Origin of the sequence: Arenibacter sp. ARW7G5Y1 (genome assembly GCF_003201775.1) — a bacterium.
Taxonomy (GTDB): domain Bacteria; phylum Bacteroidota; class Bacteroidia; order Flavobacteriales; family Flavobacteriaceae; genus Arenibacter.
This window is the reverse complement of sequence record NZ_QJJZ01000025.1, coordinates 1-50,812: the sequence shown is the minus strand read 5'-3', so window position 1 is coordinate 50,812 and position 50,812 is coordinate 1. Positions and strand designations below refer to the sequence as shown.

Genomic DNA, 50,812 nt, shown 5'->3' with positions numbered 1-50,812 from the left:
TCACATTGGAAGGTGGAAGGCGTCCATAGAGCATTTCACCCAAGTGAAAGCGGCCTGGACGCCGGGGCCGTGGAAAGTGCGTAGATTTAAAGAAAATTAAAATCAGCTTGGCCATGGCTACAGCTGGCTCCTCCTAACCAAGGTACATCTTACCTTGGTTATTCGGCCCTGGTCGTTTTTTATTAATCGGCTGGTCTATTGATTTTTAATGGTATTCATGAATGCTGCGCATTTGGGCGATGCAAAAAATGAACAGGACACAAACTTGAGATAGTAAACTATATCTTTTTTAATTCACACACAACTTTTAGGATTGATCCATATAGGATCAGGAACAATTGTTGTGTTTATGCAAAAATTGTGGTCGGTCTATGAAGGAAGAATGCTACATTTTTCAATCCCTTCCGTATTCTCCTCCTTTGGTCGGAGAATCCACCTTCCCTTAACCAAGGGAAGGAGCTTTTTACTTACCGCATAACGCGATGGTCTGGATATTAAAGCAGATGTTGGATACTTGACTGGACTTACCTTGAATTTTAACTAAAATGCGATCCAGTTTCTAGATTCTATACTCTCGGCTATCCTTCTTTGAATCTTGACCAATTGCTGCGTTTTCCCTGCCAATTCACACACAACTTTTGAGATTGATCCGTGAAGTGCCCCATAAAACCATATTATCGATTATTTTATGAAGGTTACCTCCCTAGTAAGTGTCTGTATTTCTTATAAGCATCAAATCAATTGGAAGAAGCCCTGATAACCAGTTCCGGTTTAAAGACTTCCTTTCTAAACTCCAAAATGTTATTCTTGTTCTTTAAATGACTCAATAAAATTCTGGCAGAGAGCATTCCCATACTGTAAACCGGTTGCCAAACAGTGGATAAGGCAGGGGTGATAAATAAAGAATGGGGTTCATCATCAAATCCCAAAACGGAGACGTCTTCCGGAATTTTCAAACCCATTTTTTTGGCGATATGCATGGCCGAAATGGCAATATTATCATTGTAGGCGAAGATTGCATTGGGACGCTCCTTGAGTTCCAATATTTTTTTTGTGGCCTTTGCGCCATCTTTATGTGAAAACCCCGGCACATGAACAATATAATCCTCATTTATAGGGATTCCATTCTTCTCAAGAGCATCCAGATACCCCTGAAGCCTTTGTTCGGTGGTACTTAGGTTTAAAGGGCCTCCAAGGTGTGCTATGTTTTTACAGCCAGTACCAATGAGATATTCAACGGCCTGAAAAGCTCCAAAATAATCATCTACCAACACCTTGTCCGCCTCCAATCCTGGACAATCCCTATCAAAAACCACTACGGGAATACCACTCTTTTGAAGCCTGCGGAAATGATCGAAATTCTTGGTCTCGGATGAAGGTGCTACCAGGACCCCATCTATCTGGATTTTGGACAACCTCTTTACAATGGTCATCTCTTCTTCGTAAGATTCATTGGACAGGCAAATCATAATATTGTATTCCGAGTCAACAATTACATCCTGAATACCGGTAATTATTGCCGAAAAAAAGTGTCCCGTAATTTCTGGTACAATGACCCCAATAGTATTGGATTTTTTTTGCAAAAGATTTAAGGCCAAGAGATTTGGTTGATAGTCCAATGCTTCTGCCAATGCCTTTACTGCATCCTTGGTTTCTTTTTTAATAGCTGGGTGATCGTTCAAGGCCCTGGAAACAGTTGAGGGTGCTATATTCAGCTCACGTGCTATGTCTTTAATGGTAACGCGCCCCTTCTTCATAATAAGCCTCTATTTACAATCCTTACTTCCCTTATCATATTCACATTGATTATAAAATGTAGCCACGGCGGGCTCCAACCTACAAAAATCACCATTAAAAGTACAAATTATGGAATTGAACATTTTAGACAAAATACAATAAAAAATTTACACGGACCAGATATGTGGAACACAAGATGAATAAAGTGGAAAGATAGATGAAAGTACCGTTAAAAGGGAAATTGCCCCTGGATTTTTGTCACCAATTACAACCGCATCCAAATGCCACAAAAGATTGGGGCGGACAATTAATTGTCCGCCCCAAATTAAAATCAGATCTATTATATTTTATTAATAACCTGGGTTCTGCTGAAGGAAACCATCAATACCCGAAGCTGCATCAACTGCACTTTGTGGTATAGGAAACAATCGCTTGTTTACATCGGAATCCGTCTTTTCGGTCCAAGAATCCTCGTATTTACCAAAACGTATTTGGTCGCCCCTTCTAAAGCCTTCCCAATACAATTCAAAACCACGTTCACGGAACATAACATCCAAATCAATAGAATTTAAAGCCTCAGGGGTTTGATCTGGGCGCGATGTCCTGGATGCCCTCACAAGGTTCACATCCGCCAAGGCTCCTCCAGTATCGTTTTTCCTCAATTTTGCTTCTGCGCGCATCAAGTAAATTTCCCCTAAACGCATCATTACAAGATCTATACTGCTAAAATTATTGGCGTTGTTGGAAGTTCTACTAAATTGGTATTTGGCAACTCTATATCCAGTGTTGTGCAACGAACCTTCATTGGTAAAATCAATTTGCTCGGTATGATTAACATAACCTACATCCCTGTCCGGGCCATTTCCTTTAATTTGTTTAACAGGATAGATTCTTACCCCATCATCGCAGGTAATAAAGGAACCGCCAGAATCCTTTCTTGGCCCCCATTGTACCCCTCGTAAAATACCTCTGTTCATTTCATAAGTAGCTACATCGGCACAATAATAATGATCTTCATCATTCAAAGGCGAAAGCCCTGTTAAATCCATTAACTCTGCTGGAATCTGTTGGTTTTGCTGATAGAATCTGGCGTCTGCCTCAGCAGGATCCACATCATCATAGGCTTCTACCCAAGTCTGATAGAAATCCGAGGTTATCGCTGGGCCATCTGTACCGTCAGAGCTAGGATATTCCAATCTCCCCCATACCGATCCGGCAATAGACCAATAAGACCAACGGCTTTCCTCATTTTTCAACACCCCTCGTTGATCCAAGGCAAATATGAGCTCGGAGTTACTATTGTTATCGTCATTGAAAAGATCGAAATATTCCGGCGACAATGCAAAGTCCCCTGAATTGATAATATTATTTGTGTATTCTATAACCTTATCCATATCCGCATCCGTAAAGTTTGGCGTTCCGTATGGGTCTCTATACACAGCGGCATTCAAATGAATTCTGGCCAATAACCCCCAAACTGCAGCTTGGGTCATTCTTCCCGGTCCTTTGTCCTTGTTAATGACATCTACCACAGACAATAATTCATTTTGTATATAATCTATGGCGTCCTGAGTCCTTAAGACCTCTGAAAGTTCATTGGATGCTTCCTTTTTTAAGACCATACCCCAACTATCCAGCATCAACATGTTCAAGTAGGCCCTAAGCGCTTTCATTTCGTATAAGGCGCCCGCTGCTTCCACATTGCCTTCATCTGCCAAGGGCGTCAACACCTCAATGGCCGCCAATGTTCTGGAAATATTGGTAGTCAGCTCATTCCAGCTACTGGAAATCAAATCATTACTCGGAGTGTAGGTATGCGAATGTGTGGCTAAGAATTTACCACCGTCAAACCAGTCGGTTCCCCCTCTGTAGGGAAGAATAGCCTCATCCGAGGAAATAAGCTGAAGTCCATAGTAATTGGTATGTCTCCAGGTCCATGAAACATAGCCGTAGGCAGGTGCAATTGCTCCACTAATTACTTCGGCTTGTGCTCCCGTTAGGGTTTCATCGAATAATTCCTCTTCCAGGTCCGTACAGTTCCAGTTCAACAAGGAACAATACACCAATATTGTAATTATAAATTTATTTTTCATTACTAAGCATTTTTTTATTAGAATGATACGTTTAAGCCAAAAAGCAATGTTCTTGGAGATGGATAAGTAAATCGGTCTATCCCAAAAGTTTGAATACCGTCTATAGTACTTCCTGTGTTGATCTCGGGATCAAATCCGGAATAATCAGTAAGTACAAATAAGTTCTGGCCCGTTAATGTAAATCGGACATTGCTTATCAAATCTCCCAAGCCCAGGTCTTGCGGTTTTAAGTTATACCCTAAGGTGGCATTGTTTAAGCGGAGGAAACTACCATCTTCTAAATAGCGTGTGGACACTTCATTGGAGTTGCTGTTATCCTCGTTGGAGAATTCCACAGCAAAATCGGTAGCGTTCAAGTTTCTGCTCAACTGCCCTCTTGAGAAAAGGGACATAGCCGTGTGGTTATATATCTTATTGCCCGAGACACCATTAAAGTTAAGTCCTAAATCAAAATCTTTATAATTGAATTTGAAATAGAAGGCATAGATGACATCCGGCAGGGCGCTTCCCACTACGATACGGTCGTTATCCAAAATCTCACCATCTCCGTTAACATCCCTGTATTGATTTAGGCCATCGGCTCCAATACCCATAAATTCCTTCATATAGAAAGCACCCACAGGTTCGTTGTTCAGGTATCCATTAATAGTGGCCCCAGTTTGCCCAGCTCCTTGGGCAGCACCTGTAGTAATCACTTCAAATTGGGAGTTTTCAACTTTATTATCCGTAAAACTCATATTACCTCCCAAATTAAACATAAAGTCCTGCCCAAGTAATATTCTATAATCCAAAGCAAATTCAATTCCTGAATTGATAATTTCCATATCAGGAATATTGGTCCAAATTTTTGGGGTAGGCTGTATCGGATCTATTCTATTGGCCAACAGTACTACATCACTGGTAACTTTGTGAAAATAATCCAAGGTACCTGTCAACTTACTATTGAAGAGACCAAAATCCAATCCAATGTTGGTCTGGGTAGAAACTTCCCATTTAAGATCAGGGTTGGCCGTTCTGGCGGGAACCGTACCAAAAGGATAGTCATCTATAGTACTGGCATTTGGATCAAGAGGATAGGTATCATTATCTGCCTTACTGTCTATGTAACTTGCTAGACTAACCTTATTATCAATCCCTTCCTGATTACCTGTTTGACCCCAACTGGCACGGAGCTTTAAATTATTGACAATATCACTTTCGGCCAATATATCTTCCTTACTAATATTCCAGCCCAAGGCAACAGATGGAAAATATCCGTATTTATTGTTGGCACCAAATTTTGAGGAACCGTCGGCACGCATGGTGGCCGTTAAAAGATATTTGTCCGCATACCCATAATTAAGCCTACCAAAGAAAGACTGAAGTTCATTCTTATAGGCATAGCTGTTAAGGCTGGTAGGATTCTCTTGACTACTGATCTGATCCTGAAATTTAGGATCTATATCATTGGTAGCAAACCCTCTAAGATCAAATCGTTTTTGCTGAACATAAATTTCTTGATAGGAATGCCCTGCAAGCAAAGTGAAATTATGTACGTCCTCATTATAAGTATAGGTTAAGGTATTCTCTATCAAGGAGTTCCTATTGTTGGTATAATATGAGCTAAGAGTACCCTCCACCAAACTTTCCAATATGGGATACGGATTTGTCTGTACATCCCTATCGGTTGCCGAGTAATCTACCCCGAGATTCGCCCTATACGTCAGCCCATCGAAAATTTCCAAAGAAGGGGCGATATTCGCCAAGATACGGTTGCTATTGGAAACATCGCTATAAATCTTGTTACGGACAATAGGATTTAACCTGTCATCGAACAAAGTAGGCTCTCCGTTCGTATAAACAGGTATCGTAGGGTTCAATTGAAGCATATCCACCGTCATGTCACCAATATTCGGTCTATCATTCACAGTTCTTGAAGCCGTTAGATTTAAATCAACATTAAAACGTCCGTCCAATGCTTTCTGGGTCAGATTGACCCTTCCTGAGTATCGTTTTAAGGAACTGGTATTAAAAATCCCTTTTTGATCATCTACCCCAGTGGAGACATAATAGGAAAATTTATCTGCAGCCCCACCGCTCATGGCAAAGTTAACATTCTTTGAAATGGCAGTTCTAGTCAATTCATCCTGCCAATCCGTAGCAGCACCGCCATCCAACAAAACTCCTCCTACTGCAGGAACCTGCTGTCTAAATTCATCGGCACTGAAGACGTCCATTTTATTGGCCAAAGTGGCCATTGCTGTAGAAACGGATAAATTCATTTCAGATTTACCATCCTTTCCTTTCTTAGTAGTAATAACGATAACTCCATTGGCCGCACGTGCTCCGTAAATGGCAGCAGCCGAAGCATCCTTAAGAACATCCATTGAGGCAATATCCTGAGGGTTGATAAAGTTTAGCGGATTTGAGGCCACGCCGGTACCACTATTATCTATTACAAAACCATCTATAACAAAGAGTGGTGTAGTTCCTGATCGCAAACTTCCCAATCCACGGATAATAATGTTCTGTGATGCCCCTGGCTCCCCGCTAACGGAAGTTACATTCACACCGGAGACTTTACCTTGCAATAACTGTCCAGGGTTGGCCACTACGCCTTTATTAAAATCTTCACTTTTAACAGAAGCTATAGATCCGGTTACATCGGACTTCTTTTGAACGCCGTAACCAACTACGACCACCTCGTCCAATAAAGATGAGTCTTCCTGCAAAGCTACACTCACATTGGTCTGCCCGTTTAAAGGAATCTCATTGGTCGCATATCCCAAAAAAGACACCGCAAGTACTGCGTTTGCATCCGATACTTGTATGGTAAAATTCCCATCGAAATCGGTCGTTGTTCCATTCTTCGTTCCCTTTTCCAGCACTGTGGCACCTGGCAAAGGAACGTTCTGTTCATCGGACACCGTACCGCTAACCGTGGTCTGCGCCCATGACGTTGCTGAAATGCCCATCATAATGGCAAACATCAAAAATTTCAGTTTCTTCATATTTTTATGGTTTAAATTAGTTTTGTCATAACCAAATTAACACTTAATTAACGATATCGGAATTATTAGACTCTAAATTGCAATGCAAAGGTTTGCATATCGGGGGTTGGGCAGAAATTTCTTACAGTAAGGTATCCCTAATCCAAATACAATTTACCTGATTGAAGGACAGACCGATTTTAAAACGAGCCTCCAAAAATAAATTAAGATCAGAATCCCTTATTTTTAATAAAAACCCTGCTCCCTACATCCCCAAAAAAAAGAACACAAGGGCCCATTGCCAAAGACCTACAATTACACTACCGATTAATTAACACTTGGTTGTTCAGGGCAAAACTATATAAATACAGTTACGAAAATGAGCCGATTTTATGATTTTACCTTAGCTTGACGTTTTAATAACAATGGCCTGGATTTGCTGCACGAACTCTTTATTGAATAACATATAGAGGTATAGGAAAGCATTGGATTTGCATAATAATCACTGCTGAAATCTATACTTTTTACCACTATATAGTTCATTCTACAGTATTTACAGTAACGATTTCTTAAGCATCAGCTTGGGAGTAATTCTTAGGCAGCAAACTGTATTCGCTTTATTGGTACGTTTGCTGGAAGCTAAAAAAACACCTGTAACAATCAGTGAATTATCGCATCTTTAAAATGAATGCCAGTACCAAAACAATGAGAACAATAATTATAGTAATCTTAGTTCTTTTTCAAGTATGCTTTGCAAAAGGACAGACATCATTAAAAAAAATAAACCTGAAAAACGGAGAGTATAATGTAGGTTTTAAGCATTATGGAACAATCGATAGCACAAGACTTTATCAAATTGAAAATGACTTTAATAATCAACTCATATATAGGCCGATTCCAATTAGTATTTGGTATCCAACCATTAAAAAAAATAGCAATTCCAATCATCTAACAGTTTTGGAGTATTTGGAGGTTTTAAAAGAAGAGGAAGAATCGAAAAACCTGCCAAACGAGTTACTATTGGATTGGTTTCCTGAATTAGGGGATACTCCTCAAAATAGAGTCCATTTGTCCGAAACCGTAAATGCTTTGTGGAATGCCCATTTTTTAGAAGGAAAATTTCCGGTCGTAGTTTATGCACCAAGCTATCAAGCCTCGTCAATTGAAAATTTTGCATTATTCGAATATTTGGCAAGTAATGGCTACGTAGTGATATCCAGCCCTTCAAGAGGAACAGAAACAAGATGGTTGGAAGGAGGAACGGCAAAAGATATGGAAACACAATCTAGAGATATAGAATTTCTTTTAAAAGAAATTCATAAATACGAATTTATAGACTTCGATAGAATAGCACTTATGGGTTATAGTTTTGGCGGACTATCCAATGTTTTAACGGTTATGAAGAATAAAAAAATAAGTGCATTGGTGAGCTTGGATGGAACTGAAAGATATAATTACCCTCTACTAAATAAATCACCTTACTTTAACTTAGATAGATTTAATATTCCCTATATTCATTTTGCTCAAAAAGATATTCCAGAAGAGGTTCTTAGCAGTGATAATATACCTGCCGAATTAAATTATAAATTCCAGCTGTACGATTCCATACACTTTGGCAATGTCTACAGTTATAAATTCCACGACTTAACACATTCCCATTTTGGCACTATTGGTGTTTTATTTTCATACAGAGATAAAAGACAGGATAAAAGTGATGATAAAATTATGGCCTCCTACAAACTTCTATCACAACACACCCTGCAATTTTTAAACGCTACTTTGAAAAATGAGGAGAGCGCAAAGGAATTCATTGAAAATAGCCCCGATAAAAATGGTATTTCGAAAACCCTGGTTTCGAAAAAAATGAAAAAATCACTTACAAAAGAGTTTGATCATAATGATTTCAAGGAATTGGCACTCAATCAGGGGCATCGGGATTTGATCCCTTTATATGAAAAAACAGTAGCGAAACATCCATCACTTAAACTTGAAGAAGGTATGCTGAACAAGCTCGGTATTCAATTATCATTTAACGCCGGAAAGATGGAGCAAGGTATAAAAGTATTTTTATTAGCTGTACATATCTATCCAAAATCGGCGAACTTATACGATAGTTTGGCCCTAGCTTATCTTTATAATCAAGATGATAAAAATGCCATTGCCAACTTCAAGAAATCATTGGAGTTAAATCCCGAAAATCAACATGCAATTGATAAACTTAAACAATTGACGGAATAATGCCAGCCACTAACGACACCTAGATGAAATGTAGATTTCAGGGCCAAATTCCATGGTCTGGGCATATTTATCAAGTCGCTAAACCAAAAATCACCCATTAGGGAAATATTCAATTTTAACTTTGGACAAAAAAAGAAAAATCAAAAAGCACCCGTACCTAAAAGGCACCTATGGGCGGGCAATAAGCTTTAGGTTTATGCTCAGAGGGAAACTGGTAACACTAACTTAACCATAGTGTATAGCCCATATTACTATGAAGGGGCCAATTTTCGTGCAATTAAAGCAACCATTCCCTTTGGGCTGTCATTGAAGATAAGTCTTTAAAAATCGAAAGTATAGAGTACCCCAAGGGTAAGGGTAGACCAAGTAGCACCGTCCAATTCGATACCGGTATAGGAAAAATTAACTTCCGTTTGGGCCCCCATTAAATAACCTATAGTTGGCCTATAGTACAAACCACCATCATTCCCCTCGTTAATTCCGATAGCCTGACCAACGTCGCCCCCAATAGAGAACGAATTGGATGTCCAAAATCTAACGGAAGCTGCCAGTGGCATAAATTGAATATTGGGCAGATCCTCTGCAAACAGGTCCCTATCGTATTTTTCAGGAAATCCATTTACAAACCCCACCATTAGCCCTAGATCTATAATTTCACTTAATCCCCATCTATATCCAAGGTCCACTCCCGCGACAAGACTAAGTTCTTCCTGGAATTCATTTAAAGGCAGACCGCCATGGATTCCCAGTTTCATGCCTTTTTGGGCAAACAAGCCCAATCCTAGGAGAGCAAAAACAAAGGTTATAAGCACTTTTTTCATAATTGTTGGTTTTTATTGGTTGGTATAAATCTAGAATCTTCCCTAGATCAGACCTCATTTTTGTTGTAAAAGCTGCAAAAATGGTTGTGGGAAAACCTATTTGTAATCAACCTCAAATAAATTTGCCCCCATTTAGAACCATCAATCGGTTTATAAAAGTCACAAAAACCGGGATGCAATAACCAAATTAGCAAATGTGATATTTTCAAAATATCTTTAAGGGATTAATTATTCGTCCAATTAGTTTGGCCTTTAACCAAGTGATCCCTTTCATGAAAGTAATAACCACTATATTATATCTTTTTGTTGTTGCCTCTTTATATGGGCAGAACAGTAATTTCCAAATTGCAGAGGGAGTTATAACTTCCCTGGATTTGTTTAACTCCTCCAATGACCCCAAGGTCTCCTGCTACCGTATTCCCGCGTTGGCCACCGCTCCCAACGGCGACCTGATTGTAGCTATGGATGAACGGGTACCTTCTTGTGCCGATTTGAAAGGGAACAAGGATATCAACATTGTAATTCGAAGAAGCAAAGACAATGGCAAAACCTGGTCGGATATCGAAAAAATAGTGGATTACCCACTAGGAAAATCAGCCTCCGACCCCTCTATGATCGTGGACAATATTACCAAGGAAATATTTATGTTTTATAACTTTATGGATTTGGACAATGAGGAGGACGTATATTACCTACATGTTATAAAAAGTAAGGACAACGGAAAGACGTGGAGCATGCCGGAAGATATTACCCCACAAATTGCGAAACAGGAATGGCACAACGATTTTAAGTTTATCACTTCAGGTCGTGGCATACAGACCCGATCGGGTGTACTACTCCACTGCATGGTAAACCTAAATAGCGGGTTACGTGTTTTTGGCAGCAATGACCATGGTAAAACTTGGTTTTTTAGAGATTCCCCGCTTTTCCCTGCAGATGAATCAAAAATCGTGGAACTTGCCGATGGCAGCTGGATGGTAAATTCAAGGTCCAATAACACTGGTATTCGTCATATCCACATATCCCAGGACCAAGGCTACTCCTGGACAACAAGGGAGGAACCTCTTTTGATCGACCCTGGATGTAACGCCAGTATTATTCGTTTTACTGACAAGGCAGATGGTTTTAACAAAAATAGATTGTTGTTCTCCAATGCCAAAAGTGATAAAGACCGTGTTAACATGACTGTTAGAATAAGTTATGACGAGGGCAAAACCTGGTCCGAAGGAAAAACAATTTATGAGGGCGATTCGGCTTATTCATCAATGACCATATTGGACAATGGTGATATTGGTCTGTTTTTTGAAAAGGACGACCATACCGAAAATGCCTTTGTAAGCTTTTCATTGAAATGGTTGACCGATGGAAAAGATGCATACAAAAAACCTAATAAATAACATTTAACACCATATTTATGTCAGTAATAAAAGATTTGGCAGATAGGCATAGTCCTGTCTCGGATATGTTTCAACAGCCCAAAACAGTTGAGGAATGGGAACAATACAAATTATCAGATGAACAGCTGGCCCACTTTCACGAATTTGGCTATGTTTCCGGCATAAAACTTTTGGAGGAATGGCAGGTAGATTTGTTAAACCAGGAATTGGCAGAAATAATGGACCCAAATCATACTGCACGTGATTTATTTTATGAATTTCACAGTAATGAATCCCAAGACCCAAATTCTGTCTTGTTCCATTCCCTGGGACATTGGCGTATAACTCCAGGGTTTCACGATGTATTGTGGAATCCAGCTTTTACAATGGCCGCACATCAATTATTGGAAAATAAATCCGTTAGGTTTTGGCACGACCAATTATTCTGCAAACCGGCACTCCACGGCGGCGTAGTGGCCTGGCATCAGGACTACTCCTATTGGACAAGAACCATAGCCATGCAACATCTTACCTGCTGGACGGGCCTGGATGATGCCACCACAGAAAACGGCTGCCTGCATTACATCCCCAAAAGCCAAAAATGGGGCCTTCTGGATGCGCCGTCATTGGCCGGTGATATGGACGGACTAATGAAATATCTTAGCCCGGAACAAAAAGAGCAATTTAAGCCAACCCCTATCGAATTAAAAAAGGGGCATGCCACCTTTCATCACCCCTTAATGGTACATGGCTCCTATGAAAACAAGTCGGAAAGAAGCAGACGGGCATTTGTCCTTAACGTATTTGCCGATGGTACGGTTAGCAATACGGACGATGAACTTTTGGCAGGAGTTCCCAGAGTACCCAAAGGCAATAAAATGGAAGGTAAATTCTTTCCAAAACTATATTCCGGAAAATAACGCTATATGTTCAATGATAAAATGCCCATCAAACCTTTAGCAATCAAATTATGAAGTCTAGCCCACGACCCTACGTTTTGGCAGAAACAAATTGGAAAAATGTAAAGACACAGGAGTACACCGTGGCCGTACTACCTTGGGGTGCTACTGAGGCCCACAATTACCACTTGCCATATGCCACGGATAACATTTTGGCAGAAAACGCTGCCATTACTTCGGCAGAAAAAGCTTGGTCACTAGGTGCCAAGACTATTGTTCTACCCACTATTCCTTTTGGTGTAAATACGGGTCAAATGGATGTTGATCTGTGTATAAACATGAATCCCAGTACTCAAATGGCCGTGTTAAAAGATTTGGTTCAAGTCCTGGAGGCCAATAATATTCGCAAATTGGTCATTGTAAACGGACACGGAGGTAATAATTTCAAGCAAATTATTAGAGAACTGAGCTTAAGATACCCCACTGTCTTTGTTTGCTCCCTAAATTGGTGGCAGGCTGCCAAGGCGGGCGACTATTTTGATGAGCCTGGTGATCATGCCGGGGAATTGGAAACAGCCGTTGCAATGCACCTAACCCCAAATTTGGTCTTGCCTTTGGACCAAGCTGGTGATGGAGATGCCAAAACTTTCAAAATAAAAGGTTTAAAGGAAGGATGGGTATCTGCGCAGCGAAAATGGACCACAGTAACCAAAGATACTGGTGTGGGAAATCCAAAAATGGCCACATCTAAAAATGGAAAGCAATTTTTTATGGCGGTCACCGATGCTATTTCTGAATTCTTTTATGAATTACACCATACGGACGTAAATGATATGTATGAATAATGAAAAATTAATTTTAAACCAGTAATACTTTATTCCAAAGAACACAGCCATTAAGGGACCATCCTATTTAGTAACATGTTACAATGTATCCACAATGGGAAAGTCCTCCTTTTTTAATTTCCACCGCCTATGGCTCCACAACCACAACTCGGGAGCACTGATAATGGCCTGCTCCAATTGTTGGGCATATTTTTCCAATATCTCAAAATTGTTCCTAATCTGTGGGTGATCCTCGATGATCCTGAATTCCAATTCGTAATATCCCCTTTTCAATTTTTTGAAGAATGGGAATAGGACGACCTGATCTGTTTTCTTGGCAATCTTATCGGCACCAACAAAAAAGGCAGTTTCCTGATTTAGAAAATTATACCAATATTTGGAACTCTTTTTAGTTGGACTTTGATCGCCGATCATACAATTTAAGGTAAGTACTTTCTTCTGATGATTATCTATAATCGTCCTAAATCCCTTGTCCGATTCCACACAATTTACCCCAAACCTTTCCCGCATATTTTTGAACAGTTCTTCAAAATATTTGTTTTTAATCGGTTTGTAAAATGTATTGGAACTATAGGGAAATATCAAGGGCAGGAACACCAACCATTCCCAATTGCCCTGGTGACCTGTGTACATTAGAATACTTCGGTCCTCATTCACATATTGCTGGATGAGTTCCGGATTCTTAATGAGCAACCGTTTGTTTATGGTCTTCTCCCCTATCGTCAACCTTTTAAAGGATTCCAAAACAATATCACAGAAATGCCTGTAAAAATCTTTGGCTATCCGTTTTATTTCATCATCACTTTTAGTGGGAAAGGAATTCCTTAAATTACTGAACACCACCTTTTTTCGATAACCCACTAAATGGTACACCACAAAATACATAAAGTCCGAGACCATATATAGAGCCCACATCGGAAGTAGGGAAATGGCATAAAATGGAAGAAATTTAATTCTTGAGAGGTATTTCATCCTGTTTTTGATTTAAGTATTCCAAAAAACAACATGTAATTATAAAATACTTTGGTTAGTGCATTAAAATGAGTGAAAACTAAATTTCTGTCCTCCCACAGAAGCATCGGCCATAAGACCCGCCTTGGGCAACACGAACACTGCCACTCCTTCCTTGTATTTAGCGTTAAGGCCAATACCCGATTTTAGGGCTACTGCCGATACCTCGGCGGCAAAACTAAAATTTCCCTGTTTAAATTCGTTTAAAGCATTATTGTCCTCAAAAAAAATAACTTCAATAATCGCTTGCCCACCAGCTTGTAAACCAACATTCAATTTTTTGAGTCCGGCCATCCCCACAACCTCACCGCCCTCATAAACGGCTCCGTTGCCGGAGGCTGCCCCAACAACAAACCCTCCTTTACCGACATTTGGAAAGATTACATATCCTGCAGAGTTGTCAAAAAAGGTCTGAAGACCGGATTGTGCCTTTAACAAGGTTTTTTTAGCCTTGGAAGCATCACTTATAATTTGTTTCTCCTTTCTTGTCTGCGATGTTACTGAAACCGAGACCATCAAGGCCAATAGTACAGGAATTAATTTCAATATCTTCATTTTATTGGATTCGATAAACATTTGTACGTCAAAATTAAAAATAGTTACACATTCAGGTTAAATCCAAAACGGTAAGAATTTGTTAATACTGCCTTAAATTATCTTAAATTATTGATTTTAAATTACTTAACAACAAATCGCAATTCACTTAGGAGTATAAAAGTGCTGGATATTTTATTCATTTCCTCAGTACCATTAACAAACCAACAGTCATAACCCTGCCACGATATGGCCAATAGGGGTGGGATGGACAAGTATGAAAAAAAGTTAAGAACAATAGCTGAAAATGACCAATATCATTTAGCTGCGCATCCCAATTTCCTAATTTTAGGGTTCAATTATAAATATTGGCATCTACCGACCATTTTTCATTATTTGCCCCATTTTGGTCTTTCCAAAAGGCCTAAAGAAATTGGGAGTATAGAATTTTGAGCATCAAACAATTAATATAAAATACAAAACTATGAGCGCTGCAATTAATAAAAACAAAATGATCGAATGGCTGGATCCCAATGAAATGCACGAGGCTAGTCTAAAATGGATGTCGGAATTAAAATTTATCAGGGACGAACAACTGTTCCTAAATGATTTGGTAAAATCCTATACTTCGCAGTTGACAGATTCGGCCGTTTTCAAGGAAAGTAAAGAAATCATTGGTGCCATCACCAGTGCCGAAAAAGAGGTAATCGCACTCATGAAAAAAGTCCAGGCCCATGAAAACCAATTGGAAATTATGTTGGATCAAATAGATCAGTTAAAAATGGAACAGGCATATACGGAAACCCATTGGGAATTGAATTCCGAAATGGCTAAATACTCTAACCAATACAGGGAACTTAAGTCGCGCCTTTTTAAACTGGTGACCAAAGTCATGAAAAAGGATAAAGGAAATAGGTTGCTGAACTAAATTGGGACCAAATAAAACACCCATTATTTTTTTAATCCTTTTGTGGGACCCTTATAGCAAGTGCCAATTTCGTACTTGACATAATTTCTTTCCCTACCTCTGCCCAAACATTGTTAAAACACCTCTTACCTGAGTTTTAACAATGTTTGGGAATGTTTTTCAATTTATTTAAGAAGTTTTGGAGCAACCTTTGTACATATAAAATATCTAAGTAAAAAAATCGTTAATAGTTGATCTAATTGTTAGACAATCTGAAATCATTATATGTTATGGAAATAGTAGCTCCTATTGTAAAGCTCATAGACAATAACCCCTTCATCTCTATTGTGTTTTGTCTGCTTATAGCCTTAGCACTAATTACCTATAAAATAGTTAAAAGAAGGACCTATTAAAAATCATTAAAGGGGAAGGGCGTAAACGCCCACTTCCCCTTTATCGGTTATTTACCCAGCCACTATTGCCTAAATGAAGAATAGTAAAGTAAAAAGGAGTTCATTTATCAAACAACTAGAATGAACCTCTTAGGCCTATGGTTCCAGGACCAACCTGTAGTCTCCAACTAATTTTGTCCTTTGACATAACACCGGGATACCGCTCCTTGTTTAGGTATTTATCTATTGAATCCACTACCACTACACTTACTGCCACACTCAAAGCTACATCTGTAAGCCAATGGGCGCCACTCCAAAGCCTGGTAACCGGAGATAGCAACCCCAAAGCGTATAACCCGCCTTTGGCCCAAGGATTTTTAAATTGCTTGCCAATGGCATAGAATGTAGTAAATGCCAATATAGTGTGCCCGGAAGGGAAACTGTGATAGTGGGCCTCGTTACTGAATGGATTGAAACTATCCTTTCCTTCACTGGCGATAGGTCTTGCCCGACCTACAAAAGTTTTACTCACAGTTTGGATTAATCCTACCGCAGTGGCCGATGAAATTAAGAGCACCCCGGTTTTTCTGAATTTTTCATTCTTTGTGAAAAGCCCAATTAGATACACTCCTCCGTTAATGGAATAATTGTACAATGGTTTCCCAAGGTAATAACCTGTCTCCTTTAATACCCCAGGAACATCCTCTTCCTGCCTCCGAAACCAATCCGAACTATCTTCGTCAAACGCATATAGCGCCCCTGTTCCCAAGAGAATAGCCCCGGCAGTTATAAAATCGTCCTTTTTCCAGTGAAAAGGTCTGGAGTAAGCATGTTTTAACCCTCCAAAGGCACTTGCCCCATCATAGGCCAGCATTTCCCAAGGACTGATGGTATCCAGCGCTTGGGTTTGTGCCTTTAGCTCAGGAAAACCCAATAAAAAGATAGGGATAAAAACTAATAAATGGAATTTAAAATTCATTAAAACCCTGGTGTTGTTCATGGCAAAAATAACCAATTAAGGATTTAGTCCTAAATTTTAGTATATCTCTTATAGCTAAATATGTAGATATTTGTTATATGCCGAAACCACCACTGCCATTAAAATGGTTCGACCATTCCCCTATTTCTTCCTATTATAGTCCTAGGACAGAACCAATTTATTTCCCCTAATCGATCTTTATTGGAACATCTTATTTGAGTTCCAGATCTTGAATGCCGTTATTGGAATTACCTCTTATTTTTTCAAAGTCCGCAATTAATTCCCGAAGTTTTTCAGGATTGGATTTAGCCAAGTTCGCTTTTTGACTTGGGTCTTTTTCCAAATCATACAGCTGATATTCCTTTGAATTTCCAATTTCTATATTGACCGACTTAATAACTGCAGGCCCCTTGTAAGGTGGAATCATAGCCCAATTACCTTTTCTGAAGGCCGTTCTGGAGGTGGCTTCCAATACCAACTCTTTCCTTCCGTCCTTGGATTTTCCCATAAATACCTCCAAAAGATCTTCACTATCCTCACCTTTCTTATCACTACCCACCAAGGTGGCCATTGAGGTAAGCAAGTCTATCTGACACACCAGGGCATCGGATTTACCTGGCGCTATTGTACCTTTCCAATAGGTGATAAATGGCACCCTAGTGCCTGCATCGAACAAACTATATTTACCACCTCTTAGAATTCCGGAAGGGGTATGATTGCCCAATTTTTCTACGGAGTCGTCATAGTAGCCGTCATTGACCACTGGACCATTATCACTTGAGAAGACGATCAAAGTATTCTCTAGGATTCCTTCGTCTTCCAGGGTTTTCATAAATTCACCTATCATCCAATCGGCCTCCAAAATAACATCGCCCCTTGGGCCCATTCCCGATTTTCCGGCAAAACGTGGGTGTGGTGTACGTGGTACATGTGGCTGTTGCAGGGCATAATACAAAAAGAAAGGTTTGCTTTTATGTTCTTTTACATACTGTTGGGCCTTGGCCAAAAAATGATCGGCCATGTCCACATCGCTCCATTTGGCAGCCTCCCCGCCTTTCATATAACCAATTCTCGGCACTCCATTTACTATACTGTTGTTATGACCATGGTGCCACTTCATGGTAGTCAGTTCCGGGTTGTCCAAACCAGTTGGTTCCCCTTCAAAATTTTCCTTATAACTAACTTCTATGGGATCATTGGGGTCCAAGCCATCTACATAACCATCCGCAATGTACACAGTAGGTACCCTATCTTGGGTTGCAGCCAAAATATAGGAATAATCAAATCCAACTTCATTGGGACCAGGTGACACCCTTTCATTCCAATTCACATTTCCGCTTCCAAGTCCCAAATGCCATTTCCCCACAATTCCGGTGGTATAACCTTCTCCCTGCAACATTTTGGGCACCGTCATTTGGGTTGTATCTATAATCAAGGGAGCAGTTCCTGGTAATATTTTAGCATCTTTGTTCCGCCAAGGATACCTACCAGTTAAAATAGCATACCTACTGGGGGTGCAAGTGGCTGAGGATGCATAGCCATTGGTAAACTGTATACCCCCTTGAGCTAAAGCATCCATATTGGGGGTACTGATCTCGGTGGCCCCATAGGCACTCATATCGCCATAGCCAAGATCATCCATATAAATAAATACAATATTGGGCTTCTTAGTAGTTTCATCTGCAATGACTACTTTCTCTTCCTTGGATTTACACCCCACCAAAAGCAACACCATCATGGTTGCCTGGAACAAATTCCTTTTAATAATTTCCATTTTTCTATTAATTAATTTTAAGGATTTTGATTATCATAAACCCATATTACAGAACCCATATATTATTGATTCGTACCTTTTTGAATACTTTTATTTCATGCCCAATGAAACGTCGAAAGATCAAATTGATTTCGTTTGGAGATCTGTCATGATAGGCGAATTGTTTTCTAGAACTTTAAACATACAGGTTGTGAAACAGCTATTTCATTTCCAGTAAATTCAAGGAGTCCTGTCTTTTGATCCACTTTAAAAACAGTTATGCTGTTCGATTTTTGATTGGCCACCAATAAATATCTTCCATCTGGCGACAGGGTAAAATTCCGAGGCCAATCCCCTTGCACAGATTCTATCGTTAGAAGCTTTAAATTCCCACTTTCAGATACAGAATAAACAGCTATACTATTATGCCCCCTATTGGAAGCATATAGAAACTTTCCGTCCTTACTAATATGAATATCGGCACAGGCGTTGAATTCTTGGTAATCATCTGGAAGCGTACTCTTTTTATCAATTTTGGTAAACACTCCAGTCTCTTGATCCACAGATGCAGAAACAACGGTGCTGGAAAGTTCATTAATAACAAACACCTTGTTTTCTGTTGGGTGGAAAACTAGGTGTCTGGGACCATCCCCGGGGTCCAATTGCAGCCCTACTTCCGCCTTGGCCAATTTCTTTTCCGAATTTATGGGATAGGTCAAAACCTGATCAATGCCTAGATCTACGGCATATAAAAATTTTCCATTCTTAGAAAATTGAACACAGTGTGCGTGGGCCGAATTTTGGTTGGGGTGTGGACCACTTCCCGAATGTTGTATTCCTTGAGGAGCATCCAACACTACCCCCTTTTTATCAATGGGATATAGCACTATACTTCCAGAACTATAATTTGCAGCAGCAAGAAGGTTTTCATCGGGGCTTACCCCTACATAACAGGCCCCATCCCCTTTACTGGGGAGATTGGCCACTCTGGTCAGGGCGGTTTTATCTTTGTTCCATTGGAATGCCGAAACACTCCCTGGTTTGGTCCCATTTGAAGAATAGACTCTCTCCCCATCTTTTGATAGGTATAAATAGCCTGGCTTGTTCTCTTTGGCTACATGTCGACGATTGGAAAGTTCTCCTGTTTCCGTATTAAAGTCGAGTTGATAAATACCTTGTTCCTCCCCTTCGGCAAAAGTACCGACCAAGAGTTTTAGGCCTTCTTTCTCAATTTCTTGTTGATCGGCCGTCAAATTGGCCTTTTTGGGTTGATTTTTACACCCTACCACTAGCATCGATAAAATAATAAACATTAAATAATTTGAAGATCGGTTCATGACAAAATGGAATTGATTTTGTTAAATATATCCAATTGAATTTAAAAGCCCTTTACTTCTGCCCTTATTTTGGAAAAATGAACGGCCAGAGCTTCAAAATCCCTTTCCCTTATCAACTTTTTATTGAAGAGCGAACTGCCCATTCCTACGCCCACAACACCAGCCTCAAAAAAAGATCTGATATTCTCCAAGGAAACTCCCCCCGTAGGTAAAAGCTTAATGCTGTTAAGTGGACCGGAAATATCCCTTATAAATTGAACCCCAAGCTGGGTGGCCGGGAATATTTTTACAGCAGATGCCCCTAAGCTCCACGCCCTGTAAATTTCGGTTGGAGAATAGGCCCCTGGAAAAATTGGCACCCCTTTTGCCACAGCCGTTTTAATAACGACCTCATCTATAATCGGGGTCACAATAAACTGGGCTCCCGCAGCCACGGCCTTTTCATATTCTTCCATATTGCAGACCGTACCCGCACCCACATTTAGATCATTGAATTCACTCCTTAGTTTGGAAATCATCTCGGTGGCCCCAGCGGTATTCATGGTTATTTCAATGGTGTGCAGTCCCGCCTTGAGATATGCATTGGCTATATCACGTATGACCTCCATGGATACTCCTCTTACAATACCCACAATGGGGGCCCTATTGTATAGTTCCCAAGAAAATGATTCTTTATTTAACATGTGTTTCTAAAATTTTTCGCTGGCCAACCAATAAGGCCGTTTCTATAATTTGTGGATCAAAACAAACAATTCGCTCCAAAGGCAGGAACGATTTCAAAGCCAGTTGGTACAATTCGTTCTGAATTCCGGCAACTGCAAGGTATACGGTTTCGTTCTTTTCCTTCAAGTGGCCCAACTCGGACCCAATTAACAATCCCGATAAATAGAAATAGTTTTCCCTACTGGAAATTTTATGTATCAAACTATTTGCCCTTATGGAAAAAAGTGAGGCCATCTGTTGGTTGGCAACGCCTTTTTTAACACCTTCCACAAAAATATCCTCAAATGATGGGTTCCACCCTGCTTCCTCCACCGATGCCGACAAAATACTGTGCTTGCCTAAAACCTCAAATAACTCGCCGGTCATATAGGTAGTGAAATCTATATATCTCCCAGCATCAAAATGGATATGCTTGCTGTGGGTACCGGGCAACAACAGAACCCCCTTTTCATCCCTAGGAAGGTAATCGGATAGCCCAATAGCCTGAATTTCCTCACCTCTCATCACATCGCTATCTGTTCTGGCTCCGGTAATTAAGAGAAGGTTTAATTTATTATTGATCGATATCCATTTGCTAATTAGGTCTTCCCCACTAAAGGCCAAGGGCAGTTGACAGTACTCCAATTCCCGCATTCCTATGGAGGAGGACAGCATTCCAGAAGCCACCAAATGATAGTCTTCCAACCCGTTCAAACCCCACTTTCCCAGTTGCGCCAACAAATAATCGGCAAAATAGGATTCCTGGGACCGCACACTTTGCGCTGTAAATAATTGATAACACTTTTTAATCCCTAGATCGGTCCCAATTTCGGAAATTACCCTTAATGAATGGGTATCCACCAAACGGAGTCTAAAATTGGAGGTTCCCCAATCGCAGCTGATAAATTTTTCGGGTAGTCCCATGTTTGTCATAAGGCGTACGTTATGCTAATTTTTAATTAGATGAACTTATTGAAAATCCACTCCCATGCCTCTCGTTGTTATCCGTTTGTGTGGCTGGTAAATAAAAAAATAAAACTGGGTATTGTTCCCAAGATTCCAATATCTCCGAAAAATACATTAATTATTTCCATCCTTAAAATATAAATTGGAAGCAAAATAAGTATCCGCACAAATTATCCGCTAACATTTTGATGTCCGGGATACTCCAATGTAAATCTCTCCCCTCAATAGCCCAAACCACAATAAAAATGTCAGGAGAAGCGCGGAACCAAAAAAATCATCGATAAAATTTGGGGATTGGTATATAGAATCCGCGTTTCAATCTATTTCATTTAATTCTTGGCGCCCTTAGCAGGAAATTTGACATGAATTTTCATTTGAAAGGTTAAAATCCATGAAAAAATATATTGTACTAACCATCCTTATTGCAGTTCAGTTTGCAAAAGGGCAAACAACGATTGATTCTGTCCAAAAAGTTTGGACTTTGGAAGCGTGTATTAACTACGCTCTAGAGAACAACATAAGTGTAAAGCAAGCCAAATTGTCCAAGAACATTACAGAAGCCAACTATCTGGCAACGAAATCCTTAAGATTACCGAACTTAAATGGCAATGCCTCCCAGAATTTCACTAACGGGAATTCCATAGACCCCATCACTAGCGATTTTGTTTCCCAACAGATCAATTCAACCAGTCTAGGATTGAACTCCCAGCTAACCCTTTTCCAGGGGAACCAGATCAACAATCAGATAAAACAGGGGAAGCTGCTTATTGATCAATATTCCCTTTATGAAGAAGAGGCCAAGAACAATATAACTTTGAGCATTACGGAAAGTTATATTCAATTGCTATATGCCAAAGAGAATATATTGATCGCTGAAAACAACCTTGAGGTATCACAAAAGGAAGAAGAGAGGGCCAAAGCCAGATTGGATGCCGGTTCCATCGCCATAAAGGAATATACCGATGCCCAATCGCAAACCGCCACAAACCGGTACCTTCTTATAAATACAAAAAACGATTATGCGCTGCAGCTTTTATCGTTAAAACAGCAATTGGAATTGCCGCCCAACACTAATTTTGAGATTGCAGATACAGATGAAATTATCCTAGACGTAGTCCCCGACCTAAATGAAGTCTATTCCGAAGCCTTGGAAAATCTTCCGGAAATAAATGCAGGCAAGATCAATGTTTCACTCTCCGAAAAAGATTTGGACATTGCCAAAGGAGGCTACCTGCCCACCCTCTCCTTAACGGGAAGTCTCGGTTCTGGCTACACCTCCACCCAGGATTATAATTTCACCGATCAATTGGACCTGAATTTCAACCAAAGATTGGGTTTATCCTTAAACGTACCCATTTTTAATAGGAACAAGACCAAATCTGAGGTTCAAACGGCCAAAATCAATATTGATATGGCCAAATTGGAACTGGCCCAGGAAGAAAAAGACCTATACAAAAAAATAGAAACAGCTTGGCAAAATGCCATTACTTCCCAAAGTGAAATGGAAGCGGCAGATATGGCCAAAAATGCAGCAAAAGAATCCTTCAGGCTGGCACAAAAACAATATGAATTGGGAGCTCTGAGCACTACTGACCTTATCTTAAGCCAGAACACCTATACCAATACGGAACAAAATTATATCCAGACCAAATACCTTAGCCTGCTATACAACCAATTACTTCAATTTTATCAGGGAAACGACATTAAAATCCAATCTAATGAAAACTAAAAAAAGAATCATATTCGGCAGCCTTGCAATGGTAATACTAGCTATTGTAGCTTACAGCTTTATAAAAGACGATAACAGTGCTGCAATAGAAGCCAAGACCATTACGGCCAAAAAAGGTGAGGTTACCACCATGGTTACGGCAACAGGTACAGTAGAACCTATTACCCAAGTGGAAGTAGGTACACAGGTCTCCGGGGTAGTGGAAAAAATATATGTGGATTACAACAGTGTGGTCACCGAAGGACAACTCATAGCCGAATTGGATAAAACAAACCTTAGGGCTGCACTTACCCAGGCACAGGCAGCTTATGATAACGCAGTGAGCCAAAGGAACTATATGCAGACCATCTACGAACGTCAAAAAACACTTTATGACAATCAGGTGATCAGTAAGTCGGATTTTGACGACTCCCAATTTAATTTTGAAACGGCAAAAGGCACGGTGACCCAACGCCTATCCGACCTTGAAAGGGCCAGAACCAATCTAAGCTATGCCGATATTTATTCGCCCATAGATGGTGTAGTACTTTCCAGGGCCATAGACGAAGGACAAACGGTTGCGGCAAGCTTTAGTACCCCAACCCTATTTACCATTGCCCAGGATTTAAAGGAAATGCAGGTAGAGGCAGATGTTGATGAGGCGGATATAGGTGGCGTAAAAGATGGCCAAAGGGTAACTTTTACAGTGGATGCCTATTTAGGGGAAACGTTTGAAGGAACCGTAACCCAGATACGTTTGGACCCAACCGTAACTTCAAACGTAGTTACTTACACGGTAGTCATAAAAGCGGATAATCCGGATTTAAAATTAAAACCTGGTCTTACTGCCACCATTTCCATTTATACTTTGGAGTTAAAAGACGTCCTGACTGCCGAAGCCAAAGCCATCAATTTTAAACCTTCACCCCCAGTGATGATGGCCTATAATGAGCAACTAAATTTAACCGTTGAACCAACAAAAAGACAGCCAAAACCAGATGAGGGAAATGGCACTAGGGTTTGGGTACTTGGCGAAAATGGGATCATTTCACCTAAAAAAATCATTTTGGGAGCCAGTGATGGGGTCAACGTGCAAATTTTAAGCGGTATCGACGAAGGTGACCAACTGGTATATAGTTTAAAATCCCAGAGCAACCAAGAACTTGCAGGACCAGAGGGCGCAAGTGAAAGTCCGTTTATGCCGCAAAGACCGGGAGGAAACAAAAAAAAGTAAGCAGCCATGAGTAAAGAGATTATCAAAATTGAAGATCTGAAACGCGAGTTTACCATGGGCAACGAAACCGTCCACGCATTGAAGGGCATTTCGCTATCTATCAAAGAAGGTGAATTTGTTACCATAATGGGATCCAGTGGTTCTGGCAAAAGTACCTTATTGAATATTTTGGGCTGTTTGGACCAACCCACATCTGGCACTTATGACATTGATGGATTAGCGGTAAGGAACTTAAGTAAAAATGAATTGGCAACGATTCGTAATGAAAAAATTGGGTTTATTTTCCAATCCTATAATCTGCTGGCCAGGACCTCAGCATTGGAAAATGTGGAATTGCCCCTTTTGTACAACAGTAAGGTATCCACGGAAGAACGTAAAGACCGCGCTATTAAAGCCTTGAAAATGGTAGGTTTGGGCGATCGCATGGACCATACACCTTCACAACTTTCCGGAGGACAACAACAAAGGGTGGCCATTGCAAGGTCATTGGTCAACAAACCTGTAATGATCTTGGCGGATGAGGCCACCGGAAACTTGGACACTCGTACCTCTTACGAAATTATGTCCTTATTTCAAGAATTGAACGAAAAAGGTATTACCATCGTTTTTGTTACCCATGAGCCGGACATAGCTACCTTTAGTAGCAGAACCATTGTCTTGAAAGATGGTAACATCATTAAGGACTACCTCAATAAAGAAATTCAATCAGCGGCTACTGAATTAGCCTTATTACCAGTAGAAGACCATTAAATATGAGACTACTTAATTTATTCAAAATAGCCTTTAATGCCATTATTCTGAACAAGGCCAGAACCTTACTTACCATGTTGGGTATCATTATAGGGGTAGCTGCGGTAATTGCCATGTTGGCCATTGGGGAAGGTTCCAAGGAAAGTATTCGCAGTACTATTTCCAGTATGGGTTCCAACATGATCACCATTAGTCCAGGTGCAGATATGCGAGGAGGGGTAAGACAGGAACGGAGCGTCATGGAATCTTTAACTCTTGACGACTATAAGGCTATTGAGCAACAGGCAGATCTATTAACTTATATAACGCCAGTGGTAAACGGGAACGGCCAAGTTATTAACGGCTCCAACAACTGGCCTTCTTCTATTTATGGAGTAAATCCCGACTATCTAAATATTAAGGTGATAGAACTGCAGAGCGGCAGTATGTTTACCGATGCAGAAGTGCAAACGGCCTCCAAAGTAGTTTTGATAGGCCAGACCGTTGTGGATAATATTTTTCCAGATGGTGGGGACCCAGTCGGCAAAATGATCCGCTTTAACAGTATTCCGTTTAAAGTAATCGGGGTATTGGAAGAAAAAGGGGAAAACACCTTTGGCCAGGATCAGGATGATGTGGTTATTGCTCCCTATACCACGGTACAAAAGCGTATTTTGGCCATTGACCATTTAAATCAGGTCATTGCCTCTGCCGTTAGTGAGGAGGATGCTCCGGATGCCGTAACCCAAGTAACGGAAATTTTACGGTCACAACATAAATTGACCGATAACGAAGACGATGATTTTCATGTGCGTTCAATGGAAGAATTAATTTCCACATTTAGTGCAACCAGTGAAATGCTCACTATTCTTTTGGTTGCGGTAGCAGGTATATCCCTTCTGATCGGAGGTATTGGCATCATGAACATCATGTATGTTTCGGTCAAGGAACGCACCAAAGAAATTGGGCTGCGTATGGCCGTAGGCGGGAAGGGATCGGATATTTTAATGCAGTTTTTGATCGAAGCCATTTTAATAAGCATCACCGGGGGACTTTTAGGCGTAATCCTAGGGCTTGGTTCGACCGTGTTTATTGAAAAATTCTTACATTGGCCCACCGAGGTTGCATTATACTCCATCATAATTTCCTTTGCCGTTTGTGCCGTTACTGGAATATTTTTTGGATGGTATCCGGCAAGAAAGGCAGCAGCTCTAGACCCGATTACTGCATTGCGATATGAATAAGAACAAAGTAGATGATACTGAATAAAAAAAAGAATTTAATCCCTTTACTCCATCTTTTAACATGGGCAATATTAATAGGTTTACCCTATTTGCTTTCTGTGGGACAGGATCAGGAAAAAATCTTTAATCGTACCCTGATACACTCATGGATTCCCCTGTGCTTTTATGCCGTTATTTTTTACCTCAATTATCTTTATCTTATAGACAGGTTTCTTTTTAAGAATAAAACCTTACCGTTCATATTGATCAATTTTGCCATAATTGCCTTTTTCGTTTTTACCAACCATGAACTAAAGGGCTTTCTAATGGACCAGCTCCTCCCTAACCGCAACAACGACAAAGGGCCACCGAAAAATTTGTTTCTTTATGTGGACATGATCGCATCAATGGTGCCTATTGTATTTTCCGTAGCCCTAAAAACCACAGAACGCTGGTTCAAATCCGAGAACGAACGCAAAGAGGCACAGACTATAAAATTGCAGGCAGAGATTCAGCACTTAAAATATCAATTGCAGCCACATTTTTTCTTTAACTCCCTCAACAACATTTATGCCTTGGTAGATAGTTCCCCTAGCACTGCAAAAAAGACAATCCACAGTTTGGGCAAATTAATGCGGTATCTACTGTACGATACGGATACCGAGAAAGTTGCGCTGCAAAAGGAAATCGACTTTATGACGCAGTATATAGAACTTATGAAACTGAGGTTTTCCAATAAGATTACTATATCGTATTCCTTTCCCACCGTTCCGCCAAATATTAAAGTGGTACCGTTATTATTCATTACCTTGGTGGAAAATGCCTTTAAACATGGTATTCCTGCCAGTAGTGAGGCCTACTTGTCCTTTAAGATGGAAATAACGGATACCTTTCTTGTCTTTACTGCACAAAACCAAAATCTCCCCAAAAACGATTCGGATAAAAGCGGTTCTGGCATTGGGTTGGAAAACCTAAGAAAAAGACTGCAATTGTTATACCCAGATAGCCATAGCTTTGTTTATCAAGTCAAGGACGAAATCTTTACTGCTGTGCTAACACTTGAAATCTAATTGAAATGAACCCAAATAAAATAAGCTGTATAGTTGTAGACGATGAACCCATGGCATTGCAACTCATAGAGGGGTACGTTCAAAAAACGCCGTTCCTGGAGCTCAAAACCAAATGCGACAGTGCCATAGAGGCCTTAAGATATCTTGAGAAGGAGAAAGTTGACCTACTTTTTTTGGACATACAAATGCCGGACCTCACTGGGATTGGATTATCCAAACTAATCCCCAAAAGTACCCGTGTCATCTTTACAACAGCCTTTAGTGAGTATGCCCTTGAAGGTTATAAGGTTGAAGCTTTGGACTATTTGCTAAAGCCCTTCGACTACGAGGAGTTTGTAATCGCTGCCACCAAGGCCAAAGACTGGTTTGCCCTAGTAAAGGGTAGCGTCAAGGAAACTACCTCTGCCGACAAAAAGTTCCTCTTCGTTAAATCCGAATACAAGCAACTAAAGATCAATCTGGATGAGGTGCTGTATTTTGAAGGTTTGAAAGACTATATCAAAATTTGGCTTAAAGGTCAGCCTAAGGCCATCTTAACCTTAATGAATCTCAAAAGCCTGGAGCAAGAACTTCCAAAGGATAAGTTTATGCGTGTACATCGCTCTTTCATTGTTTCCTTACAAGCCATAGATGTTATAGAACGCAGTCAGATCATAATCGGAAACCAACGTATTACGGTTTCGGAAAATTATAAACCTGAATTTTTGGATTACATTGCCAAAAATAGTTTGGATTGATTTTTTTACTTTGAAATCTTTATGGATGCAATTCCACTTCCTAGTTTCCCTAAAAAAAAAAAATGGTCCGGGATCGGCCCTAGACCCCTGATTTTAAAGTTCTAATTAGATAAAACCTCTCGCCTGTGCTCAGGGAGATCGTAACCCATTTATCTCAATTTGTTCAAAATCCGATATGTATATTTCATTTAAACCGAACGCACCTTATTAAAACTTCATTAAGAACTGGCATTAGTCGGTTTTTCGTTTTTTAAACCACAGGTCCTCCAAGCTCAAATTCAGGGTAAGTACATGGTAATTTTCCTTGACGAGTATATTTTCTATCAGTCCTGTGGAACCGTAGGAATAGGACAAATTGAGCATGGAATTATTACCACGGCCAATTGGAAGCCCAATCCCGGCCGTAAAATTATAGCCGTCTATTATTTGATCGTTAATGGATAAATAACCTGTGTCGTAGTTAAAACCAGTCCTATAACGAATACGCTGGCTAAATTTATAACTGGCAGCATTTTTTACGTATTCCAAACCAACCGCATAGATATCCTGATCTACGTATGTCCCGATATTCTCGGTCTGCCCGGTATCACTCCAGTAATTTTTTTTATAATCGGCATTTAAGGTAAAGGATTTTAAAAAGTTGGTGCTTAGCCCCAACCCCAATTCCAATGGCATATTGAAATCTGCCACAACATCACTTTCATCTTCTTCCACGTCCAATTCTACACCGTCCAGACTTTTTATTACAGAGCGCCTTACACTACCTTTTAAATTTGTTGGAAGTTGCACCGTACTTCCAATAGTGATTTTGTTCGTAAGATCGTATTGCAGCCCAAGACCAAAACGGAGGCCGCTGTAATTGGTATCCTCTGTGGAGACAAAACTACTATTGTAAAGCCCAAAGGACTCCTCCTCCTCAATCTTCCCAAACAATATGGAGAAACTGGCTCCAAATCTTAATTTATCAGTAATTCCATATCCTAGGTTAAGTTTAAAATCGCTCATCCCTCCAAGACCACTTACATTACTTTCAAAGGATTCTTCAGATCCCTCAATATTGGTTTTCACGCCTATCAAAGTATATCCTACATCGGTATAAGGTACCAGGGCAATACCAGCTCCAAGATTGTCCGCTATCCGGAAAGCGAGAGCCAGGTTGGAAAAGTTGAACGAAGTTTTTGCCTCGTCGTTTATCCTGTTGCTATAAATGTTGTGCTTTCCCCTAATACCCACATCATAAAAAAAGGAATTTTGGGGTGTTAACGCAAAATTGGCAGGATTTAAATTATTTATTTCCGTGTCCGACTTCAAAGCAATCCCAGAATATCCCATCCCATTGGTCCGCCCAATACTGGTCTGATTTATTACGCCGAGACCGTATAGTGAATAGGGTGAACTTGTGAGGCCCTCGGATTGGCCCAAAAGAGGAATTGTGGATAAGATTATTAAAAATAGGGCAAATAGGGATAGTTTATTCATCTTCATCATATATTGCATAGGTAAGTTCCAATTTCACACCTTGATCAGGGCCTTCTTTTCCCATTAAAACAAAACGGTCTACAGTACTATTGTAATTTTCTGGCAAAAGAATAATTGCATCTTCCGTTTCCCTTTCCCGTAGCAATAAACCTTCTATGTAGGTGGTCAGGGGTATTTCATAATAAATGTCATTGAATTCTTGGCCATCACGGTTTAAAGTGGCCTGTACCGCTGCATTATCCACCCCCACCAATTGTTCGGTTAAATCGTTGTTCTGGTCTACTATAAAAAGTGATAGGTTGTCCCTAAGTGCCAGTTCATCATTATAGGACCCCAAAACCGGTCTTATTTTAAGAACAGCATTCAACAAGGTACCCTGCCCCTGAATATCGAACAGGGTTTTTAAATTCGGAAATTCTATTTTGGTCGTATACCCTATACCGGACTGTATAAAACTTTGGTTATCCAATTCGGAACTGTTTAGGACCACTTCCCCATCCACTAGGGTCTTTAGGGTTTCGTTGGTTTCCACCACCGACATCTGATTAAAGAATGGTATTGGACTACTGGTCGTGTTTATTACAAAATCGGTAGTATATTGAGTACGACTATTCTCTTCAGAAATACTATAATACAATCTCATTGTACTGGTCGTAAAATTGAAACCTACTATAGAACCATCGTCATCGTCCCCGGGCTGAAAGGCAAGCCCGTGAAAGTAGTCCTTAAATTCCTCGGTATTGGTAATATTCTTTTGTTGGAACTGTTCAAAAAGATCCAACCCCAAGGAGTCATTCAATTTAATATATAACGAATCGGTTCCCAAGGGCCTTGGGACAAAGGTTACAGATCCCAAATCTTCCTCAAAAAACCCCACCTTGCTGCTATTGTAAAAATCGCTCCCATCCGCCGGCTTTAAAAGCTCACTTAATTCCTTAATATGGATGGTATTGTTTTTTAGGGTGTCGTTATAATAGTAATTGTCATACTTCAAAAAGAAGGCGATACTATCGTATTCTGCCTCGGAATCTATAGAATAGTTATTGGGCAATAATTCTACATAACTGGAACTTTTTACGGCCCCAAAGACCGGGTCTATATATTTACCGACCAACATGCGGGAGGCCTGGGAAGTTATAAGGCTATCAAACTTCATGGTGTATGTCTCCACCTTCATGGTATCTATTTGCACCACCCGAATATTACTGTCTGTAAATGTCCCGCCCGCTACAAAGTCGGAATCATTAATAGCATCCGTGCTACAGGAATCCATTAATATCAGCAAAGCAAAAAATCCAAGGAGTTGTTTCATTCGATTATTATTTAAAGCCAAAAGTAAAAGCGTTTCCCTAGCTCGGAAACCCCAATAGACCAACCCATTGACTTATAAGACCAAAAGGCGAATTTTAGCTATTAAATACCCTCTACCATTGGTAGATAAAATACCCGTTTTCATATGTTAAATGGGTGCCTTTATCTATTTAAGTTTCAAACACCGGGTTCGCCATCTAGTTTTGAAAAAAAAATAACTGATGAAATACATTTATAACATGAAGGGAAGGATAAACCACATTAAAATGTTAACGATGGCCAGCGTAACACTTTGTTTAATGGCTAGTTGTTCCAATGACGATGACGATGAGGATGACTTGGGCAACTGGACGGACAAATCCGTTTTTGATGGAAGTCCACGTAGTGGCAGTGCCTATTTCACCATTGGTAACATTGGCTATAGCGGTGTGGGTTATGACGGAGATGATTATCTTACCTCATTCTGGTCCTATAATATGGATGGTGATTACTGGTCCCAAAAAGCCGATTTTCCGGGTACTGCAAGGAATGCCGCAGTAGGTTTTGCCATCAATGACAAGGGATATATAGGTTCTGGTTACGATGGATTGGACGAACTGTCCGATTTTTATTCTTACGACCCTGCCAGTAATACATGGACAGAAATTGCAACATTCCCCTCTACCCCTAGGCGAAGTGCTGTCGCCTTTGGAATAAACGGCTATGGCTATTTCGGCACTGGTTTTGACGGGGACAACGACCGTAAGGACTTCTGGAAATACGATCCCAACAGCGATAGCTGGTCGGAGTTGGTAGGCTTTGGCGGGGATAAAAGAAGGGCTGCCACTACTTTTACCATAGGTGAAACGGTATATATGGGAACAGGGGTATCCAATGGCATTTATTTGAATGATTTTTGGGCTTTTGACGCCAGTACAGAAAGTTGGACACAAAAATTGGATTTGGATGAGGATGATGATTATACCATTGTGCGCAGCAATGCGGTAGGTTTTACCCTAAATGACTATGGATATATTGCCACAGGAACCTATGGCGGCACCTTACAATCTATCTGGGAATATGACCCTAGTACAGATTCTTGGGAATCCAAAACAAGTTTTGAAAGAACCTCCAGACAGGACGCCGTGGTATTCTCCAATAACGTACGGTCATTTATAGGCCTTGGCCGTACAGGAAGTCTGTATTTGGATGATTTGGAGGAATTCTTGCCATTTGACGAATACGACGACGAAGATTAGTGTTTTTAATTAGGTTTACTTATTGATTAGCAAAAAGAGCTGTGCTGTTTAGCATAGCTCTTTTAAAATTGAAAAAATAGATGAAAAGAATATTAGTAGTATATGTTTTTATGGCAATCGTATCCGGACTTCTATTTTTGGGCTTTTCCAATTACACCATCGGTGCAACGGAAGGTAACTTGTTGCTCCATTCAGAAATACTGAATTTGGAAAATGGTTATGGTTATCAAATAAAATTAGATAACAGGGTACTTATACGGCAGGAATACATTCCTGTACTTCCAGGAAAAAAGCCATTCGCAACTGCAGAGGACGCTCAACGTGCTGCCGATAAGATTATTCGTAAATTACAAAATAAGGAAGATCCAATTTTGACATTTTCCGAATTGAAGGAATTGGAGATTCCAGAATTTAATATTTACTAGGGAAGTATATGGTTCTTGATAAGAAAAATATTCCGCAATGGCTTGTTCACGCACTGTTATGGTGTACACTGTCCGGTATATTGTTTTATCCCTTTTTTGCCGGGACCAGGAACCTTACCTATGGTCTTGCCGCCAAATTATTAATTGCCGTAGCACTTTTTTACTTCAATTATTATTATCTAGTGCCCAAATTTTTGCTAAAAGGTCATAGATGGACCTATATCATTATATCCATACTATTGCTTTTGTCCATCGCCTTTTTTACAACTGTCACATTCCCTCCGGTTCCTCCGGATGACTTTGTTCCAAGGGGAAAGCATATACGCCCCCCAAGGGAAAGCAGTTTAAGGGTAATTCGATTTACACTGATGACTACTGTTATCTTTGCCATTCCCCATATTTTTAGCACTATGCTAAAGCTGTATACGGAATGGCAAACCAATGAAGATCTTCGGAAATTGGTAGAAAAGGAAAAAATACAGTCCGAGCTCCAATTTTTAAAGACCCAATTAAACCCACATTTTTTCTTTAATTCCTTAAACACTATCTATTCGCTTTCGGTAAAACAATCCTTAGACACCCCAGAGGCAATCATTAACTTATCGGAACTTATGCGATATATGTTATACGAGGCCAATAAGGCCCATGTACCCTTAAACAAGGAACTGGAATACATAAAAAGTTACGTATCATTGCAACGGCTTCGAACGGCCAATTGTGAAAATGTAACCCTAAAAATATCGGGCGAGGAGAAGGGAAAATTTGTCCCTCCCCTTCTGTTCATTTCCTTTATTGAAAATGCCTTCAAATACGGAACCGATTACAACGGCAAAACCTATGTTAAAATAAACCTTTCCATAAACAATAAGTCCATACATCTACAGGTGACCAACAAAATTGGGGCATTTAAAGCAAAGTCTGGAAGTAGCGGCGTGGGGCTGGAAAACGTTAAAAATAGATTGAACTATTTGTACCCGCATTCCCATGTTTTGTTGATCAATGACGATGGAAAGACCTATGAGGTAAACTTAACTCTAAATTTAAAAAACTATGAATTGCATAATCATTGATGATGAGCCCTTGGCTATAGATGTTTTGGCAGACTATTGCAAAAAAATAGATTTTACCGAAGTAGTAGGCACTTTTACCAATCCTTTGGATGCCATTAAAATTATTAAGGAAAAGAAAGTTGATGTAATTTTTTGTGACATTGAAATGCCGCAAATAAGTGGGCTGGAATTTATAAGCGCTTTGGAAAACAGGCCCTTATTTATTTTTACTACCGCCTATGCACATTATGCCGTAGAAGGATTTGAACTTAACGCCGTAGATTACTTGGTTAAACCGATTCCTTACCATAGATTTATAAAGGCCATCTCACGATCCAAAGAAATTTTGGCTCAGAAGGTACAACCCAAGGAGGGCAATATTTTTCCTTCAATTGGAGGACAGGGGGATACCCAAAGGTTCATTTTTGTAAAATCCGAACACGAGAACATCAAAATAAACCTGGACGATATAGAATACATTCAAGGCCTCAAAGATTATTTAAAGATACATATTAAAGGTACCAACAAGACCATCTTGACACTTCTAAGCTTTAAGGACCTTTTGGACAAGCTACCCCAAAACCAATTTATTCGGGTTCATAAATCTTTTGTAGTGAACGTTAATGTCATCAAGACCATACAAAGGAACCGGATTGTAATCAACGATACCCGAATCCCAATCGGAGAAAGCCATAAGACCCAATTCTTCGCGTTTTTGGGATTGTAACAGGCCTGTTCGTCAAGAATGGGGATAAGCGGTTTACACGTTACAAGTTTCCTGTTGACAGAATGAATGAAAAATGGGTGTATTTCTTCCTTGCTACCCTATTACTTATAATCGTTATTGCCCAATACTTTCTTATTGTGGAACATTTGTTTTCCTAACTTTCCCAATGGTCAGCGATAATTTGATGTATTTCCTCATTGCCTTCGTCAAGATCGCCCAGTAATTCCCTTTGTTTCAGTATTTCGGCTTTCATTCCGGAAATAACATCCCGATATTCGGAATCGTTATATGCATTATGAAGTTCATTGGGGTCCTTTTCCAAATCGAAAAATTCCCAATATTTATCTGGTTGTTCTTCCTTGGTATACCCGTTTACTTTGAGTCCGTTTCCATAATAAAACGCCAGCTTGTAGCGCTCCCCTCGAATTCCGAAATGGCCTGGGCGATCCTTGGAATGGTCCCAATACCTGTAGTAACCATGCTTGCGCCAATCCGTAGGGGTATTTCCCTTTAGGTTCTCACGAAAACTGTGGCCTTGCATGGTTTCTGGATATTCAATTCCCGCATAATCGGCGAACAGGGCGGAGAAATCGGCATTTTCAATAATATCGGTATTTCGGGTGCCAGCTGGAATCTCCTTTGGATACCTTATTACAAAAGGCATATGAATGGATTCCTCATAAATTAAACGTTTGTCGAACCAACCGTGCTCCCCTAAAAAATATCCCTGATCGGCAGTATAGATTACTATGGTGTTTTCTGCCAATCCGGATTTTTCCAAATAGTCCAACAACCTACCTATATTGTCATCAATGGCAGCTCCGCAGCGCATAAAATCCTTTACAAATTTCTGATAGGTCTTCATCCGTGCCTCATCGGCACTCAAGCCCTCAACCGAAAAGGGCAATTCCGGATAGTCCATATAATCCTTTCTCAATGATGGATCGGCAGTGGCTGCCAAATAGCGTTTTTGAAGGTTGTCTATGGATTGTCCTTTAAAGACCCGCCCAGTAGTTTCCGCTCCTTGATCATAAAAAGAATCCGGTACTGGAATTTCCTCATCGCGATACAAATGGCTAAACCGTTCAGGGTAATCATAAGGTTCGTGTGTGGCCTTAAAATGGCACATGGCCATAAAGGGTTTGGATTTGTCCCTATTTTCTATCCATTCCATGGTTTTATCTGCAATAATATCGGTACTAAAACCTTCTACGACCTTTCCGCCCCCATAATAATCTTCCCAATTGTCCGCTGTTTTTAATCTTGGGTTCCAATAATCGCCCTGCCCTGGAAGAACGGCATAATAATCAAATCCTGCCGGTTCCTGTTTTAAATGCCATTTCCCTATAATAGAGGTGGCATACCCTCCCTTTTGAAGTTCCTTGGCAATATTATTGTGCTTTGGGGATAAGCCTGCCCCCAGGGTAGTAACCCCATTTATATGACTGTACTGCCCTGTAAGTATCGTTGCCCTACTGGGAGTACAAATGGAATTGGAAACCAAACAATTCTCCAACACACAGCCTTCGGCCGCCAATCTTTTTATATTTGGGTTATGCACATAATCCTTGAGAATCCCCCCATAAATCCCCCATGCTTGGGCCGTATGGTCATCGGACATTATAAAAAGAATATTGGGTCTTTCCGACTGGACCCCTGATTTTTCTTCAGTCTTATTCTTACAGCTTGAGGTAGTTAATAATAGTACTGTAAGAATAAGGGCAAAAAAGTATTTTATTTTCATTAGGTATTTATTAGGGCTTAATATTAATAAAATTCGCCTTTAAAACCAATGAATATGTCCTTCCATTGAAGCTATGGCCATAAAATCAACCCATTACTGCTTATTTTCATCTGCTAGATATCATCTTTAAAATACATCCTTGTCCAAATTTCCCATACAAGTTTCAGGATTTTAGCAAATAGGGGTATATCAACTATTCCAGTTTTAAAGCTTTGATATCTGTAATTAGTTGGGCTATGGATGCCCTGTTCAACCCATTATAAATACCCCTAATATGTTTGTTTTTATCTATCAATAAAAAGTTTTCCGTGTGCAAAAAGTCGTTTATATCCTTTGGCACCCCCAAATCGTTCTCTACAAAATATTGATTTCTTCCCAGGTTGTAAATTTCCGTTTTGTCCCCTGTAACCAAATGCCATTTATTATTTATTACTCCGTTTTTTTCGGCATAATTCTTAAGTATGGGGACAGCATCTATAGAGGGAGTTACCGAATGTGAAAGTAACAATACCTCCGGATCGTCCTTAAATGCCTCCTGGACCTTTACCATATTCCCAGTCATCTTTAAACATATGCCGGGACAGGTCGTAAAGAAGAAATCCGCTATATAGATTTTGTTATCAAATGTCTTTTGGGAGACCGTATCCCCCAATTGATTTACCAAACTGAAATCCGGAATTTTGTGGAAACTCTTTTCCTCTTCACTATTGGGGGTTAACCAATATGGCGTAAAGGATTCATCGCTATAGTAGGGAAGATATTCCACCCTACTGGTCTCCTCTACTTCAACAGTCTCTTTTTTTACTTGATTCTTGCAACTAGTAAAAAATGCCAACCAACAAACCAACACCAACCCCTTATTCTTAATCCCTAACAACAACTTCATCTTCCAATTTATAACATGAATTAGCCCTGAGCATTCCAAAAATGCGTCCGTTTTTGGCCTCATAATTAACAAATAATTTCCCATTGGGCAGCCAGGCCTTTTGCAATCCTTCCTCATTTCCCTTCACCAATTGCCTAACTTTGGAAAGTTGCCCAGTAGCATACCATTGTTTTTCTTCCCCTTGCTTTAGGCCATTAACGTAATGGGATTCTTCTGCCAACACCCCATTTTCCCACCAGCTTTTGTACACCCCCACCAACTTATTTTGACGATAGGTAGACTCTACCCTAAGCACTCCGTTTATAGACCATCTTTTTGCCACCCCTTCCCTTTTGCCATTTAGAAACCCCAATCTTTCGGCCAAAGTATCATTTGGATGAAATTTCAACGAATACCCATTGTAAGGCCGGTTTTTGTAATACCACTTGCCTTCAATTTGGTTAAGGACCAAATCCTGTTTGAATACCTCAACATTGTAAATTTCTATGGCATCCCCCTCCACCCTTTTTATATCATTGGCGTCTTTACAGTTTATAAGGGATAAGGCAGTCACAATTAATAAAAGTAATGGTCGCATAGTCCTTTTTTTTAGTATCCCTGATATGGACCGGCAAAGGCCAAATAAGATCCTGTTGTTGAATACAATTCATTGATGATGTGATAGTGGTACTCCTCTTCGCCATCTGTATATTGGGTTGCCGTAGTATGGCCTCCAGAGGAATCCAAATCTGTTGGGTAGGTCCCGGTGGAAGTACATTTTCTGCCATAAAGAAAAACTCCGTCCAAAAGTATCCCCACTAGATTCTCATCGTCATCGGTGAAGGCTTTGGGCTCCAAATGATAATGGTATACTCCAGGGCCTATATGGGCCCCCGTCCAGTCCAGACTGGCTGCAGCTTGGTTTAATGGGCCGCCTCCTTCCTGATCGTTAAAGATGGAGGCCCCGCTTACGGCAATACCAATAGTATTCAGCTGAGTGGATACGGTACTTCCCGTTAAATTGGGAGTGGCATCTACGGTAATTGTGGTGGCATTATTGTTGCTGGACATGATGCTTGGCGTTCTATCCACATCGGGTTCCTCTTTATAAAGGGCATTGCCTTCTCCCCAATACACGGTTTCATGGTCGGGCAGACCAGTAGTTTCTATAACTACATTGGACCCGTCCAAAAAAATTGTGGTGGCGTCGGAATTGAATGCTGAAAATGCAGCGTGCAATTCGGTCACCGCAGTTTCTTCAGTATCCTCATCGGAAGCACTATCTGCACTACAGGCAATTAAGGTTGTTAATAGCAAGGCCAGAGCCAGTGCCATGGCCGCCATATTTTTTTTCAATTTTCCTTCTTTTTTCATATCTATTGTTTTAAAACGATTTTAGTTTATTTTGAACTTATGTTGCAACAAAGCTCGATTATTGGGAAACATCAAAATTTCCAAATCCATATGCACCCTTGACCTTTAAGTGAACGGAGGGGGGTTGTCCAGCGAAAAAAATCAACGAACTATAGTCAAAGGCATTTCTTTTCGGCTTTTGAATTTCTTGAATAAAAATCCTACCCCCAAAATACTTACACCTAGAACAACTATAGCGGAAACACCCCATAAAATTATCCCTATATTGGACGAAAACAAACTTGCCTCATAATGGCCCGCCTCCACAAATTTATTTCCGCCAACCTCTAATGCCAAGGTATGATCATTGCCTTCATTTAAAAGAAATTGTTCTTTGCCAAAACCATCCTTAAAAAGAAATAAGGCAGTCTGATTTCTATGGATGTCCTTAAAGGCGCTATTTTTAACCAATACCGAATTTATTTCCGAAGGTATTCCGAAGACCTCGAATATCACTTTGGTTTCAAGACCTAGTATAACCACTCCATTACTGAAAGAAATATCCCCACCTCCATTGAAACTGATATGGAGATTGTTTTTAATGTGTTCCAATACCATTTGCCGAAACTCATCTGGAGTTTCATAAGGTGTTTCGGAAAAATGGGTGCGTATTTCATGCTGAAAAGCGGTTAGGGAGGCACTAATCTGCAACACCCAACTATTGTCCGGTTTTTCCACCAGCATTGTAGTGGATACATCTGCCTGATGGGCCTTAACCGCCATTGCCATAAATAGTAAACAAATGATGGAAATCCTTCTGTACATAATCCTATCTTTTATATAAGGAATCAAGTCTAAAACAAACAACTTAGTTTTGATCCTTCTCAATTAATATTAATTGGCGTAAGCCCCATTTAAACAATTAATAAAGCTATTTGATCCGGGTGCCGCTACATGATAGTGATAGCCCCTTGTTTCGTCCGAATGTCCCCTACAGTCATCCAGATCCGTAGGTTCCTCCCCATTGGCATCCAATTGGGCATAAAGGCCAAAGCCATCCATGGCATATCCTATCATAGCCGAATGCCCATCATCTTGTGCCAATTGGGTAGATACTCCGGTAGCGGCATGGTAATGATACCCTGCATTTAAATTTATATGCCCCCCTGCGTCATCAAAGGGTGCCAAGGTATAGGCCCCTAAAATGGCGTCTGTAGGTGCCGGGGCATCAAAAACAACCCCATTAAAAGCCACGCCTCTTTGGGAAGGTCCGTTCCCGCCCATCCCCGGAGGGCCGAATCCGCCAAAATCCGTAGACGTCGATTGTTTAACAGGCGTAATTGGAATTAAATACGTCTGGGTTAAATCCGTAACATAGGAGGGTAAACATTCCACACAAAAATTTTCGTACTCCTCCCCTACATTAGGGTTGGCGGCATTGGCGCAATCATCTTCCGTTTCAGTGGTATATATGTCCCCATTGGCGTCGTACATTTTCCAGGTACTATCGTTATAGAAATTGGCCATATTTTCAATAAAGGCGCCGTCAACATCATAGACTTCACCATTTTCAAGCCATATTCCACCCTTATCCGCAGCATCAGAAATATTATCCGGACACCATGGTCCCATTTCATGGTCCGCGGGGGTACTGTTAGCCACAATCTGATAGCAGTCGGTAGACGTACCATCGGAAAGTGTACAGGGGACCGTTGTAACGGTAACGGATCCATTACTTGTTAGAAAGAGGGATGCATCAACATCTACAACCTTGGTCTCATCTGCGGTATCGCCATCCTTGGTTCCGTCAACAATATCCGCACTATCGTTACTGCAACTATTGCAGGAAATGAAAAGCACGGTGCAAACAAATAAAAGTGGAATTAGGTTTTTCATCATTTTTGTTTTAGAATTTTACAATTTGGGGCATATCCTAGTCGCGTTTCCTTCCTTTGGGCTTGGGAGCTTTTTCCAGTTCTTCCTTGGTGATGTAGCCATCTTCATCGGTGTCTATTTTTGCAAAATCATTTTTTAGAGGGCCTTTTATTTCCTTTTTGGAAAGTTTACCGTCCTCGTCCTTATCCATTTGCCCAAAAATTTCATCAACGGATGGCGGCTCTTTTTGCCCCTGTCCGCCCTGAGGTTGTTGTGCGTTAACATTCGCGCTAAAAAACACGGTTACCATTGCTGTTAATACTGCCGATTTTACTATCATTTTTTTCATTGTTATTGTTTTTAGAATTCACTATTTCGACTACAAAGATGGCCCATGGTTGAATACCAAATGGCTTCTTTCTGTGAACCAACGCAGGTTTTAAGCGAATAAAGTGTTACGAACGGTGAACTATAAATAATGGAGGGCCAGGAGGGCCTATTTTTGCATTGTGATGAAAATTAATTCCTTTAATTTGTAGCATGGACAGAACAAAACGATTTCTCTTTCACATCTTGCTATGGCTTAGTGTATGGCTGATGGCATGGTTGCTCATGACCGATGATGTACTTTTCCTTCAACGGAATACACTTCCATTTGTATTGCAATGTGTAGTTATTGCCGTATTGATCTATTATACCGCTCCGGCCCTTTTATTCAAAAAGAAATATATTCTATTTGTCATCATTTCCATAACTGTAATTGTATTGTGTTCAGCCCTGGTTTCAGAAACTCTTGTGGGAATTCTTGGTGGCCGGCCAACCCATATAGCAGGACCACCACCTGGAGTGCGGCCCAAGGCACCCCCCCAATTTTTAATCCATTTCCTGGTCCTGTCCATTGCCTATGTACTGGCTACTTTTGTGGAGACATTTTTGTTTGCCCAAAAGAAGGAAGAAGAGAATATTAGGAACAAGAATGAAAATTTGCAAACTGAATTAAAACTACTGAAGTCACAGATCAACCCACATTTTTTGTTCAATTCACTAAACAATATTTATGCGCTTTCGGTTACCAATTCGGACAAGACCCAACAAGGTATCAGTACCTTGTCCAATATGCTGCGTTATGTTTTGTACGAGTGTGAACAAGCTTTTGTACCCCTTGGAAAAGAGGTCGATTATATAAAGGACTATTTGGCCATGTACGTCTTAAAAAGCAGCAAAACCTATCCCATACAAACCGAATTTCAAATAAAAAACGATGCTGTCAAGGTAGCCCCCATGCTATTCATTCCCTTTGTTGAAAATGCCCTAAAACATGGTAATTTGGAAAAGATAACAGATGCTTTTTTAAAAATAAGTATCTTCTCCGACGATAAAAATATCAATTTTGAAATTGAAAACAGTATCCCCAAAGTACCAATGCAAAAAGACAACATTGGGGGAATAGGCCTGGAAAATGTAAAGAAAAGATTGGAAATACTATATCCAAAAAAGCATACCTTAAAGATCCAAAAAGAATTAACTACTTTTAAAGTTCAACTGCACATAGATCTGAATGGGAACCATTAAATGTTTAATTGTAGACGACGAAGAATTGGCACGAAGCCTCCTCAAAACCTATATTGCAAAAGTGAATTTTTTGGAATTGGTGGCCGATTTTGAAAATCCCTTGGACGCCATGAGAGTGCTTAAGGAGCAAAAAATAGATCTGCTGCTACTGGACATCCAAATGCCCGAAATTAAAGGTACAGAGTTTGCAAAAATGATTCCGCCGTCAACTCAGGTCATCTTTACAACGGCATACTCGGAATATGCCTTGGAAGGTTTTGAACTAAATGCCATAGATTATCTCTTAAAGCCTATTACATTTGAACGCTTTTTAAAGGCTGTCAACAAAATAAAGATCGACTCCCACCAGGAAGCCACAGTGGATTCAATAATCGTTAAATCGGGCTATGACCTGCATAAACTGAGGTATGGTTCCATTCTTTATATTGAAAGTGATAGCGAATATGCCATTTATCATACCACAGAGGGTAAAATTATGAGCAATCAGAGCCTTACGGCTTTGGAGAAAAAACTGCCTACGGAACTGTTCATGAGGGTGCACCGCTCCTTTATCGTAAACAAGAAAAAGGTGAGTGCGCTGAAAGGAAGGGATCTATTAATTGACAAGGTGGCCATTCCGGTAAGCGCCAGCTATTTTGAACTGGTAAAAAACAATCTCTTTTAAGCACTTTCCATTACATAAAACCAAAAATGGCAGTATTTGATGCCATAATTTGCGTACAATTATCATGAACAAAAAGTATTCTTGAGATAAGCCAAAGATTTACTTTTGCGCCGATATCAAGTTTAAATACCGGCCCATCCAGTAGGGCAGCAACCAATAAACAGGTTCTTTTTCCTGGGCCGGATCGCCGCTAACGGCCACATAAGGGTTTTGATCCCATCGCATGGTTCGGTACTCGCTTGGTGGGCGCAAACCCGTCTGCAGCTCCTCAAGTATAGGTTGCCGAACTACCTTAAGGTCTTCCCGTTGTGCATTGTCATTATTCCAGTCTACCAAGTCCAAAGGAGCGTCTTTTAGGAAACCTATGGAGCTATCCAACTCATCGGAACCTCCTGTTAGAAGATTATATGTAAAATTGATCATAGGGCTCTTTGCCCTTTTATGTTTGTTGAACCATTGCTCCAAATGGGCCTGATACTCCCTTTTCAATACCGGATCCTCTTCATAGTTAATTAGGGTTGGATACATATACAGCGATAAAAAGATATCAAAATAGGTCTCCCAGGAAGGATTGGTATTGTGCAAGGTTTTTGCATTGTCCAAATACCCCTCTTCCTCTATCAACTTCAAATATTCCTTTTGATACCTGTCCTTTTGGGTAATGTGATGGGCAAACTTCAAAAAAGCCAACAACTCCAATGAGTTCAAGGCCCTTTCGGGCGCCCAATCGGGATTGTGGTTCAGAATGTCCGGGGACCATACGCCCCATTTGGTATGGGTTCCATCCACATCTACCAAATTAAAGTCGTTTTTTATTAGATGGTCCATAATTTTACTAAAATGATCTGCTATCCGTTTTTTTTCCTTGGCATCGGCCACTAGGTTATAATAACAATAATAGCCGAATAAATGCCCTGAGATCTCATCGCTACTGGTATCGCCCTTCCATTTCCATTTGCCGTCCTTGGAAACATGCCAACGTTTTTCTACTGGTTTTTGCCTTGGATTATCAATTATTTCATCGGCCAGTTCACGCTCGGTGTAAGTGCGGTTCATATCATGGGATTGCTCCCATGTGGCCGGAATTATGGTTCTTGCGAAAAAGCCATCAACACCGGTTACTTCCCTTAAAAAATGTAAGAAATCAAAGGCTTTTTTGGCCCGTAATCTTGCCTCTGGATTTTGGGTGGTTGCATACCTAAAGGATTCCATGGCCAGATAATTGGAGGTAAACTCCCCGTCATTATCGTCATCCTCCGGTTGAATGGTGGTGGTATCACCTGGAACCACCAATTTGGATCGGGCTATAATCCATGGTTCCCTTACATGGCGCCGTATCAGTTTATCATAAAAAAAGTCGGCCTTATCTTCAAGTGTCATCTGTCTGTTCTTTATGGCACTTACTCCATTGGCCGTAGCGACCCATGCGTTTCCCTGCTGATCGAAAGCGATATCCCTAACCTCGTTGGATACCAACCAACGTCTGCCCAATCGAACGGAATACTCCTTTTCTCCAGGGACAAATCTTGTAATTCCATATTGGGTTCCCACCCACATCTTCCCATCAGGCCCCTTTGCAACCGTAGTTACATTGGCATTGACAATCCCATCTTCCGGCCTTTTTTCACCAATTTTTTCGATTTTATCCCTAATGGATACCCCTCCCAAACCACCTATCCACAAATTTCCCTTTTGGTCAAAATCCATTCCCCTAACATAAGCACTGATCAAATCCTCGTTTCCCTGATATGCCGTTGTTTTTTCGGCGTTACAGTGGTATAGCCCCACGTCCGTACCTATCCAAAGTCCGCCATTATGGTCAGACAGCACGGTCCGAATACTACTTGCAGTACTATAATCCTTTTTTGACCATTTCCTATCTTGGTACAACCATATTCCATAAGGCCCCAAGGCATATACACCCTCTTTTGTGGATACCAGTTTGGCAATAGGTGGCTTGGGACCTTCCATTTTCTGGATGTCGCCAGTCCCACTCCTATAAACTCCGTTCCAAGTGGCCATCCAAACATTTTGATCTTTATCAATCTCTACGTCATAGGCCGGACCTTGGTTATCCCCGGCAATGACAATCTTCCATTCCCTGGAACCATCTTCCTTTTGATAAATCCCACTTTTGGTAGCAATCCAGACACTTCCATCCATATGGGGCTGTATGGCCCTAACATTGTTGGGGCCTTCACTGTTGTCGGCAACCATAAAGGCCTCATGATATTCCTGGACAAATGGTTTATCCACATAAGTAGTGCCCAGGTTTACACTTGGTTTGTGTCCTATACTTTTGTTTTGGGAAAAGGTCAAAATGGGAATATAAAAAAGAAAGAAAATGGCTTTGTTCATATTAATTGGCTGACGGGTTTGGCCGTTAAAGTTAATCTAAGCTAAGGATATATGCCAGAATCAATTTAAACCTTCCAAAACGAATACCAAATATGGATGACCATACAACCTATGCAAAACTTGTTCACTGGTAAAGGAATAATAAAATAGGATTGAAACAGACATTGGAACTCCCCCCCTTTAAAAATCACCCCACAGACTGGGCAACATTTATAAAGACAATTAAATTCCGCTCTTTAAAACCTCCTTTTTCTTTCTTGCATGGTATCGGCCTCGTTTAACGTAGTAGGACCCCACGGGAGCGGCATTATCTCCGAATTCCTTCCTAATATAGGTGAGGATCTGGGCTATTTCTTCGTCTTCCAAGTAGTCTACTGCCGGCATTACCCCGTCAAAGGACTTGCCATTCACCTCAATAGGCCCACTTAAGCCACTCAACACAACATCTATAAGTCTTTCCTGGTCCCCTTTGACCCATTCGGAACCGGCGATAGGCGGAAACCTGCTGCCATCTCCCATCCCATTTGCCATGTGACAGGATCCACAGTATTTATTATACAATATTGCTCCTGCCTCGGCCCTAAGCGGTGTAAGGTCATCCTTAATTTCATCGGGTGTTTTTATATGTGGTAAATTTTTGAGTCCTTCCATTTGAACAAGTTGGTCCCTACCAAAATTTTTCTTGTCCCCTTTGTACATTACCCTCCAAATTTTTCCATGTTCACTTTCGCTTATATACAATGAACCATCCGGCCCCATGGCAATACCCATTGGCCTGTACCCTGCATCGTCGGTATCAACTATTTTATCGACCTGTGTAAAGCCATCGGCAAAAACTTCCCATTCGCCAGCTTGCCCATTTTTAAAAGGGACAAAACCAATAAAGTAGCCCGCTTGAGGAAAAGGAGCTCTAATGGTGGATCCATGAAAGGCTATAAAGGCGCCATTTTTATAATGCTCAGGGAATTGATCTCCCCGATAGAAATGTAGGTCATTGGGGGCCCAATGTCCGGGAAAACCAATAATTGGCTGCTCGTATTCTGCCCCGTTGCCCTCTTTTTTACCATCTCCCCCATATTCCGGATTGAGTAATTTTTTGCCCTGCATATGATCATAGTAATAATACGGCCACCCGGCATTGGCCCCATCCTTTACTTTAAGAAATTCCTCGGAGGGCAGCATGGCACTTTGCCATGGGGAGTAATATTCGGGCCAGTTACGGTTCATATTGTCCCTTCCATGCTGCAGTGCATACAAGGTATCATCGTAATGGTTCCAATCCATTCCCACAACACTCCTAATTCCAGTTGCATAACGGTATCCGTCCTTTTGTGTCTGGCCGGGCTTATTGGCGTCAAACTGCCATATACCGGCATGCCATTCCAATTCTGGACAAGGGTCCTGCCCAGGTGCTCCGGGCATTCTATTCCGTTCCTTTGATTGGCAAACATCTCCGGGGGAGCCGAAGGGAACATACATATGACCATTCCGATCAAAAGTTAGAGGTTTGGCGATATGGGAATAGCCATAAGGGGAATCTTGATAGTTATCCGTGAGCATGATTTCCGGTTCACTTTCCGGTATCAACTTACCCCTAGTAAGTTTTTGTCTATATACCGTACTGGCCGTACTGTAATATAAATAATCCTTATAGATCCGCATCCCGGTGGCATAATACCCACGTTGATCAAACACCCCAAACCGTTCCATTTGGTCTGCTTTTCCATCATTATCGGTATCGCGCAGACCCATATTTTCACCTTCTTCATGGGCAAATCGCATTTTTATATATACATCACCGTTGTCATTTACCGCAAGATGCCGGGCAGGTCCTATACTGTCCACCACCACAACGGCCTCAAAACCTTCCGGAAGCAGCAATCCCCCATTATCAGGATCTCCTGGTGGCAGCTTCTTTGTACATTGCGTCAAAACGCCCGAAAACAGCAACATAAGCAAAATGCTTTTTAAGCGAAGGAGAACTTCCATTTCTTTATATTTCCTATTCGGTACCGAAAAATTTAAATCCATTTTTGGGAATAATTAATATACTAAGGATTGGATGACGTTAGATGTATCCATTTTTGCTTAAACTAAGCGCACATGAAATCTTTTTTTTTGACATAAATAGCTGATTCCCAAATCGAACAACTCCTCCTAAGCTAATCAAATTTGTTTAAATAATTAAGTGGCTTGAAATTATTTTTAGCGGATGATGGCAATTTTGGATTCGAACAACTTAAAATGCTTACCGATCCAGTGGATTGCAAGGAAAGTTCTGTATCCCTTGCTATTTTCACAAGGAGTATTCTTTTTAACCAAATAGGTTTGCTCAATAAAATAATATAAGCGGCCATTTAATTGAGCGTAAGACCGAGTTCCTTTGAGGCAAAACATCTCCCATTAAAAGTTTATCGGCCTGCATACCGAAAAGGCATTTAGGGGATTATCCAAAAGGGCGGGCAAGGCCTTTATAACCGGCCCAGGAACAGCCAATATCTTCATCTTTCCAGCTCACAATTTATCCTGAACCATTGTTGCCTCTCTTACCTCCCAAAATTTGGTCCACTTGCGAATGAAGGCTTATATCTGTATACTCCCGGAAGCATCCTTGACCAATCCAATGGCAGGTATGGCAATTTAAGACCGACCTAAATTATCCGTTATTTTTATAACTTTGTCCGTATGGATAAAATAACCCAAATTCCCGCTAGTTTTATAGAGAAAAACACAAATTTTTCCAGCCTTGTCAATGTGCTAAAGGCTGCATTTATGGACCAGGACACCATAGTGCCCATGAGACATCATCACGATTTTCCCAATCCTGAAGTAAAAGAGGATTCAACCTTGTTATTGATGCCTGCTTGGAACCCTGGAAAACAGGCTGGGGTAAAGATTGCCACTGTGAGCCCCAAAAACGGTCAGTTTAACCTCCCGGCCATTCAAGGGACGTATATTTATTTGGATGCCTTAAAAGGCAGCATCCTTGGGATTCTGGAGGCCAAGAGCTTAACTGTAAAGAGAACGGCCGCAGCCTCTGCTTTGGCATCACAATATTTATCCAGGGCAAATTCCAGTTCCCTATTAATGATTGGCACGGGTGCCCTTGCCCCCAATTTAATATTGGCCCATGCCAGTGTACGCCCATTAAAAACGGTGTATGTCTGGGGTAGGGATTATGCCAGGGCGATGGATATTTGCGAAAAGCTACAAAATGCACCCTTCCATATCCAACCTATAAAAGACATTGAGGATAAAATTTCTGAAGTAGATATTATATCCTCGGCCACTTTGTCCAAAACACCCCTTGTTTTGGGGAAATATCTAAAACCTGGACAACATGTGGATTTGGTAGGAGCCTATAAGGTAGATATGCGGGAGGCTGATGACGAAACAATTAACAAGGCGGAAGTATATATAGATACTTATCAAGGTGGCTTAAAAGAAAGTGGGGACATCGTTATACCATTAAAAAGTGGGGTTTTGAAAGAGGCGGACATTAAGGCCGATTTATTTGAGCTCACTTCCCAAAAAAAACACGGTAGGAGGAACGATGGGGAAATTACAATGTTTAAGTCGGTTGGACATGCCTTGGAAGATTTAGCCGCCGCCACCTATTATTACAACATGTACCAAAACAAACCATAAAGTTACAAGCATGCATTGGCTAAATGCAATGCCTAACAAAATTGTAAAGTATGTCCGTTTTTGATATTAAAAAATTCAAAAAACTACCTTCGTAAAAACGGCAATGAACAAGTTAACCTTTACGATCCTATTTTTAGCATTGGCACTTTCGGGCTTATTGAAAGCCCAAAAGTTACCCCTTCCTGCTCGTAGCAGTGATGCCATTTCGGGCAGCACTTTTAAATATCAGATTGAAACCTTGAGCGTGGAGAACAGGGAAAAGCAAATTTACCGACAAATTTTGAACGGAAATGTACCTAATTTTTTACGTGAGCTGAGTCCCATTTCATTTTCTAGAGGCCTAAAGGATTCAACTTATATAGTTACCTATTTTGTACTGCCGGATTATTTGGCTATTGGCTCCGATACTGATTTTTTCCTGACACCAATGACCCCTATATTGGCCCAGAGAATAGCAAAGGCCATTGGTTTCACCCTTCCTACCAAGCAGATGGTAGATCAAATATGGAGCAACGCTTCCTTAAAATTGCCCCCGTCGCCCATTCCTCCCAGTCCACAAATGACAACAATTCCTGTAATGTGGGAACATAATATATTATTAAAAAGGCAAAGGAAGAAAGCCCTTGATCAGGCTCCTATGGGTGTTTTGGTGGCGGGACATAAAAAGGATGTTATTATCTCGAACAAAATCTATAAAAATTCGTCCTCGCCGGTTGTTATTTATGGCTGGCATTACCAAAATGGAACTCCCATCCAACCCGTTTATGCGGGTCACAGCGAAACATATGCCGACTACAGCCATGGTATCCGTTTGGTTCAGGACAGCGCCTTGATCAATAATAAGGTCCAACTTATAACAACTGTTCTTCAAGATGTTGACAGATATTCTTTATTCAGTGATGAAGGAGTAATGGAGAAACCATCCTACCCTTTGCATGAAGATCGGTAGTAAATTCAATTCCAAATATTATTGGGTTGTATTCATATAATCCTGCCAAATTACCAGGACATACTTGTCTTTACCCTTATCCGTCAATTTCAAAAAACCATATTCATAAACAAAGAGGTAGACGTCTCCTTTTTGGTTCTTCCAATAATGGGTGAAAAATTTTGGATCGAAACCTTCTTCCATAAGTTCGGATCTTCTAATAGTAGTATAGCCCGATCTGTTATATTTCTTAAGAAGTTTCCTATTTATTTTCAATTGCCTATCCACCTTCAGGTAAAAAGCTTCGGTTTGCTGTCGATTTTCATATTGGTTTATGGACCTGCATTTGGTGGAGCAAAATATCTTATCGGACCGTCCTTTTACCAAAATACTGCAGACAGGACATCTTCTCTCATTATCCATTTGTACGCATATATTATACACATAATATACGATTTAAATTTTGTTTTTTAATTAAACTTGCTACATGAATCCCTTTAAATCCATAACGCTTTACCATCTTATGATCCACGATCAAAAGATGATAGGCATTAAGTTTTCTCCAGACAAGCTTATACAGGGGTTGATAAAAAGTCTTCCCAACCCCAAATGGAGCGAACAGTATAATATGGCCTATATTCCCAACACCAAGGACAATCTTGGTATCATTTTCAACACTTTTAGAGGAGTCGTCTGGATCAATTACAACAGGTTCCTATCCAATAAACCGCTAAATACGGGCAATGAATGTGTTGATGTAGAGTGGTTCAGAAAAAGAAAACCCATCCCCGAATACAGGTTCTGTCCGGAAGAATATCTACTAAAACTGGAATTAAAAAAATATGCCAATAACACGGTTCGTACTTATGTGCATTTTTTTGAACTTTTCATCAATCATTACAAGGAAAAAAACCTGAACGCCATCGATGAAAGTGACATACGGGCATTTCTTCAAAAACTAGTACAAAAAAATGTTTCCAATTCCTATTTAAATCAGGCCATTAATGCCATAAAATTCTACTATGAGGTAGTGCTGGGAATGCCCAATCGATTCTATGAGATTGAGCGACCTAGGAGGGAATTTAAACTTCCCACAGTGATTTCGAAAGAAGAAGTACTTTCCATTATTGAAAACACCAATAACCTAAAGCATAGATGTATCATAAGCCTGTTGTACAGTTCAGGTCTCCGTCGCAGCGAATTGTTAAACCTAAAACTGGAAGATGTAGACAGTAAACGTATGTTGATCAGAGTACAGGGTTCGAAAGGCAATAAAGACCGACATACCCTTTTATCACAGACTGTTTTGGAAGATC

The 50,812-nt window shown here is 40.5% G+C and carries 44 protein-coding genes; 21 read left to right on the top strand and 23 right to left on the bottom strand.

What is annotated here, in order from left to right; all coding sequences use genetic code 11:
- Positions 1 to 737: 737 nt before the first annotated feature.
- The 3 genes from C7972_RS22415 to C7972_RS22405 form a co-directional block, all read right to left on the bottom strand.
- The gene (locus C7972_RS22415) at positions 738 to 1,757 is read right to left on the bottom strand and encodes a LacI family DNA-binding transcriptional regulator (RefSeq protein ID WP_110358401.1); all 1,020 of its coding nucleotides are present in this window, start codon (positions 1,755 to 1,757) and stop codon (positions 738 to 740) included.
- Positions 1,758 to 2,087: 330 nt separating this feature from the next.
- Positions 2,088 to 3,830 (bottom strand): RagB/SusD family nutrient uptake outer membrane protein, encoded by a 1,743-nt coding sequence (locus tag C7972_RS22410; protein ID WP_110358400.1) that lies wholly within the window; start codon positions 3,828 to 3,830, stop codon positions 2,088 to 2,090.
- Between the two features lie 17 nt (positions 3,831 to 3,847).
- Positions 3,848 to 6,820, bottom strand: a complete 2,973-nt coding sequence (locus C7972_RS22405) for a TonB-dependent receptor (protein WP_220020942.1) — start codon at positions 6,818 to 6,820, stop codon at positions 3,848 to 3,850.
- 684 nt (positions 6,821 to 7,504) lie between these two features.
- Here C7972_RS22405 and C7972_RS22400 point away from each other — a divergent pair.
- Positions 7,505 to 9,037, top strand: coding sequence for a prolyl oligopeptidase family serine peptidase (locus tag C7972_RS22400; protein ID WP_258364928.1), 1,533 nt, complete (start codon positions 7,505 to 7,507; stop codon positions 9,035 to 9,037).
- 320 nt (positions 9,038 to 9,357) lie between these two features.
- On the opposite strand, the gene C7972_RS22395 is transcribed toward C7972_RS22400, so the two are convergent.
- A complete protein-coding gene (locus C7972_RS22395; protein WP_110358398.1) occupies positions 9,358 to 9,858 on the bottom strand; it encodes a hypothetical protein in 501 nt (166 codons plus the stop codon).
- Positions 9,859 to 10,130: 272 nt separating this feature from the next.
- On the opposite strand from C7972_RS22395, the gene C7972_RS22390 reads away from it, so the two are divergent.
- Genes C7972_RS22390 through C7972_RS22380 form a run of 3 tightly spaced genes read left to right on the top strand, consistent with a single transcriptional unit; the run spans position 10,131 to position 12,978 of the window.
- Complete coding sequence (locus C7972_RS22390; RefSeq protein ID WP_110358397.1) at positions 10,131 to 11,255, top strand: exo-alpha-sialidase; 1,125 nt, start codon at positions 10,131 to 10,133, stop codon at positions 11,253 to 11,255.
- Positions 11,256 to 11,272: 17 nt separating this feature from the next.
- Positions 11,273 to 12,154 (top strand): phytanoyl-CoA dioxygenase family protein, encoded by an 882-nt coding sequence (locus C7972_RS22385; RefSeq protein ID WP_110358396.1) that lies wholly within the window; start codon positions 11,273 to 11,275, stop codon positions 12,152 to 12,154.
- Positions 12,155 to 12,204: 50 nt separating this feature from the next.
- Positions 12,205 to 12,978 (top strand): creatininase family protein, encoded by a 774-nt coding sequence (locus C7972_RS22380; protein ID WP_110358395.1) that lies wholly within the window; start codon positions 12,205 to 12,207, stop codon positions 12,976 to 12,978.
- A gap of 78 nt (positions 12,979 to 13,056) precedes the next feature.
- Here C7972_RS22380 and C7972_RS22375 read toward each other — a convergent pair whose 3' ends face one another.
- Positions 13,057 to 13,950 (bottom strand): lysophospholipid acyltransferase family protein, encoded by an 894-nt coding sequence (locus C7972_RS22375; RefSeq protein WP_110358394.1) that lies wholly within the window; start codon positions 13,948 to 13,950, stop codon positions 13,057 to 13,059.
- 63 nt (positions 13,951 to 14,013) lie between these two features.
- Positions 14,014 to 14,544, bottom strand: a complete 531-nt coding sequence (locus tag C7972_RS22370; protein WP_110358405.1) for a YSC84-related protein — start codon at positions 14,542 to 14,544, stop codon at positions 14,014 to 14,016.
- A 463-nt stretch (positions 14,545 to 15,007) separates the two neighbouring features.
- Here C7972_RS22370 and C7972_RS22360 point away from each other — a divergent pair, with 463 nt between their 5' ends.
- Positions 15,008 to 15,451, top strand: coding sequence for a hypothetical protein (locus C7972_RS22360; protein ID WP_110358392.1), 444 nt, complete (start codon positions 15,008 to 15,010; stop codon positions 15,449 to 15,451).
- Between the two features lie 507 nt (positions 15,452 to 15,958).
- On the opposite strand, the gene C7972_RS22355 is transcribed toward C7972_RS22360, so the two are convergent.
- The 5 genes from C7972_RS22355 to C7972_RS22335 form a co-directional block, all read right to left on the bottom strand.
- Complete coding sequence (locus C7972_RS22355) at positions 15,959 to 16,801, bottom strand: phosphatase PAP2 family protein (protein WP_110358404.1); 843 nt, start codon at positions 16,799 to 16,801, stop codon at positions 15,959 to 15,961.
- Positions 16,802 to 17,012: 211 nt separating this feature from the next.
- The gene (locus tag C7972_RS22350; RefSeq protein ID WP_110358391.1) at positions 17,013 to 18,575 is read right to left on the bottom strand and encodes an arylsulfatase; all 1,563 of its coding nucleotides are present in this window, start codon (positions 18,573 to 18,575) and stop codon (positions 17,013 to 17,015) included.
- Between the two features lie 167 nt (positions 18,576 to 18,742).
- Positions 18,743 to 19,867 carry a lactonase family protein gene (locus C7972_RS22345; protein WP_181422970.1) on the bottom strand — a complete coding sequence of 375 codons (1,125 nt, stop codon included), beginning with the start codon at positions 19,865 to 19,867 and terminating at the stop codon, positions 18,743 to 18,745.
- Positions 19,868 to 19,932: 65 nt separating this feature from the next.
- Positions 19,933 to 20,574 (bottom strand): bifunctional 4-hydroxy-2-oxoglutarate aldolase/2-dehydro-3-deoxy-phosphogluconate aldolase, encoded by a 642-nt coding sequence (locus C7972_RS22340; RefSeq protein ID WP_110358389.1) that lies wholly within the window; start codon positions 20,572 to 20,574, stop codon positions 19,933 to 19,935.
- Positions 20,564 to 21,526: a 2-dehydro-3-deoxygalactonokinase gene (locus tag C7972_RS22335; RefSeq protein WP_110358388.1), complete on the bottom strand. Its 963-nt coding sequence runs from the start codon at positions 21,524 to 21,526 to the stop codon at positions 20,564 to 20,566. The genes C7972_RS22340 and C7972_RS22335 overlap by 11 nt, the downstream gene beginning before the upstream one ends.
- Before the next feature lie 424 nt (positions 21,527 to 21,950).
- Here C7972_RS22335 and C7972_RS22330 point away from each other — a divergent pair, with 424 nt between their 5' ends.
- Genes C7972_RS22330 through C7972_RS22305 form a run of 6 tightly spaced genes read left to right on the top strand, consistent with a single transcriptional unit; the run spans position 21,951 to position 28,260 of the window.
- Entirely contained in the window at positions 21,951 to 23,288 is a 1,338-nt protein-coding gene (locus tag C7972_RS22330; RefSeq protein ID WP_110358387.1) for a TolC family protein, read from the top strand.
- A complete protein-coding gene (locus tag C7972_RS22325; RefSeq protein WP_110358386.1) occupies positions 23,278 to 24,501 on the top strand; it encodes an efflux RND transporter periplasmic adaptor subunit in 1,224 nt (407 codons plus the stop codon). Before C7972_RS22330 ends, C7972_RS22325 begins: the two co-directional genes overlap by 11 nt.
- Before the next feature lie 6 nt (positions 24,502 to 24,507).
- The gene (locus C7972_RS22320) at positions 24,508 to 25,251 is read left to right on the top strand and encodes an ABC transporter ATP-binding protein (RefSeq protein WP_110358385.1); all 744 of its coding nucleotides are present in this window, start codon (positions 24,508 to 24,510) and stop codon (positions 25,249 to 25,251) included.
- A gap of 2 nt (positions 25,252 to 25,253) precedes the next feature.
- The gene (locus tag C7972_RS22315) at positions 25,254 to 26,474 is read left to right on the top strand and encodes an ABC transporter permease (protein WP_110358384.1); all 1,221 of its coding nucleotides are present in this window, start codon (positions 25,254 to 25,256) and stop codon (positions 26,472 to 26,474) included.
- Between the two features lie 11 nt (positions 26,475 to 26,485).
- Positions 26,486 to 27,523, top strand: a complete 1,038-nt coding sequence (locus C7972_RS22310) for a sensor histidine kinase (RefSeq protein WP_110358383.1) — start codon at positions 26,486 to 26,488, stop codon at positions 27,521 to 27,523.
- Between the two features lie 5 nt (positions 27,524 to 27,528).
- On the top strand, positions 27,529 to 28,260 hold the full coding sequence (locus C7972_RS22305) for a LytTR family DNA-binding domain-containing protein (RefSeq protein WP_110358382.1): 732 nt from the start codon (positions 27,529 to 27,531) through the stop codon (positions 28,258 to 28,260).
- Positions 28,261 to 28,491: 231 nt separating this feature from the next.
- Here C7972_RS22305 and C7972_RS22300 read toward each other — a convergent pair whose 3' ends face one another.
- Together C7972_RS22300 and C7972_RS22295 are read right to left on the bottom strand one after the other, a co-directional pair.
- Positions 28,492 to 29,739 (bottom strand): OmpP1/FadL family transporter, encoded by a 1,248-nt coding sequence (locus C7972_RS22300; protein WP_258364927.1) that lies wholly within the window; start codon positions 29,737 to 29,739, stop codon positions 28,492 to 28,494.
- Positions 29,732 to 31,051, bottom strand: a complete 1,320-nt coding sequence (locus tag C7972_RS22295) for a DUF4270 family protein (protein WP_110358380.1) — start codon at positions 31,049 to 31,051, stop codon at positions 29,732 to 29,734. The genes C7972_RS22300 and C7972_RS22295 overlap by 8 nt, the downstream gene beginning before the upstream one ends.
- A gap of 265 nt (positions 31,052 to 31,316) precedes the next feature.
- On the opposite strand from C7972_RS22295, the gene C7972_RS22290 reads away from it, so the two are divergent.
- The 4 genes from C7972_RS22290 to C7972_RS22275 all read left to right on the top strand — a co-directional run bounded on the left by C7972_RS22290 (position 31,317) and on the right by C7972_RS22275 (position 34,489).
- Positions 31,317 to 32,288, top strand: coding sequence for a Kelch repeat-containing protein (locus C7972_RS22290; RefSeq protein WP_375334798.1), 972 nt, complete (start codon positions 31,317 to 31,319; stop codon positions 32,286 to 32,288).
- A gap of 80 nt (positions 32,289 to 32,368) precedes the next feature.
- Entirely contained in the window at positions 32,369 to 32,713 is a 345-nt protein-coding gene (locus tag C7972_RS22285; RefSeq protein ID WP_110358378.1) for a DUF4907 domain-containing protein, read from the top strand.
- An 8-nt stretch (positions 32,714 to 32,721) separates the two neighbouring features.
- Entirely contained in the window at positions 32,722 to 33,783 is a 1,062-nt protein-coding gene (locus tag C7972_RS22280; protein ID WP_110358377.1) for a sensor histidine kinase, read from the top strand.
- Positions 33,764 to 34,489, top strand: a complete 726-nt coding sequence (locus C7972_RS22275) for a LytTR family DNA-binding domain-containing protein (protein WP_110358376.1) — start codon at positions 33,764 to 33,766, stop codon at positions 34,487 to 34,489. Before C7972_RS22280 ends, C7972_RS22275 begins: the two co-directional genes overlap by 20 nt.
- A 154-nt stretch (positions 34,490 to 34,643) precedes the next feature.
- Here the strand turns inward: C7972_RS22275 and C7972_RS22270 are convergent, their stop codons facing one another.
- The 7 genes from C7972_RS22270 to C7972_RS22240 form a co-directional block, all read right to left on the bottom strand.
- Complete coding sequence (locus C7972_RS22270) at positions 34,644 to 36,233, bottom strand: sulfatase (RefSeq protein WP_110358375.1); 1,590 nt, start codon at positions 36,231 to 36,233, stop codon at positions 34,644 to 34,646.
- Between the two features lie 193 nt (positions 36,234 to 36,426).
- The gene (locus tag C7972_RS22265) at positions 36,427 to 37,119 is read right to left on the bottom strand and encodes an SCO family protein (protein ID WP_220020941.1); all 693 of its coding nucleotides are present in this window, start codon (positions 37,117 to 37,119) and stop codon (positions 36,427 to 36,429) included.
- Complete coding sequence (locus C7972_RS22260) at positions 37,097 to 37,696, bottom strand: toxin-antitoxin system YwqK family antitoxin (RefSeq protein ID WP_110358373.1); 600 nt, start codon at positions 37,694 to 37,696, stop codon at positions 37,097 to 37,099. Before C7972_RS22260 ends, C7972_RS22265 begins: the two co-directional genes overlap by 23 nt.
- Before the next feature lie 11 nt (positions 37,697 to 37,707).
- On the bottom strand, positions 37,708 to 38,472 hold the full coding sequence (locus C7972_RS22255) for a YHYH protein (protein WP_110358372.1): 765 nt from the start codon (positions 38,470 to 38,472) through the stop codon (positions 37,708 to 37,710).
- 141 nt (positions 38,473 to 38,613) lie between these two features.
- Positions 38,614 to 39,276, bottom strand: coding sequence for a hypothetical protein (locus tag C7972_RS22250; protein ID WP_146216369.1), 663 nt, complete (start codon positions 39,274 to 39,276; stop codon positions 38,614 to 38,616).
- A 69-nt stretch (positions 39,277 to 39,345) separates the two neighbouring features.
- Positions 39,346 to 40,350 carry a YHYH protein gene (locus C7972_RS22245; protein ID WP_220020940.1) on the bottom strand — a complete coding sequence of 335 codons (1,005 nt, stop codon included), beginning with the start codon at positions 40,348 to 40,350 and terminating at the stop codon, positions 39,346 to 39,348.
- A gap of 34 nt (positions 40,351 to 40,384) precedes the next feature.
- Positions 40,385 to 40,675 (bottom strand): EF-hand domain-containing protein, encoded by a 291-nt coding sequence (locus C7972_RS22240; RefSeq protein WP_110358369.1) that lies wholly within the window; start codon positions 40,673 to 40,675, stop codon positions 40,385 to 40,387.
- A gap of 191 nt (positions 40,676 to 40,866) precedes the next feature.
- Here C7972_RS22240 and C7972_RS22235 point away from each other — a divergent pair, with 191 nt between their 5' ends.
- Both C7972_RS22235 and C7972_RS22230 read left to right on the top strand, forming a co-directional pair.
- Positions 40,867 to 41,898, top strand: coding sequence for a sensor histidine kinase (locus C7972_RS22235; RefSeq protein ID WP_110358368.1), 1,032 nt, complete (start codon positions 40,867 to 40,869; stop codon positions 41,896 to 41,898).
- Entirely contained in the window at positions 41,885 to 42,562 is a 678-nt protein-coding gene (locus C7972_RS22230; RefSeq protein WP_110358367.1) for a LytTR family DNA-binding domain-containing protein, read from the top strand. Before C7972_RS22235 ends, C7972_RS22230 begins: the two co-directional genes overlap by 14 nt.
- A 99-nt stretch (positions 42,563 to 42,661) precedes the next feature.
- Here C7972_RS22230 and C7972_RS22225 read toward each other — a convergent pair whose 3' ends face one another.
- Positions 42,662 to 44,920, bottom strand: a complete 2,259-nt coding sequence (locus C7972_RS22225) for a two-component regulator propeller domain-containing protein (protein WP_110358366.1) — start codon at positions 44,918 to 44,920, stop codon at positions 42,662 to 42,664.
- 222 nt (positions 44,921 to 45,142) lie between these two features.
- On the bottom strand, positions 45,143 to 46,951 hold the full coding sequence (locus C7972_RS22220; protein ID WP_258364925.1) for a c-type cytochrome: 1,809 nt from the start codon (positions 46,949 to 46,951) through the stop codon (positions 45,143 to 45,145).
- A gap of 162 nt (positions 46,952 to 47,113) precedes the next feature.
- On the opposite strand from C7972_RS22220, the gene C7972_RS23970 reads away from it, so the two are divergent.
- The 3 genes from C7972_RS23970 (at position 47,114) to C7972_RS22205 (ending at position 49,517) form a co-directional block, all read left to right on the top strand.
- Positions 47,114 to 47,269, top strand: coding sequence for a hypothetical protein (locus C7972_RS23970; protein ID WP_181422969.1), 156 nt, complete (start codon positions 47,114 to 47,116; stop codon positions 47,267 to 47,269).
- A gap of 336 nt (positions 47,270 to 47,605) precedes the next feature.
- Positions 47,606 to 48,568, top strand: a complete 963-nt coding sequence (locus C7972_RS22210) for an ornithine cyclodeaminase family protein (protein ID WP_110358364.1) — start codon at positions 47,606 to 47,608, stop codon at positions 48,566 to 48,568.
- 103 nt (positions 48,569 to 48,671) lie between these two features.
- A complete protein-coding gene (locus C7972_RS22205) occupies positions 48,672 to 49,517 on the top strand; it encodes a hypothetical protein (protein ID WP_110358363.1) in 846 nt (281 codons plus the stop codon).
- 18 nt (positions 49,518 to 49,535) lie between these two features.
- Here C7972_RS22205 and C7972_RS22200 read toward each other — a convergent pair whose 3' ends face one another.
- Positions 49,536 to 49,919 (bottom strand): hypothetical protein, encoded by a 384-nt coding sequence (locus tag C7972_RS22200; protein ID WP_110358362.1) that lies wholly within the window; start codon positions 49,917 to 49,919, stop codon positions 49,536 to 49,538.
- A gap of 64 nt (positions 49,920 to 49,983) precedes the next feature.
- On the opposite strand from C7972_RS22200, the gene C7972_RS22195 reads away from it, so the two are divergent.
- A partial coding sequence (locus tag C7972_RS22195) for a site-specific integrase (protein WP_258364924.1) occupies positions 49,984 to 50,812 on the top strand: 829 nt, incomplete at its 3' end.

What these genes read in the sequence shown, in the direction of transcription:
- C7972_RS22235 (WP_110358368.1), top strand. Translation starts at nt 40,867, where the DNA reads ATGGACAGAACAAAACGATTTCTCTTTCACATCTTGCTATGGCTTAGT.
- C7972_RS22340 (WP_110358389.1), bottom strand. Translation starts at nt 20,574, where the DNA reads ATGTTAAATAAAGAATCATTTTCTTGGGAACTATACAATAGGGCCCCC.
- C7972_RS22250 (WP_146216369.1), bottom strand. Translation starts at nt 39,276, where the DNA reads ATGTACAGAAGGATTTCCATCATTTGTTTACTATTTATGGCAATGGCG.
- C7972_RS22380 (WP_110358395.1), top strand. Translation starts at nt 12,205, where the DNA reads ATGAAGTCTAGCCCACGACCCTACGTTTTGGCAGAAACAAATTGGAAA.
- C7972_RS22225 (WP_110358366.1), bottom strand. Translation starts at nt 44,920, where the DNA reads ATGAACAAAGCCATTTTCTTTCTTTTTTATATTCCCATTTTGACCTTT.
- C7972_RS22355 (WP_110358404.1), bottom strand. Translation starts at nt 16,801, where the DNA reads ATGAATTTTAAATTCCATTTATTAGTTTTTATCCCTATCTTTTTATTG.
- C7972_RS22345 (WP_181422970.1), bottom strand. Translation starts at nt 19,867, where the DNA reads ATGTTTATTATTTTATCGATGCTAGTGGTAGGGTGTAAAAATCAACCC.
- C7972_RS22200 (WP_110358362.1), bottom strand. Translation starts at nt 49,919, where the DNA reads ATGGATAATGAGAGAAGATGTCCTGTCTGCAGTATTTTGGTAAAAGGA.
- C7972_RS22305 (WP_110358382.1), top strand. Translation starts at nt 27,529, where the DNA reads ATGAACCCAAATAAAATAAGCTGTATAGTTGTAGACGATGAACCCATG.
- C7972_RS22395 (WP_110358398.1), bottom strand. Translation starts at nt 9,858, where the DNA reads ATGAAAAAAGTGCTTATAACCTTTGTTTTTGCTCTCCTAGGATTGGGC.
- C7972_RS22415 (WP_110358401.1), bottom strand. Translation starts at nt 1,757, where the DNA reads ATGAAGAAGGGGCGCGTTACCATTAAAGACATAGCACGTGAGCTGAAT.
- C7972_RS22270 (WP_110358375.1), bottom strand. Translation starts at nt 36,233, where the DNA reads ATGAAAATAAAATACTTTTTTGCCCTTATTCTTACAGTACTATTATTA.
- C7972_RS22390 (WP_110358397.1), top strand. Translation starts at nt 10,131, where the DNA reads ATGAAAGTAATAACCACTATATTATATCTTTTTGTTGTTGCCTCTTTA.
- C7972_RS22210 (WP_110358364.1), top strand. Translation starts at nt 47,606, where the DNA reads ATGGATAAAATAACCCAAATTCCCGCTAGTTTTATAGAGAAAAACACA.
- C7972_RS22310 (WP_110358383.1), top strand. Translation starts at nt 26,486, where the DNA reads ATGATACTGAATAAAAAAAAGAATTTAATCCCTTTACTCCATCTTTTA.
- C7972_RS22410 (WP_110358400.1), bottom strand. Translation starts at nt 3,830, where the DNA reads ATGAAAAATAAATTTATAATTACAATATTGGTGTATTGTTCCTTGTTG.
- C7972_RS22335 (WP_110358388.1), bottom strand. Translation starts at nt 21,526, where the DNA reads ATGACAAACATGGGACTACCCGAAAAATTTATCAGCTGCGATTGGGGA.
- C7972_RS22370 (WP_110358405.1), bottom strand. Translation starts at nt 14,544, where the DNA reads ATGAAGATATTGAAATTAATTCCTGTACTATTGGCCTTGATGGTCTCG.
- C7972_RS22400 (WP_258364928.1), top strand. Translation starts at nt 7,505, where the DNA reads ATGAGAACAATAATTATAGTAATCTTAGTTCTTTTTCAAGTATGCTTT.
- C7972_RS22255 (WP_110358372.1), bottom strand. Translation starts at nt 38,472, where the DNA reads ATGAAAAAAGAAGGAAAATTGAAAAAAAATATGGCGGCCATGGCACTG.
- C7972_RS22290 (WP_375334798.1), top strand. Translation starts at nt 31,317, where the DNA reads ATGTTAACGATGGCCAGCGTAACACTTTGTTTAATGGCTAGTTGTTCC.
- C7972_RS22260 (WP_110358373.1), bottom strand. Translation starts at nt 37,696, where the DNA reads ATGCGACCATTACTTTTATTAATTGTGACTGCCTTATCCCTTATAAAC.
- C7972_RS22350 (WP_110358391.1), bottom strand. Translation starts at nt 18,575, where the DNA reads ATGGAAATTATTAAAAGGAATTTGTTCCAGGCAACCATGATGGTGTTG.
- C7972_RS22320 (WP_110358385.1), top strand. Translation starts at nt 24,508, where the DNA reads ATGAGTAAAGAGATTATCAAAATTGAAGATCTGAAACGCGAGTTTACC.
- C7972_RS22285 (WP_110358378.1), top strand. Translation starts at nt 32,369, where the DNA reads ATGAAAAGAATATTAGTAGTATATGTTTTTATGGCAATCGTATCCGGA.
- C7972_RS22330 (WP_110358387.1), top strand. Translation starts at nt 21,951, where the DNA reads ATGAAAAAATATATTGTACTAACCATCCTTATTGCAGTTCAGTTTGCA.
- C7972_RS22220 (WP_258364925.1), bottom strand. Translation starts at nt 46,951, where the DNA reads ATGGATTTAAATTTTTCGGTACCGAATAGGAAATATAAAGAAATGGAA.
- C7972_RS22265 (WP_220020941.1), bottom strand. Translation starts at nt 37,119, where the DNA reads ATGAAGTTGTTGTTAGGGATTAAGAATAAGGGGTTGGTGTTGGTTTGT.
- C7972_RS22245 (WP_220020940.1), bottom strand. Translation starts at nt 40,350, where the DNA reads ATGATGAAAAACCTAATTCCACTTTTATTTGTTTGCACCGTGCTTTTC.
- C7972_RS22205 (WP_110358363.1), top strand. Translation starts at nt 48,672, where the DNA reads ATGAACAAGTTAACCTTTACGATCCTATTTTTAGCATTGGCACTTTCG.
- C7972_RS22385 (WP_110358396.1), top strand. Translation starts at nt 11,273, where the DNA reads ATGTCAGTAATAAAAGATTTGGCAGATAGGCATAGTCCTGTCTCGGAT.
- C7972_RS22325 (WP_110358386.1), top strand. Translation starts at nt 23,278, where the DNA reads ATGAAAACTAAAAAAAGAATCATATTCGGCAGCCTTGCAATGGTAATA.
- C7972_RS22315 (WP_110358384.1), top strand. Translation starts at nt 25,254, where the DNA reads ATGAGACTACTTAATTTATTCAAAATAGCCTTTAATGCCATTATTCTG.
- C7972_RS22360 (WP_110358392.1), top strand. Translation starts at nt 15,008, where the DNA reads ATGAGCGCTGCAATTAATAAAAACAAAATGATCGAATGGCTGGATCCC.
- C7972_RS22230 (WP_110358367.1), top strand. Translation starts at nt 41,885, where the DNA reads ATGGGAACCATTAAATGTTTAATTGTAGACGACGAAGAATTGGCACGA.
- C7972_RS22275 (WP_110358376.1), top strand. Translation starts at nt 33,764, where the DNA reads ATGAATTGCATAATCATTGATGATGAGCCCTTGGCTATAGATGTTTTG.
- C7972_RS22405 (WP_220020942.1), bottom strand. Translation starts at nt 6,820, where the DNA reads ATGAAGAAACTGAAATTTTTGATGTTTGCCATTATGATGGGCATTTCA.
- C7972_RS22280 (WP_110358377.1), top strand. Translation starts at nt 32,722, where the DNA reads ATGGTTCTTGATAAGAAAAATATTCCGCAATGGCTTGTTCACGCACTG.
- C7972_RS22300 (WP_258364927.1), bottom strand. Translation starts at nt 29,739, where the DNA reads ATGAATAAACTATCCCTATTTGCCCTATTTTTAATAATCTTATCCACA.
- C7972_RS22295 (WP_110358380.1), bottom strand. Translation starts at nt 31,051, where the DNA reads ATGAAACAACTCCTTGGATTTTTTGCTTTGCTGATATTAATGGATTCC.
- C7972_RS22375 (WP_110358394.1), bottom strand. Translation starts at nt 13,950, where the DNA reads ATGAAATACCTCTCAAGAATTAAATTTCTTCCATTTTATGCCATTTCC.
- C7972_RS22240 (WP_110358369.1), bottom strand. Translation starts at nt 40,675, where the DNA reads ATGAAAAAAATGATAGTAAAATCGGCAGTATTAACAGCAATGGTAACC.